Below are 47,683 nucleotides of genomic sequence, written 5' to 3' on the forward strand. Positions count from 1 at the left end.
TTCAAAGCGAAAGCTACTTGGTATAGCGGGGCTTGGCTGGCTATTTGACGCAATGGATGTTGGAATGCTTTCGTTTGTAATTGTGGCATTACAAAAAGATTGGGGATTAAGTACTCAAGAGATGGGTTGGATAGGGAGTATTAACTCAATTGGTATGGCTGTAGGGGCGCTCGTTTTTGGGATACTATCAGATAAAATAGGACGGAAATCAGTCTTTATTATTACATTATTACTATTTTCTATCGGTAGTGGTTTAACAGCTTTAACGACGACACTCGCGATGTTTCTTGTTTTACGATTTTTAATTGGTATGGGACTTGGCGGAGAACTTCCAGTTGCATCTACTCTTGTATCGGAGAGTGTTGAAGCGCACGAACGTGGAAAGATAGTTGTACTATTAGAAAGTTTCTGGGCTGGTGGCTGGTTAATCGCAGCTCTTATCTCGTATTTTGTTATTCCTAAATATGGTTGGGAAGTTGCGATGGTATTAAGTGCAGTTCCAGCGTTATATGCTTTATATTTAAGATGGAATTTACCCGATTCCCCGCGATTCGAAAAGGTTGAAAAAAGGCCATCTGTTATTGAAAATATAAAATCGGTTTGGTCTGGAGAATATCGTAAGGCAACAATTATGTTATGGATCCTATGGTTTTGTGTTGTCTTTTCCTATTATGGCATGTTCCTTTGGTTACCTAGTGTAATGGTATTGAAAGGCTTTAGTTTAATAAAAAGTTTTCAGTACGTACTCATTATGACTTTAGCCCAACTTCCAGGATATTTTACAGCTGCATGGTTTATTGAACGCCTTGGTCGTAAATTTGTATTGGTTACGTATTTAATTGGTACAGCATGTAGTGCGTATGTGTTCGGGATCGCGGATTCATTAACAGCATTAATAGTAGCTGGTATGTTACTCTCCTTCTTTAATTTAGGTGCGTGGGGTGCCTTATATGCTTATACACCTGAACAGTATCCAACGGTTATTCGCGGTACAGGTGCAGGAATGGCAGCAGCATTCGGGCGTATTGGTGGTATTCTTGGCCCATTATTAGTAGGTTATTTAGTTGCTTCACAAGCTTCGCTCTCGCTAATATTTACGATTTTTTGTGGATCAATTTTAATTGGAGCACTTGCTGTAGTTATACTTGGTCAAGAAACGAAACAGAGGGAATTAGCATAAAAGAAAAGGGAAACCAAGGTGGTTTCCTTTTTTCTGTTTTTTTAGATAAATAATGGTATAGTAAGAAAAAGGGATTGTTTCTTACTAAAGCGAATGTATACAACAGGACATATGGACAAAGGAATTAGGTGGTTGGATAAATGAAAATTTTACTTATCATGGAAGAGACAGAAGAGCGAAGAAAATTAGTTGAGAACTTTACTGAGAATATTCGAAATGTAGAATGTTTTGAAGCGAAAACTGGAACAGAATCTTTGCTAATAATGAAAAAACATACACCTGATTTTGTTTTTTTGAATTCGCAATTAATAGATGGTACTGGTTTTGAATACTCGAGTTTATTACGAGAAGTAAATTGTTATACGAAATTTATTTTTATTGGTGAGGATATAGAAGAGGCAATTACAGCTTTTCGTTTTCAAGCGTTTTATTATTTATTACGACCATTTCGTGAAGAAGATTTACAATTCATTTTATATAAAATGGGGAAAGAACAAGTTGAGAAGGCAAAGAGTCATTTGCGTAAACTACCGATAGAAGGCCATGAGGGGATTAGATATATTTTCCCAGAAGATATTGTATATGTAAGTAAAAATAAGGAAAATAAAACAGTTTCAATTTATACAACGAATAATCAGTATATTTCAACGTACACACTCCAGGAATTAGAAAATAAACTAAATGTATATGATTTTTTACGTGTACATAAAAGTTATTTAATTAACATGTCATATGTACAAGAGCTTAAACCTTATTATAATGGCACGTATAATTTGTATTTAGACAGGTATGATGAGCAACCGATTCCAGTAAGCCGCAATTATGTAAAACGACTTCGAAATAAAATTGAGCTATGACAAGTAATGAGAGAATTTTAACATAATAACCTAAAAATCCTTCATGATAGGGAGGATTTAAGTTAAATATTCAGAAAATTTAGTACAATCTCCTCTAAGAAGTAGTAATGGGGGGATTGTATGTGAAAACATTGAAATCAATTTTACTTTGGGGAGTTATTGCAGCACTAGGAGCATCTGCTTTTGGTGTAATAGCTTTATCACAAGGTGAGACAATTAATGCTGTATGGCTATTAGTTGCTGCTGTATCAGTGTATGCGATTGCTTATCGCTTTTATAGTAGATTTATAGCAAGGAAAGTTTTTGGCCTAGATAATAATAGGCAAACACCTGCTCATACGTTAAATGATGGGAAGGATTATGTTCCGACAAATAAATGGGTTTTATTCGGACATCACTTTGCAGCGATTGCTGGGGCAGGTCCTTTAGTAGGACCAATTTTGGCGGCGCAGATGGGATATTTACCTGGGACAATTTGGATTATTGTTGGGGTAGTTATCGCTGGAGCTGTACAAGATTTTGTAATTTTATTTGCTTCAATGAGACGTAATGGTAAATCATTAGGGGAAATGATTAAAGATGAGATTGGTCCTGTTACAGGGTTAATTGCAATGATTGGTATTTTAGGTATTATGATCATTTTATTAGCAGTATTAGCTTTAGTAGTTGTGAAGGCACTTGTTGGAAGCCCATGGGGAATGTTTACAATCGCAGCAACGATTCCAATTGCTATTTTAATGGGAGTTTACATGCGTTACATTAGACCAGGGCGAGTAGGGGAAGGATCAGTAATTGGTATTGTTCTACTAGTCCTATCTCTTATTGGAGGACAGTATGTAGCGGAAAATCCAACGCTTGCAAGTATGTTTACTTTTAGTGGTGAAACAATTGCTATTATGCTTATTGTATATGGATTCATTGCATCGGCATTACCAGTTTGGATGCTCCTTGCACCACGTGATTATTTAAGTACATTTTTAAAAGTAGGAACGATTGTTGGATTAGCAATTGGTATTTTAATTGTAGCTCCAGATTTGAAGATGCCGGCAGTGTCTCAATTTATTGATGGAACAGGCCCTGTTTTCTCTGGGAATTTATTTCCGTTTTTATTTATTACAATAGCTTGCGGTGCTGTCTCCGGATTCCATGCTCTCGTTTCATCAGGTACGACGCCGAAAATGATTGAGCAAGAAGGTCATGCACAACCAATTGGTTATGGGGCAATGTTAATGGAATCATTTGTAGCAGCGATGGCTATGATTGCAGCTTGTGTATTAACACCAGGAACTTATTTTGCAATCAATAGTCCAGCAGCACTAATCGGAACAGATGTATCACAAGCGGCTCAAGTTATTTCTTCCTGGGGATTTGCTATTACACCGAATGAATTAAAAGAACTTGCTGTTAACGTCGGAGAACAGACTATTTTATCACGTACAGGTGGCGCACCAACATTAGCAATTGGTATGGCACATATATTTTCACAAGTAATAGGTGGAACGGCGATGATGGCATTTTGGTATCATTTTGCTATTCTTTTTGAGGCACTATTTATTTTAACAACGATTGATGCTGGAACACGTGTAGGTCGATTTATGATTCAAGACATTTTAGGCCATGTATATAAGCCGTTTGCGAAAACAGACTCTACATTAGCGAATGTGGTTGCTACAACGATATGCGTACTAGGCTGGGGGTACTTCTTATACCAAGGGGTAGTCGATCCTCTCGGTGGAATTAATACGCTATGGCCACTTTTCGGTATTGCAAATCAAATGTTAGCGGGGATTGCATTATTACTTGGAACGACAATTTTATTCAAAATGGGGAAGAAGGCATACGTTTGGGTAACGCTTATTCCGACTGTAGGATTACTGATTGTAACGATGACAGCTGGTTATCAAAAGTTATTTCATGAAAATCCTAAAATAGGGTTCCTATCCCATGCGAAAGTGTTCCAAGGAGCATTAGATGATGGGAAGGTATTAGCTCCAGCTAAAAACGTTGCACAAATGAAGCAAATTATTTTTAATGACTATATTGATGCAACGCTTTGTGGGATTTTTATGATAGTTGTAATTGCTGTATTAATTTCTGCACTTCGAATTTGGATTCAAGTATTAAGAAATAAGCCAATGCCGTTAAAAGAGGCACCATATATTCCAAGAGATGAAAGTGAGTCGAGGAACTATGCTTAAAAGATTACGGAAGGTATGGGGAAAGAGAAAACAATTTATTAGTTTACTTGTCGGAGTTCCAAGTTATGAAACATATGTAAATCATATGAAAGTACATCATCCAGAAGAGAAAATTCTATGTCAAAAACAATTTTTTGCTGAGGCACAAGAAGCTAGATTTAATGCAAAAGGCGGAAAAATATCACGATGTTGTTAATGGAAGGGGCGAAATTTCGTCCCTTTTTTTATTTTGTTGTTCCACGTGGAACAACAAAATAAAAAACTTTGGGAATTATAGGGATTTCGTAATACAATAAAATATAGAAGGGGATAGATGGAAAAGAAAAAGTAGGGAGATTATTTTATGTTCAGAGATCTATTTGTAAATATGACAATTATTCTTTCCTTTATCTTTGTAGGTGGTCAGCTTTTAAGAGATAAGTCATTAAAAGAGGAATTCTCTTTTGGACAAAAATGTGTGGTCGGTATTTTTACTGGAATACTAAGTATATTATTGATGCATTTTGGTGTACATATTGAAGATATTATGTTGGATTTACGTTATTTAGCTGTTATTTTGGCAATTATAATTGGAGGTCCGATAGCCAGTAGTATAACAGTTACTATTATTTTAATCACTCGGCTATTTTTTACTGAGTACTCTTTAGCCTCTGAGTTGGCTTGCTATACTATCGTGGCAATAGGGATTGGTATTATCTTCATTTGGCGGATGAAAGTTTCTGTATTCACAAAATGGGTATGGTTTAATGTGTACAGTTTGTCTATTTTAACAATACCACTTTCTATTTTATTTAAGGATATATCCGTAGTGGTATTATATTTAGTTTGTAGTATTGTTGCGGCATACATCACATTTGTAAGTGCAAGCTACGTATTGCAATCGAATGAATTATTTCAAACGATGAAGCAGTATGCAACGATGGACGCATTAACAGGTCTAGGAAATGTAAGACAATTTGATTTAGAGATGAATCGTCATATTGGTAACAAACATATGAAAAATGATTCGCTTTGTTTATTACTTATTGATATTGATCACTTTAAGTATGTAAATGATACGTATGGTCATCCGGCTGGGGATGAGGTATTAAAACAAGTGGGGCATATTTTACTAGAGAATGCACCATTCTCAAACTTGGTTTTTCGAAAGGGTGGCGAGGAGTTTGCCCTGTTATTACCAAAAAAGGGGTTGGCATATGGAACTCGTATAGGGGAACAACTTCGTCTAGCTGTTGAAAGATATTCCTTCCAATTGTTAAGTGGGGAAGAAATTAAAATTACAGTTTCAGTTGGGGTTTCTGAGTATGAAAAATCACCCGAGCAATTTATTCAATTAGCTGATGACGCATTATACTATTCAAAAAGAAATGGTAGAAATAAGGTTAGTGCGGCATCATAAGGATGAGGGGAGAGAAGTTGGTTTCTCTCAAATACCCTTGTAAATGATTAAAACCCACAGGGAGAATAAATTTCCTGTGGGTTTTAATATACTTTTAAAGCTATTAATGGGTAGCTTTATTTAGACAAGTTCTTTCGGTGCAACGAATTTGCGGTAAGCACCGTGATGTGTTGGTCCTACATATTCGTTAATTTTGAATGAATGACGAATTGCAGCTGTGATGAATTCTTTTGCAGTTTTGACTGCTTCTTTCACAGTTTTTCCTTTTGCAAGCTCTGCTGTAATTGCAGCAGAATATGTACAACCTGCACCGTGTGTATTTGTCGTATCAATCTTTTCGGATTCTAGAAGATCGAATGTTTCGCCGTCATATAACACATCAATAGCAGTTTCTGTGCCTAATTTGCTACCACCTTTAATTAGTACGTATTTAGCACCTAAAGCATGGATTTTCTTTGCAGCTTCTTTCATGTCCTCAAGAGAATTAATTTTCACACCACTTAATTGATATGCTTCAAATAAGTTTGGAGTAACAACTAATGCTTTTGGAACAAGAACGTCACGTAAGCAGTCATTTGTTTCAGGATGTAACGCTTCATCTGCCCCTTTACATACCATAACAGGATCAACTACTACGTTTTTGAAATTGTGCTTTTCAATTGTTTTCGCAACCATTTCAATAATTTCTACCGATCCAAGCATACCTGTTTTTAAAGCATCTACGCCAACGCCTTCAATTGTTGTTTCTAATTGTGGTTTTAATGTAGAAGCTGGGATTGGGAATACGTTATGTGCCCAACCGTTATGTGGATCCATTGTTACGATTGTCGTAAGAGATGTCATTCCGTATACGCCAAGTTCTTGGAATGTTTTTAAATCTGCTTGTATACCAGCACCGCCACTTGTATCAGAACCAGCGATTGTAAGTGCTTTGTTTAATGTCATTAGGAAAGCCCCCTTAGGTGATATAATGAAAACTACGTTTTCACTATTATATCAATGTTACGAATAAGTACAAAGTGAAAAGTAGATGATTTATGTTAAGTACTATTTAAAATCTTGTATGTAGGAGACGAAGGATGTTTCAAGAGAATCGTACAAATGAATTAGTTATATTAAAAGAGATTGCAGAAACGTTGAATACCTCAAATGATACATATCACGTACTTCAGGCTGTGCTGGAAAAATTATTAAATGTAACTGGTTTAACAACAGGGTGGATTTTTCTTGCGGATGAAAACGGTAGATATACGAAGTTAATTGATTACCACTTACCGGAGGCACTGACATTCGAAAATAAACGACCGATGTGCGAAGGGAATTGTTGGTGCCTACACAGCTTTGTGGAAGGGAAATTAGAGCGAGCAGTTAATATTATTGAATGTAAGAGAATAAATAATGCAATTGAATACAACTGGGGAGATACAGAAGGGATTGTACATCATGCGACTGTACCGCTAAAAGCAGGTGAAGATGAATTTGGCGTATTAAATGTGGCTAGCCCAGGTAAAACACATTTTTCTGAAGAAGAATTAGTACTATTACAATCAGTTGCATTTCAAATTGGAACAGCTTTAAAGCGCACAAAATTGTATGAAAATGAAAAGAGAAGAGCTCATTATTATGTAAAGTTAGAACGCTTTATTCAAGCTTTAAGAGCGATTCATAGATTTAATACATTGCCTGAGGAAGTTGTAAAGCAAGTAGGGAGTTTATTTCTATGGGAGCAAGTCGTGTTCTTTATTAGAGAAGAGAATGAACTAACTGTGAGAGCTTCTTATAAGACGGGTGAACTACAAGATGATATGAAGGCGTCAGCACGGGAAGCATTGGAAAAAGAGGAGTCTGTCTTGCTGAAGCGTCAGGTTGGTAATATGGTACATCCTAATAGGGCAGTTATTGCTATTCCAATACATATTCAAAATCATATATTTGGCGTGCTAAGTGTAAGTTCTAATAATGGGGAATTTGATATAAATACGATAGATGTTGTACAAGCGTTAGCAAATCATATTTCATTAATAATAGAGAACTTAAGATTAAATGAGAAACGCCGTGAACTTGTACGAATGGAAGAACGTAATCGATTAGCTAGAGATTTACACGATTCTGTTTCGCAAAAGTTATTTTCATTAACCTTTATGACGAAAGGCGCTGAGGCGGTCTTAAAGGGGCAAAATGAAAAGGTAGATCAGTCTTTGTATGAGATGCGTGGATTAGCACAAGGTGCCTTAAAAGAAATGAGGACATTAATTTGGCAACTTCGTCCAGCGGGATTAGAGAAAGGATTATTACCAGCTTTAAAGCACTACGGTGAAAGTTTAGGATTAAAAATTCGGGAACAAGTTACAGGTGTGCGTGATTTGCCGCGTGTAGTAGAAGAAGCGCTATGGCGAATTGGACAAGAAGCTTTAAATAACGTAAGTAAGCATGCCAATGTAAGCGAAGCGACAATTTATTTCAAAGTGACGGAGAAGAATGTATCATTAGAAATAGTCGATCAAGGAAATGGATTTGTAGAAGAGGATGTAAAAGAGAAAAAATCGCTCGGTATGACTACGATGCGTGAAAGAGTAGAATTAGTTGGTGGGACGATTAAAATTGCAAGCAGCAAAAAACGAACAAGTGTAAAAGTAAATGTACCATTATGACGTGAAAATGAGGGAAGTTTGTGAAAATAAAAGTATTGTTAGTTGATGATCATACAGTTGTTTTAAAAGGATTAGCATTTTTTCTAAGTACGCAGGAAGATTTTGAATTAGTTGGGGAAGCGAATAATGGAAAAGAGGCGTTAGTGAAAGTAGGCGAAACGAATCCAGATGTCGTATTAATGGATTTATATATGCCTGAGATGGATGGGATTGAGGCGACAGCTTGCATTAAAAAAGAATATCCAAATGTGAAAGTAATTGTATTAACTAGTTTTTCGGATCAAGCACATGTATTGCCAGCATTAAAAGCTGGGGCAAGTGGCTATATTTTAAAAGATGTAGAACCAGATCAGCTTGTTGAAGCTATTCGAAGTGCGTATAAAGGTAACATTCAATTACATCCCGATATAGCAAATGCTCTTCTCTCTCAAACATTACCTCAAGAAGAGAAAGAGGAAGAATCTTTCGTTCATGTAGATGTACTAACGGCAAGGGAAAATGAAGTATTGCAGTTATTAGCGAAAGGGATGAGTAATAAAGAAATCGCTTCGGTTTTAGTTATTACCGAAAAAACGGTTAAAGCTCATGTAAGTAGTATTTTGAGTAAGTTAAATTTATCCGATCGCACACAAGCAGCATTATATGCAGTGAAAAATGGAATTGTATAAGACTAAAGTCGTAAGACCTAGTTCGCCTTTAGAAGGTGGACTTTTTTTATGGAAAAATACGTCTATGTGAGGACGAAATTGTCTTGATATAAAGATAAAATGTATTTGTAAGCAACAACAATTACAAGGGAGTAACCCTTTTTCGTAAGTAATATATAACAACGTAAGAGTGAGTAGTAGGAGGAGAAGAATCATGGCAACAGTTTTATTTGTAAAAGCAAACAACCGCCCAGCGGACCAAGCAGTTAGTGTGAAATTATATGAGGCATTTTTAGCAAGCTATAAAGAAGCACATCCAAATGATACAGTAGTAGAACTTGATTTATATAAAGAAGAATTACCATATGTAGGCGTAGACATGATTAATGGTACATTCAAAGCTGGTAAAGGATTTGATTTAACAGACGAAGAAGCAAAAGCAGTAGCAGTTGCTGATAAGTATTTAAATCAATTCTTAGAAGCTGATAAAGTAGTTTTTGGTTTCCCATTATGGAACTTAACGATCCCAGCCGTATTACACACGTATATTGATTATTTAAACCGCGCTGGTAAAACGTTTAAATATACACCAGAAGGTCCAGTTGGACTTATTGGAGATAAGAAAATTGCGTTATTAAATGCACGTGGCGGCGTATATTCTGAAGGACCAGCAGCTGAAGTAGAAATGGCTGTTAAATATGTAGCAAGCATGATGGGCTTCTTCGGTGCAACAAACATGGAAACAGTAGTTATTGAAGGACATAACCAATTCCCAGATAAAGCAGAAGAGATTATTACAACAGGTCTTGAAGAAGCAGCTAAAGTAGCAAGTAAATTTTAATTAAAATTATAATCGTCACTCGAAAAAACAGCATTAACATAAACGTTAACGCTGTTTTTCATGCTTTAAGTTCATTAGCAAGTTTTTCTAATTGAATTCGATCGTGTATGTAATAGGTGCGCCCTTCTTTTTTTAAATAATTTTGCTGGCAAAACTGGTTTAATACGTATAGAAGATGCCGGTAACTGACGTTTAAGTATTCTGAGGCCTCGGTATGTTTTTCGGTATAGCAATTATTTTGTTCCGTTAATAGAATAAACGCAGCTAATCGATTTTCGAACGGATAACTATAGTTTTTGGCGTAACTTTCTGTTCGGATAATTGTTTTTTCGCCAATAAATTTGCATAGTTTCTGTAAAAAGGTAGCATCTTGCAATAAAAGATGCTGACAATTTTTAAGAGGAAGGGCTAAGCAAATACAATCGTCGATTACCTCAACCGCTTTCGTAACGGATTCTACGTCAATTAATCCTAATTCCCCAATGAACGAAGGTGCTTGAATAAAGTTAATTAAGGAGACCCTCCCGTTTTTGTGACTCATATATATTTTCGCTTTCCCAGAAATTAAGTAATAAAGATAAGGGAAATCAGCTCCTTCATTACATATCCTTTCTTTCTTTTGAAAGGAATGTAGTTCGGCATATGGTAAGACATCAAAAGAAAAAAGAGTGTGGAAGTTGTAAGTTTGCATGTAATGAGAGATTTCTTCGCTATTTTTGCTGATTTTCATGTTTTCACCTCATATTTAGTATGAGATATCTCCTATTATTTTTACAAGAAAGAATGATACGATTTATTTAAATTTGTTTTTGTAGAAAAGAGAGTGTGAAGGGCTTATGAAAAAATATAAAACATTGTTGTTTGATGTAGATGATACATTGTTAGATTTCCAGAAGGCGGAGAAAGTGGCATTACGTATGCTTTTTGAAGAGAAAGGGATTCCTCTAACTAGCGAGGTTGAAGCGCATTATAAAAAAATTAATAAAAGTCTTTGGGATGCTTTTGAAGAAGGCGAAATAAACCGTGATGAAGTCGTAAATACACGGTTTTCGATTTTGTTTAAAGAGTATGGTCAAGAAGTAGATGGGATATTATTTGAAAATAATTATCGTAGTTATTTAGAAGAAGGTAATCAACTTATACAGGGGGCCTTTGAATTTATACAAAATATTCAAAGTGAGTATGATTTATATATCGTGACGAATGGTGCTTCAAAAACACAAGATAAGCGTCTGCTTAATGCAGGAATACATTCAAAATTTAAAGATATTTTCGTTTCTGAAGAAGGACTTATTATTGGGGATTCGTTAAGTGCCGATATTAAAGGCGGATATTTAGCGGGAATCGATACTTGTTGGTTTAATCCAGAAAAGAAATCAAATGAAAATGGGATTGTGCCAACGTATGAGGTACATAATTTTGAAGAGTTATACGCACTATTAAAGAAGCTTGTGTAATATAAATAGGCAGTGAAGATTTTGTCCCCACTGCCTATTTATATTAGTTTGTAGCTTCATTATGTTTAGGAAGCGGAAATGCATTACCAATGGCCGCCGCCCCGAGCATTGGTAATAATAAATTGAGCGGGAAAAACATGAGTAATAGTAATGTTATAGCTATTGGTTTTCTTAATGCATAGCTTGAAATAGCTGTCGTTACGATGGCTACAGAAGCTATTGGATCTATAGGGGCAATAGAAGCTATAGCATATCCAATACTTGATCCGGCAAATATAATGGGGAAAATATGTCCGCCGCGCCACCCCGTATTTAAACAAACGGCAGTAATACATAATTTTAAAATCCCTGAAAGAAGTAATACCCAAAAAGATAAATGGCTCCATTCGACGACTAAATCTTTTAACTGATGTTCCCCTGAGAATAATGTATATGGGAGAACTGTTCCTACAATTCCTAATAAAATACCACCGATAATTCCAAGTGATAGTTTGTATTCTCGGAAAGGATGAATTACTTTCTCTAATGTAAACTCTAATTTGAAATAAAGGAAACCGACCATGGCACCGATACTTGCAAGTGGTAGAAAGGCGATCCATTCATTGAGAGAAAGAGAGCCTTCTCCAAAATTAACAATAAAAGATCCACGATTATCTAATTTACTAAGCAATAAATAAATAGAAAATCCGGCAAAAGTGGTAGCTAAATATACGATTGCTTTTTTTCTCTTAGAAAACTCAGCAATTTGTTCACCTTCACTCTCATTCTCATTCGGAGCTAAATAACCGAATAATGGTGCATTGAAAATGACACTTAAAGTAGCACCAATTCCAACCTCTGTTAGTTCATTCATTCCCTTTAAAGCGAATTTAAAGCGATCACCTACCCATGTGCAAAGTCCACCGATAATTCCAACAAGCGCTGCTTCCGGACCTAGACTAGCTCCAAATATTAAAACGATAATCGCGGTTAAAGTAGCTTTATGTACAAAACGGTATTCAATTCGCCCTGTTTTTTTATATTCAGCCATGACTTCCGGCATAAGACGTGGATATGTACCGAAGTATTTTTGTGTTAAACCAACGAGAATACCACCGATTATTGTTACACAAATGGTGTAATAAGGGGGAGAAGAAAATACTTTAGGTAAGTATCCCCAAATAAAGTGGATTCCGAAATTTATTGTAACTAAAAATAGCCAGACTGTAGCTCCTACTATAGAGCCTAGAAGAATGCCATATAGGACGAGTATATAGTTCATGTCCTTTTTATTTGTCATGTTATACCTCCGTTATGTAAGTTTTGATATAGAAAGGGTTAGATATGCTGGTATGAAATGAATTGAATATATATAGTATCTTTTTGAGAGGTCGGCTTATTCAATTTATACAATGCGATTTCATGAGAATTTGAAGTCTGCACGGTTAAAGTGCTTATTTAAGTGTATATAGTGATTCGAGTTTTTGAAAGGTATTTTTCATATGAACATGGAATATATTTCTTTTGTTATTTAAATTAAATTTCCGACATTTAATTTAGAACATTCAGAAAAACTATTTGACATCAGGAAATTATTGCTATAAAATCAACGGTAATTGCATAGTCTTATCAAGAAAAGGTGGAGGGACAGGCCCGATGAAACCTTGGCAACAGCCGTATAACGGAATTGTGCCAAATCCTGCAGGTAATAATCCTGAGAGATAAGAAAGAGCCTTTAGAGCGTGTTTTCAAACTGCTCCTTTCTTGTTTTCAGGAAAGGGGCAGTTTTTTATTTTTCATAAAAGAAAGGAGAACGAGAGATGGGAGAATCATGGGGGAAAGGAACTATTTGTGTGCAAGGTGGCTATACGCCAAAGAATGGTGAACCACGTGTTTTGCCACTTTATCAAAGTACAACGTATAAATACGATACTTCAGATGATTTAGCAGCGCTATTTAATTTGGAGGCAGAGGGATATATATATACGCGTATTGGAAATCCTACGCTAGCTGCATTTGAGCAGAAGTTATCAGATTTAGAGGGCGGTGTAGGGGCTGTTGCAACAGCTTCTGGGCAGGCAGCTATTATGCTCGCAGTTTTAAATATTTGTAGTAGCGGAGACCATTTACTTTGTTCTTCAACAGTTTACGGGGGGACATTTAATTTATTTGGAGTGAGTTTGCGTAAGCTTGGTATTGATGTTACGTTCTTTAATCCAAATTTAACGGCCGATGAAATTGCGGCACTTGCTAACGATAAGACGAAGCTCATTTATGCAGAATCATTAGGAAATCCAGCGATGAGCGTTTTAAATTTCAAAGAATTTTCAGCAGCGGCAAAAGAATTAGAAGTACCTTTTATCGTTGATAATACATTAGCGACGCCTTATTTATGCCAAGCGTTTGAACATGGGGCAAATATTATCGTTCATTCTACGACGAAATATATTGATGGTCATGCGAGCTCATTAGGCGGCATTGTTATTGACGGAGGGAACTTTGATTGGACAAATGGAAAATATTCTGAGCTTGTTGAACCTGACCCGAGTTATCACGGCGTAAGTTATGTTCAAAATTTTGGATCAGCAGCTTATATTGTGAAAGCACGCGTTCAATTATTAAGAGACTATGGAAACTGTATGAGCCCATTCAATGCATATATTAGCAATATTGGCTTGGAAACATTGCATTTACGAATGGAGCGTCATAGTGAAAATGCTCTCGCAGTTGCTAAGTGGCTTGCTAATCATGAACGTATTGAATGGGTGAATTATCCGGGATTAGATAGCAATGAAAATTATTCGTTAGCACAAAAGTATTTGAAAAAAGGTGCTAGTGGTGTTTTAACTTTCGGTATAAAAGGCGGATTAGAAGCAGCAAAAGAATTTATTGCAAGTGTGAAACTGGCAACTCTCGTAACGCATGTAGCTGATGCCAGAACTTGTGTAATACATCCCGCTAGTACGACACACAGACAATTAAGTGCAGAAGCTCAACGTTTAGCTGGTGTTACATCTGATTTAATTCGTTTATCGGTCGGTATAGAAGATGTTTCTGATATTATTGTAGATTTAGAAGCAGCGCTAGTCGGAGGCAAACAACATGCCGATCATAATTGATAAAGATTTACCAGCTCGTAAAGTATTACAAGAAGAAAATATTTTTGTAATGACGAAGGAGCGAGCAGAAACACAAGATATACGTGCTTTGAAAATTGCCATATTAAATTTAATGCCTACAAAGCAAGAAACAGAAGCACAATTACTTCGTTTAATTGGAAATACACCGTTACAATTAGATGTTCATTTATTACATATGGAATCACATCTATCTCGCAATGTAGCACAGGAACATTTAACGAGCTTTTATAAAACTTTCCGTGATATTGAAAACGAAAGATTTGATGGACTCATTATTACAGGAGCACCAGTTGAGACTCTTTCTTTTGAAGAAGTAGATTATTGGGAAGAGCTTGAACGTATTATGGAGTATTCAAAAACGAATGTAACATCTACGCTTCATATTTGCTGGGGAGCACAAGCTGGTTTGTATTATCACTATGGTGTTCCGAAATATCCTCTTGCTGAAAAAATGTTTGGTGTGTTTGAACATGAGGTTCGCGAGCAACATGTGAAATTGTTACAAGGGTTTGATGAATTGTTTTTTGCCCCGCATTCTCGTCATACAGAAGTACGAGAGAGTGATATTGAAAAGGTGAAAGAATTAACGTTATTAGCAAACTCTGAAGAAGCGGGTGTTCATCTTGTTATTGGGCCAGAGGGAAGGCAAGTTTTCGCACTCGGACATAGTGAATATAGCTGTGATACGTTAAAACAAGAATATGAACGAGATAGCCAAAAAGGGTTAAATATTGATGTGCCAAAAAATTATTTTAAACATAATAATCCAGATGAAAAGCCGCTTGTTAGGTGGAGGAGTCATGGAAATTTATTATTCTCTAATTGGTTGAATTATTACGTGTATCAAGAAACCCCTTATCTATTGTAAATAATGATTGTGTAACACGTGGTAGCGTTTTCTTGGTAAAGATTAACCTGTATTTTTCCGAATGTTCAAAATACATTGTTTTTCAGATGTTTTGTTTATATAATGGCATCTAAACACAATTTTTGAGGGGTGGACAGTATTATGAAAGAAATTCAAGTGGGGTTATTAGGTCTTGGGACAGTTGGTAGTGGTGTAGTTCGTATTATTGCAGATCATCAAGAACGACTTATACACCAAGTAGGTTGTCCAGTGAAAGTAACGAAAGTGTTGGTGCAAAATATTGAAAAAGAGAGAGAGGTCGAGGTACCTTCTACTCTATTAACACAAAATGCGAGTGAAATTTTAGATAATCCTAATATTGATGTTGTCATCGAAGTAATGGGTGGAATCGATGATGCAAAAGCATATATTTTACAAGCTTTAAATAGTGGGAAACACGTTGTGACTGCAAATAAAGATCTAATGGCGGTACACGGGGCAGAATTGCTGGCGGTAGCAAAAGATAACAAGGCTGATTTGTTTTATGAAGCTAGTGTAGCTGGAGGTATTCCGATTTTAAGAAGCATCGTAGAGGGGCTTTCTTCAGATCTTATTACGAAAGTAATGGGAATTGTAAATGGAACGACAAATTTTATTTTGACGAAAATGTCAGACGAAGGGAGAGCATATAACGACGTGTTAAAAGAAGCCCAACAGCTTGGATTTGCAGAAGCAGATCCAACATCAGACGTAGAAGGTTTAGATGCAGCAAGAAAAATGACGATTTTGGCTACTCTTGGTTTCTCTACAAATGTAGAGCTTGGAGATGTGAAGGTAAAAGGAATTACTTCTATTACAGAAGAAGATATTGAATATAGTAAGAGCTTAGGATATACAATTAAATTAATTGGTCTTGCAAAGCGAGATGGCGAGAAATTAGAGGTTACAGTTGAGCCAACTTTACTTCCAAATACACATCCTCTTGCAGCAGTGCAAAATGAATATAATGCTGTCTATGTGTATGGTGAGGCAGTAGGAGAAACGATGTTTTATGGACCGGGAGCAGGAAGCTTACCGACAGCGACAGCTGTTGTTTCTGACCTAGTTGCTGTAATGCAAAATATTAGGTTAGGTGTAAACGGAAATAGTGCCGTATCCCCACAATATAAAAAAGTATTAAAAGAGCCAGATGAAATTGTTGTGAAAAAGTTTTTAAGACTTCATGTCAAAGACGAAATTGGTGTATTTGCAAAAATTACATCCTTGTTCTCTGAGCGCGGTGTTAGCTTTGAAAAGATTATTCAAATGCCACTTGAAGAGAAAGGGAAAGCCGAAATTGTAATTGTAACACATCGTGCTTCTCTTGCAGATTACGATTACATTCTACATACATTGCAATCGTATGAAGAAATAGATTGTGTGAAAGCAAACTATCGAATTGAAGGAGATGCTAAGTAGTATTTCCTATAAAAAAACGAAAAAACCTATTAAGCAGCTTGCTTAATAGGTTTTTTTCTATTTAAAATCTGCGTGCCAACTTGTATAAATGCTTGAATAATCCAACCTGTTGTAAAGGATAAGATAATTGTTCCGAAATAGATTGGTCCATCTAATAAGAAGCTTAATGTTAAAAATAAAAGAGCTAATGAAATTTCAGTTCTTCTGAATGTCCATTTTTTCTTCTCAGCAACAGTTAAAACGAAAGCCTCTTGAGGCGCAGCGCAAAGGTTTGTAGAGACGTAAAGACCGATTCCAGCTCCGACGAATAGATTTCCACAAATAAGTGTTATATATTTTGGAAGAGAGCGGATAAAGTCCATAATAGTTGTAATGGAACCAATCCAATCAACAAAAAGAGAAATAAGAATCATCGTTACAATCGTGCCGATTGTAATTTGTTTTTTATCCCAAAAGAGTACGATAAGTGTAAAAACAAAGTTAATCATGAAAATCCAAAAACCAATACTTACCCCGAAATTTTGATATAGTGCAATAAAGAAGGAATCATAAGGGCTAAGTCCAAAGGAAGTAATTGTCGTCATCATATTAATACCGATGGAGAGAATGAGTAAACCGCCAATGAAAAATATATATTCTAATTTGAATTGAAGCATATAGTGTGTATCCTTTCTAAACGTATTTGCTAGGAAAGGATATATTGTGGAAAGCTTACCAGGTCAAGTAAGAATTTTTACGAAAAGGGGAGAATGAGATGACTAATATAAGAAAGATCGCTGAACTTGCTGGGGTATCTGTTTCTACTGTTTCACGTGTACTTAATGATCATCCGTATGTAAATGAGCAGAAACGAAAAGAAATTTTAAAGATTATAGAAGAATTAAATTATACGCAAAATGTAAATGCTATTCATTTAGTGAAAGGGAAAACAAATGTAATTGGTGTTTTATTACCGCACGTAAATGATCAATATTATAGTGCTATTATTGAGGGTATATCAAAAGAAACCGCGAAGAACAATTATAATATGATGCTTTGCCAAACGAATTATAGTGAAGAAAAAGAGTTGGAAATTTTACATATGTTGAAAATGAAAAAACTTGATGGAGTAATTATATGTTCAAGAACAAATAGTAAGGACAAACTTGAAGAGTATACGAAATTTGGTCCAATTGTTATGTGTGAGGAAATAGATTCAAATTTTATTTCGAGTGTACATATTGATTACTATAAAGTGTTTTCACAAGGGATGAAAAGCTTAATAGACGCAGGTCATACGCGTATTGGATATTGTATTGGAAGAAGTAATAGCATTAATAGTCAAAGAAGAAAACAAGCGTATGAGGATTCACTTCAACAGATTGCTGTAACACCGTTAGAAGCCTGGAAGTTTAAAGGGTGTTTTACGGTGGAAGATGGGCGTGATGTAGTGCGAGAGTGGGCTCATATTCCTGTAAAACCGACGGCGTTTCTCGTATCTTGCAACCATATTGCTGCAGGTATGGTAACGGAGGCGAAAAAACAAGGAATTCGTATTCCAGAGGATATTACGCTTATTGGATGTGATGATCAAGAGGTGGCAGATATATTAGGTATTACGACGATTTCACATTCCAGTAAAAACGTTGGTGTAAAAGCATTTGAGTTATTATATGAAAAGATTAATGATGAAGAAATAGATGTGAAACATGTAGAGTTATTACCTAAATTGGTAGATAGGGAAACGACGGAATAGAGAAGGGGTGAAAATCGCTTTTCAAAAATTCGTTTGGTATAATTATGGACAATCTATGAGGGCTAAAAGGGGTTTTGATATGAGATCAAAATTAGTAAAAGTAATTCTGCTTATTACAATTGCGTCTTTCTGTTTATTTGCATACGGTTTTGTTTCAGGTGTGAATGATGTATTAAATCCGAAGGCTTCAAAATTAATTACGAAAACTGACGTAGTGGAGAAAGAAAAGAAGAAAAATGGAACGTTACAAATAGTTAGCTTAGGTGATTCGTTAACGCGCGGCGTTGGTGATAAAGAAGGAATTGGCTATATTGGACGAATGAAAGAAGATTTACAAAAAGATTATAAACAAAAAGTTGCACTAACCAACTTAGCAGTTAGTGGTGCGAAAATGCCTGATTTATTAAAACAAATTGAAAGCAGCGGCGCTCAATATTCAATTAAGCAAGCCGATGTAATTGTTTTAACAATTGGAGGAAATGATTTATTCCCAGGATGGGAATCGCTCGGAAAGATAGATTTAGAGACGTATCGTCCTGATACTGAAACGTTTCAAAATGAAGCAAAGAAAATTATAGAAGAAATTCGTAAATTAAATACAGATAGCCCTATTTTTTGGTTAGGTTTATACAATCCTTTTGAGGATGTAGAAGATTTAAAAGGGTCATCGAATATAGTTGTTGATTGGAATGCTTCTTTAGAGAAGTTAGCATTAAATGATAAAAATGTATATATTACACCTACATTCGATTTATTCCAAAATCGTGGAAAAGATTTATTATACTCCGATCATTTTCATCCGAATGAAGTAGGTTACACATACATGGCAGAGCGATTAGTCCAAAATGTTGTAAGTAAATTAAAACTAGAACAAGGAGGGGGAAAATGACGACGATACTTTCCGTACGAGACGTGAAGAAGGTAATTGGAAAGAAAATACTTGTAGAAAACATTTCGTTTGATGTAAAGCAAGGAGAAGTTTTCGGCTTCTTAGGGCCAAACGGAGCTGGAAAAACAACAACTATTCGAATGTTAGTCGGACTTATTAAAGCGACAGAAGGTACTATATCTGTTGGTGGTTATTCTATTAAGGAAAATTTCAGAGAAGCGATGCGTCAAATTGGAAGTATCGTTGAAAACCCAGAGCTTTATACATATTTAACTGGATGGGAAAACTTAAAGCAATTTGCGCGTATGCTTGGTGATATACCCGACGAACGTATTAGTGAAATTGCGAAAATGGTTCATTTAGACGAGCGTATTCACGATAAGGTAAAAACATACTCCCTCGGTATGAAGCAGCGTCTCGGAATTGCACAGGCGCTTCTTGGAAATCCGAAATTACTTATATTAGATGAACCGACGAACGGTTTAGATCCAGCTGGAATTAGAGAACTGCGAGAATTTATACATAAGCTTGTAAAAGAAGAGAACATGAGTGTATTTATTTCGAGTCACCTATTAAGTGAAGTACAAATGATATGCGACCGTGTCGCTATTATTCATAAAGGGAAAATGATAACAGTTGCACCTATAGAAGAATTGATCAAAACGGCGAGTGATCGTGTAGAGTGGGTTGTTACACCGATTTCCAAGGCGAAAGACATGCTAGATGCCGCTGAGGAAATAGGGGAAGTTAGTATAGAAGATGAGCGTTTACTATGTCGTATGGATGTTACGTCTATTAATGTTTGGAATAAGCGTTTTGTAGAAAACGGGATAGATGTACATAGCGTTAAAGAGCTCGTATTTACGTTAGAAGATTTATTTATTGAACTCACAAGGGGTGAGCAACATGCGTGAATTTGCGAATCTAGTTTTAAACGAATCAGAAAAGATTTACCGTAAGAAACGTATTTTCGTTGTCATGCTTATTTTAGCAATTTTGATTCCACTTTTTGTGTACGCCCAGTATCGTGAAATAGAAACAACGCAAAAAAGACTCGGCACAACTGATTGGAAAGTATCGTTGCAACAACAAATTGTTGATTCTCAGAACCGTTTGAACAACTCAAGGTTGCCAGAAGAATGGCGTGATTGGTTAAAGGTGAGGGTGGAACAGCAACAATATTATTTGGATCATGATATTAATCCGACTGCACCAGGAGCCCCGACATTTGTGAGGGCGTTTATTGAACAAGGAATAACGTTATTTATTCCATTGCTCGTTATGATTGTCGCAATTGATATCGTTTCAGGAGAACGAAGTGATGGTACGATGAAAATGCTTCTTACAAGGCCGATTCGGCGCTGGAAAATACTCCTTAGTAAATATGTGACGATGTTATTTTTCGTTTCGCTCATCTTGCTTCTTGTCGGTGTGTTTGCTTACGCATTATCGGGGCTTGTATTTGGATACTCAGGATGGAATTTGCCTGTTTTAACAGGATTCGTTATTGATAAGGAGACATTAAATACGAATTTTGTACATCTTATCCCGCAGTGGCAATACATATTAATGGCGTACGGACTAGCTTGGTTTGTTGCTATTGTGGTAGGAACTATATCATTTATGGTTTCTGTGTTAATTCGAAATACACCAGCTGGTATGGGCGTTATGTTAGCTGCATTAATTGCTGGCGGAATTTTGAGTTCTTTTGCAACGTCTTGGGAAGGTGCGAAATATATTTTTAGTGTCAACTTATCGCTAACGGATTATTTATCAGGAAAACTGCCTGCATTACAAGGGTTATCAATGGGGTTTTCCTTAATGAATTTAACCGTATGGGCAGTAGTTTCCCTTATTATTTCTTTCGTAGTATTTACAAAACAAGATATGGTGAATTAATTGGATAGGAAGTGAAGGTATGAAAAATACTTTACAGAATGATTGGGGTTCATTACTGGCATCAGAGTTTGAAAAGGAATATTATCAAACATTAGCCGGATTTTTGGAAGAAGAGTACAGTACGTATGTTATTTATCCAAAGATAGAAGACATTTTTAACGCTCTGCAGTATACAAGTTATGAAAATACAAAGGTTGTTATTTTAGGACAAGATCCGTATCACGGACCGAATCAAGCGCATGGTTTAAGCTTTTCTGTACAACCGGGTATAAAAACACCGCCATCGCTGTTAAATATGTATAAAGAACTGCGAGATGAATATGGCTATGAAATTCCGAATAATGGTTATTTAGTAAAGTGGGCAGAGCAAGGAGTATTATTATTAAATACTGTATTAACAGTTCGCCAAGGTGAGGCAAATTCTCATAAAGGGAAAGGATGGGAGCATTTCACAGATCGCGTGATTGAACTGCTAAATGAACGTGAAAAGCCAGTTATTTTCATATTGTGGGGACGCCATGCACAGGCGAAGAAAAAGTTAATTACGAATACGAATCATCATATTATTGAATCCGTACATCCAAGTCCATTATCAGCAAGACGTGGTTTCTTTGGAAGTAAGCCGTACTCTAAAGTAAATGAGATTTTATCTAATAGGGATGAAAAAGAAATCGATTGGCAAATTCCAAATATATAAACGCTAAAAAGGTAGCTAACAATTGTTAACTACCTTTTTACTATTACTGTTCATTTTTAAGTTTTGCATCTAGTACAAAAGTGCCGAATGGGATAACTGATGCAGCAAGTGCGCCAAGTGCCCATAAAATTGATTTACGGTGTACGATTGTTACTTGAATTACCGCAAAGATGAATAGTATGAATAAGACACCATGAGCCATACCTGTAATTTTAACAGCTGTTGCAAACCCCGCGAAATATTTTAACGGCATTGCTACAAATAATAGTAATAGGAAAGAAATCCCCTCAATTAAGCCGATTGCTCTTAATCGTCCGATTGGTGTAGATAACATGAAATAGCCTCCTTTAACGTATGCTTGTATATAGTAAATTTGTATTCTTTTTCAAAATGAAATAGTCTATTTTGTTCCATTATATACAAAAAGAAAGTTTACACTACGAGAATAGTGCAAAGTTCAAAATATAGTCACAAAAGCATGGCAATTTAAACAAAAACCTATTTGAAGTATTTGACTTCAAATAGGTTTTATGAATGAAAATATTATACAAGCGCTTCGCTTTTTAGTACGAATTTCTCTACAACCTTTGCAACGCCATCGTTCATATTTGTATCTGTAACATAGTTTGCAATTTCTTTAATATCATCTGGTGCATTGCCCATTGCAACGCCAAGACCAGCGAATTCAATCATCGCTTGGTCGTTATAGCTATCACCCATTGCGATTACTTCTTCGCGCTTAATGCCAAGTGTTTGGATTAGTTGGTTTAGGCTCGTTCCCTTCGTAACACCATGCTCAGTAAATTCTAAGAAGAATGGTTTTGAGCGCATAACGCTTAATTGACCTTCTAGTTGTTTTTGTAGTTTCTTTTCTACCTCAACAAGGCGTTCAGCCTCTTTATTCATTAATACTTTTACTACAGGTTCTTTGACTGCAGCCTTGAAATTATCAACTTCAATAATTGGCATACCAGTAATTTCGCCCTCAATTTCAGTATAAGGATTATTTTCTTCTGTTACGATATCATCGCCAATATAAGTATGAATCCAAACGTCTTCATCTTTACTAATTTCAAATAGGTTGTGAACGATTTCAGGAGATAGAGTACTACTAAAGATTTCTTCATTTGTTTTACAGTTAATAATTTTTGCGCCGTTAAAAGATAGAATAAAGCTACCGTATTCTTCTAAACGAAGCTCTTTCGCGACGTTGCGCATACCAAACGTTGGACGCCCAGAAGCAAGTACAACTTTAACTCCTTGCTCTTGTGCTGTCATTAAAGCCTCTTTCGTACGAGGTGAAATTGTATGGTCATCGCGTAATAAAGTATCATCTAAATCTAAAACAATCATTTTATAAGTCATATGGGAAATTCCTTTCTTTGTTTAAATAGAAATAAATTTTTATGAAGGTATTGGGGAATATATAGTAAGACATCGAACCTCTTCGCATGAAATCAGGTGAAGTCTTGCATTGTTAGTATAAATTATCATGAGCGTGTTGCCCATGATAATTTATCATTATCGTAACAACTCTAAAGGTAGAGTGCAATAATGGAAGTTTTCCAATTTACGATAGTTGTTTTTCGTTAGAACGAGAAAATAGTATTTCCAGTAAGATAGCCATTACAGATCCAAGAACAAGACCATTACTCAAAAATGATGCTAAAAATGGTGGTAGTGTAGAAAAAGCCCCTGCTGGAACAAACATAACTCCGATTCCTGTAAAGATTGAAAGACCTGCTACTTTAAATAATTGTTCTTTATTTTGTACAGTGTCATATTCGCGAAAAGCGAGACCAATCATGCTTGCAAATACAGGATAAATTGCAGCATATCCAACTGCGACAGGGATTGCTGCAAAGAATGAAGTAATCTTTGGGAATATACTAACAAGAATAATAAAGCTTGACCCTAACATAAATGGGAGGCGTTTATAAATATTAGTCGTTGCGATAAACCCTGCTGATCCAGAAATGGCAACAGGACCAATGGCTGAAAATAGACCACCTAGTAATTGATTTATTCCTGTTATAATGCCAGCTTGTTTGAAGCGGTCTGAAGCGGCATCTTCTTCATACTTAGAAACAACCTTTTGTACAACGCGAATACTTGCTAACATATTTGTTAGAAGTAGTAGCGTGACGAAAACTACTGTAATTGCCATGTTCCATTCAATGCGGGGCATCCCGAAAACAAATAGCGATGGAAGACGAATTATATCTGTCACAGGTGTTACTGGATTAGATAATCCGAAGCACGCGAATAATATCCAGCCGCAGACGATACTGAAAAGAACGGAATATTGTCCAATAATAGGTAGCTTCATAATGAAAAAAGATAGTAAAATAACAATGAGTGAAAGAATAAATACCTTTGGCTGTACTTCTGTATGTTGTCCATCAAGGCCAAACATGCCTTTTAAGAAGGAGCCACTAAGTTGTGCGACAAGAAGGAATAAATACGTTCCAATTACTGTCGGTGTAAAGTAACGAACTAGTTTATCAATAAGTCCAAAAACACTAAGAATAATACAAATGATGCTACTTAATAGGAAAGCGTACTGAAGGACCTTAAGTGTTTCATTACTTGATCCAAATAATACGACACCTAAGCTTGCATAAAGGGAGAAAATTCCCCACCAAAGGCCTGCAGGGCCTTCTTGAATAGGAAGTTTATGACCGAATATAGCTTGTAAGAGGCCGGCAAAACCGAGAACAAATAATGTCCTTTGTACAAACGCGATAGCTTCAGCACCATCAAGACCGTAACTAGTTGCGATACTAATTGGTACAATAAGACTTCCAGCTAAAATAAATAGTGCCCATTGCAAGGCAGAAAGAAATAGCTTCATTAATATCAACCTCTTTCATAGATTCCGTTTCTAGTATATACGTATTTCATTTCCTCTGGCAAAGATTGTAGATAGAGAAAAGAGTTGAAACATAATATGAATGCACGTAAGCAATTATGGATAGCAGTTATATGTATGACCTTTGTTGTAATTCTAGGAACGCTAGGATTTATGACAATTGAAGAGATTAGCTTGTTTCAAGCATTTTGGATGACGATGATTACGGTATTAACTGTTGGATATGGTGATGCGGTTCCTGTGACACAGGCGGGAAAAGTTTTTGCGCTTCTTATTATACCTGTTGGTGTCGGTATCGTTACATATGCAATTGGGGTAGTAGCAGCTATGATTATTGAAGGGAATTTATTTCATGCAGTACGGAGGAAGAAGATGGATAAACAAATAGCACAGTTAGAAAATCATATTATAGTATGTGGTTGCGGAAGAGTAGGGCTTCAAGTTGTACATGAATTACAGGAAAAGAAAATCCCGTTTGTAGTTGTGGATAAAGATGGAAGTACATTCGAACAGGAAAAACTTTTATATGTACATGGAGATGCAACTGAAGATCACGTTTTACATAATGCTGGAATTTCAAAGGCAGCTGGTCTAGTTGCTATCGTAGCAAACGATGCTGAAAATGTATTTATTACATTAACGGCAAGAGGGCTCAATGATGCAATTAAAATAGTAGCAAGAGCTGAAAAACCAGAAACAGAAGAGAAATTACGGCGCGCTGGTGCAAATAAGGTTATTAATCCATCTAGTATGGCAGGAATTCATATAGCGAAAGGTATTGCGAATCCGTTAACAGTTCATTATATTGATACAGTATTGTATGGAGTGGAGCAATCATTTGTAATTGAAGAAATTCAAGTTGGTAAAGATTCTATCTTAGCCAATAAATCGTTACTAGAGAGTAATGTGAGAAATCAATTTGATGTAACGATTTTAGCGATTTTAAGAAATGGGGAAATTATCCACAATCCGACAGGGCAGGAAAAACTGCAAGAACATGATATGATAATAGTATTTGGTTCAGTTGAGAAACTGGGGCAATTTGAGAAAGAACTACAAAGTAAGAGGTGACAAGGAATGCAAGTATCTAGTGATAAGATTTTAAATAAAATGGCGAATGAAATTGCAAAGGCGAAAAGTAGTGAAGGACAGCAATCAAAAGAGCATTTATTAGTTGTACGTGCTTTATGTGATTTATTATTAGATGAACAAGTTGAGTCACATACGTATAGGGAACCACAAGTTCAATCACAAGTAATCGGATCTCAACCTATGACGACAGTTCAACCAGTTATGCCAGTTTCTGGAGAAAAAGTATATATAAAAGAAAATGATGCAAACGGTAATTCTTTATTTGATTTTTAAAAGTAAAATCGTTTGGCTTATATGTGAAAATTGCTTATGATAAAGGTAAAAAAGGGGAATTAAGATGAAAATTTTCTTTTTACTAGGTTGTATTGCAGCGGGACTATCTGTTGCATTAGGGGCTTTTGGAGCACATGGTTTAGAAAATAAAATTTCTGCAAAAATGTTAGAAGTGTGGAAGACGGGCGTTACATATCAAATGTTTCATGCAGGGGGATTATTCGTAGTTGCCTTATTAATGGATAAGATTCAATCGTCGCTTTTAAGCACTGCTGGTTGGCTTATGGTAGCCGGGATTATTATGTTCTCAGGCAGTCTTTATGCATTAAGTACGACAGGCATTAAGTTCTTTGGTCCAATTACACCGCTTGGTGGTGTAGCGTTTATTGTGGCGTGGATTTTAGTGGGAACTGCAGTTGTAAAAGGGTTATAAAAAAACAAAAGCTGGCATTTGCCAGCTTTTTTTATGGCCTTGGAGCATAAGTTGCTTGTTGACCAGGTAAATACGCAATTTCTCCTGGGAATTCTACATAATCTAAGTAAATCATTAGTAGTAAATAGCGCTTTCCAGATTTTGGCTCACTAATAACGATATGATCACGGCCAGCTGCCTCGATAATCCCTGTATAAGATTGTGTACCAAGCGAACTACCACGTTCATAAGTCATTACAACTGTAGCTGGTTTACCCTTGTTTAAACGAAGGATATTTTCAATATACGATTGCTCTATTGGCAACATACCTTGAGACACTGCATATTGAGCTTGAGCAGCTTGTTGTTGCATTGCTTGCTGTTGCTGTTGTTGCTGTTGTGGAGTCATTTGTTGCGGTTGCATATAAGTTCCAGATGGTTGATAAAAACCTGTTCCGTTGTATGGATTTTGTTGCTGTGCCATTTAAAAATCCCTCCTCATTTTCATTCCTTAATATACGCTAGGACAATCCTCACCAGATGGCTGGAAGAAGCAATGCTTTTTAAAGCGACCAGAATTTTGTTGGTTATACCAAGTTGGTGGACAAGGACCTTCAGGTCTAAAAAACCATAAGGCAAAGTTGGCGGGCCAAAAACGTTGCCCTTGAATTGTTCGCCGCGCTAAGGCAATATCTTGTTCTCTTGCTCGTTGATAAAAATACCCTTTTTGAGTTGCCTCAAAACCACCAGGATTTTGGTAAACCATTTGACGTAAATTTCGGATTTTTTTAAAGTCTAAGCAATTTCCGCGGACACGATTTACGCCAACGTTTCCGACCATCAACATACCTTGTTGCCCTTCTCCTTCGGCTTCAGCACGCATGAGTCTAGCTAATAACTTAACATCTTCTTCTGTATGAGCAATAACGCCCATTATGTGTCACCTCTCTTTTAGGAATGCATTGTAGAAAGAGGTTTATTTCTAGATGAAGTGTGGAACAATTACTAGTTCATACGTATGAGAAAAAGGACCTAGATATGACAACCAAACAAAGTTTTACATTTAGAGGGGAAAATAAAAAAGCTAGCGTGGGCTAGCTTTTTTATCATTAAAATACTTTAGACCATAAGTTTGAGAAGAAATCACCAATTGAACGCATTGTTAAAACGAACCAATTTGCTTTTTCTACTTCTTCAGTCGTTTTTGCAGCAATTTTCATACTTTTATTTCCGTCTAAGAAACCGTATTTATCAGTTGATTCTAAAACGATTGAGCCTACTTTTGCATCTTTCTTAACAGGAGCAACTAAATGTCCATCTTCAGCAATTGATTTATCGGCTTCAGCTGAAATTTTGTAAGATGGTGTGTTACCTTTTGCAGTAACTACTGTCACTTCTTTTTCTGGTGCAACTGTTACGTAGTCTTCTTTTCCTTTTACCACAGAAATTTTGTTGTTTTTATCTATTTTTAGTTTTTGTTTTTCGAAGTTATTAAATCCATATTCAATTAATGCGCGAGATTCTGTGAAACGCTCGTCCATTGATTTCGTTTTAATAATAACAGAAATAAGACGTAAATCACCGCGTTTTGCTGTAATGGTAAAACCATATCCAGCTGTATCGGAACTTCCTGTTTTTAAACCATCTGATCCTTCGTAAGCGAAGGCAGCACCTGGTAACATCCAGTTCCAGTTTTCCATACGAATTGGTTTTGGATGATTATCTGGGAAGTTTCTAAATCTTTGTTTTGTATCCTCTAGCATTTCTGGATACTTTGTAATAATTGTTTTTGAAAGAATACCCATATCGCGGGCTGATAAAGAGTTTTCTCCATTCGGGTCAGTTCCTTCAGGATGTTTACCCTTTAAATCAGCATTATTTAATCCAGTAGCATTTACAAATTTATATTTCTTTAACCCTAGTTTTTTCGCATGCTCATTTGCAAGATTTAAGAAGTTTTTTTCGCTTCCTGCAAGAAGTTCTGCTAAAGCAATACTAGATCCATTCGCAGAGAAGATAACGATAGAATGGTATAATTCTCTTACCGTATATTGGCGCCCTTTCTCAAAGGGAACGTTAGAGAATTCATTATTACGTGAGATTTCGTAAGCATAATCAGAGATGTTTACTTTCGTATCCCAAGTAATTTTACCTTCCTTAATAGCTTCTAAAACAGCATAAACAACAATTAATTTTGACATACTAGCAATAGCTAGTAATTCATCTGGATTTTGTTCATGCAGTATTTTTCCTGTATCTGCATCAAATAGAAGTGCAGCAGCTGCCTCTATATGTATTTTTTCTTCTGCATGGGATGTTGTTACTCCTAAGGAAGAAAATGACAATAGAAACAATAGTAAAATAGACAAGACTTTCTTCATATACATTATCACCTTCGCATCGTTATTAGCATGTAGCTCGTACCATTTTAGCATAATTCTGGATGCGAAAAGGTTACAATTTTACAAGGGATTTGAAAAAATATGTCTATTTTTGTTGATAATTGATGAAAAAAGAGGGTTTTCGGGAGAAATATATTAAATATGAAAAAAAGGAACGAATTTCGTTCCTTTTTCGATATTATACGTGTAAAAATTTCGCTACTTTTTCGTCTGGTAAAATGTTTCCGACAAAGAATGTACCAAATTCACCGTAGCGGGCACTTACTTCATCGAAGCGCATTTCATATATAAGTTTCTTAAATTGAAGAACATCGTCAGCGAATAATGTTACACCCCACTCAAAATCGTCGAATCCGACTGAGCCTGAAATAACTTGGCGTACTTTACCTGCGTACTGGCGACCGATTTTGCTATGACTGTACATAAGTTTCTTACGTTCTTCCATAGGAAGCATGTACCAGTTGTCATTACCTTGGCGACGCTTGTCCATTGGATAGAAACAAATGTGATTTGCTTTCGGTAACTCAGGATATAAGCGAGCTAAGATTTGTGGGTTTTGGTATGGATCTTCATCAGCTGGAAGGTAGTTACTTAGTTCAACAACAGATACGTAAGAATATGCAGGAACCATATATTCAGCTAATGTTGTTTTATTTAATTCTGTCTCAATTTCATTTAACTCTTCCATTGTTGGACGTAAGATCATAAGCATAATATCTGCTTTTTGACCAACAACCGTATACATTGCATGGCTACCTTTTTTTGCAGTAGCTACTTCGTTCCATTTTTCAACGACATTTAAAAATTCAGACACTGCTTGTCCGCGTTCGTCGCTAGATAATGTTTTCCATGCTGCCCAATCAATAGAACGTAAATCATGTAAACAATACCAGCCATCTAACGTTGTTGTTGCTTCACTCATTCTATTCACCTCAGTTAATGATATTTTACACGTTAACTATAGCATATATAGGTTTAAAATCATCTATATAAAGTTTCGGCGCATAAAATTGTCACATTTATATGTAATGAAAAACGAGAGAAAATAAGGCTTAAATAGGCTTTATTTCTAGGCTGAATTTTATGAAAATATAATCATTTTTATTTTATCTATTTTTTGGGGGCTATAAGTTTAAAATATAGATGAAAAGAAGTATTCTTAAAGGTAGAGTTTTTTAACATTTGTAGGAGGGTTTATTCGTGAGCAATTTATTTACAACAGTAAAAGAAAAAGTTCAAGGAAAAGGCATTTCTATCGTACTTCCTGAAGGAACTGATGAAAGAATTTTAGGCGCTGCAGAGCGTTTAGCAAAAGAAGAACTAGTAAAACCAATTTTAGTTGGTAATAAAGAAGAAATTAGCGCGAAAGCTGCTAGCATGAACTTAACATTAGCAGGCGTTGATATTTACGATCCAGCTACATACGAAGAAATGGATGCAATGGTAGCATCTTTCGTTGAACGCCGTAAAGGTAAAGCAACAGAAGAAGACGCTCGCAAAATCCTTAAAGACGAAAACTACTTCGGTACAATGCTTGTATACATGGGCAAAGCACACGGTTTAGTAAGTGGTGCAGCTCATTCTACAGCTGATACAGTTCGTCCAGCACTTCAAATTATTAAAACAAAACCAGGCGTTACAAAAACTTCTGGCGTATTCATCATGGTACGTGAAGAAGAGAAATATGTATTCGCTGATTGCGCAATTAACATTGCACCAAACAGCCAAGATTTAGCTGAAATTGGTATCGAAAGTGCGAAAACTGCTGAACTATTCGGTATTGATCCACGCGTTGCTATGTTAAGCTTCTCTACAAAAGGTTCTGCGAAATCTCCAGAAACAGAAAAAGTTGTAGAAGCAACTCGCATTGCAAAAGAAATGGCTCCTGAATTAACTTTAGATGGAGAATTCCAATTCGATGCGGCATTCGTACCATCTGTAGCTGAGAAAAAAGCTCCAGGTTCTACAATTAAAGGTGATGCTAACGTATTCGTATTCCCAAGCTTAGAAGCTGGTAATATCGGCTACAAAATTGCTCAACGTTTAGGTAACTTCGAAGCAGTAGGACCAATCTTACAAGGTTTAAACATGCCTGTAAACGACCTATCTCGTGGATGTAACGAAGAAGAAGTGTACAAGTTAGCTTTAATTACAGCGGCTCAAGCACTTTAATTCTATAACGAATTGATATGAAAAATGACCATCCTATTTCGTGTATAACGGAATAGGATGGTCATTTTTGTTTTTATTAAAGAATTAAGTAGTTTTAAATTATTAGGGGATACATTTTTCTTAGAAGATAAACAATTTGTTGTGGTTAAGAAATAAAAGCATTTATATAAAAAATAGAAACCGTCGCTATTATAGCGACGGTTTCTATTTTTCTAAGCCAAGTGCCTTATTGTTACGATCAATAATACGTTGTAAATTCGTCTCGTATAAAGGAATTTCATCTAATGTTAGCTGAGATGGTGTTAACTTTGGAGCGAATTGCTGCAACGTTTTTAAAAGACGCATCATTAAATCTTGCACTGTAATTGTTTCGCCAAGTAATTCAGATAGTGAAGCCATCGTGCTCGGCACAATTTCAGGATACGTAAATCGCGTTTCTTCTCCTTGAATTGCTACGTTGTAAAAATCACGAACGAGTGCGGCACGCTCAGAACCGCTTCCTGTAGCACATAGGTAAATTTGTACAGCAACGCCACCGCGAATACGGCGTTGTGAAATACCAGCGAATTTTTGATTACGAATACTTAAATCGTAGCTACCAGGACAGTAAGAACCAACAATTTCTTTTGCCTCGATAGTAACATCGTAATCGTTTAACATTTCCTTAATTAAATGCCACATCGTATCGTACCCAAGATCAATATCAATACCTTTTTCTGTTTCTTGGAATAAAAGTGATACGTTTAAAACACCTTCATCAAGTACGACCGCAAGTCCACCAGAATTACGAACGATAACATTAAAGTTGTTTTGTTTTAAAAAGGAAATACCTTCTTCTAAATGTGGTAGGCGTGAATCTTGAATGCCTAGAACAATTGTATTGTGATGAACCCAAGAGCGCATTGTTGCAGCTGATTCGCCATTTCCAATACTTGTGCATAATGTGTCATCCATTGCGAATGACTGCAATGCATGGAATGTTGGTCCTAAACTAGACTGATCCACAATACGCCACTCTGGCTGAGATAAAATCGAACGGGAATTGCTCATTTAACTAACCCCTTATCTTTAAAATGACAATCTCTATTATAGCAAAAAAGAGGGAAGAAGGTTTTGGAAAGGAATCTTCTTGGCTAAGAATGATAAAGGGGGATTCTAAATTCGAAGAAGCATACATGGTTGAAGTGAAATAAAAAAGGATGCACATATGCATCCTTTTTATTCTGCGATTTTTTCTAAATTACCGTTTCGATCCATTCGGAAAGATGTTTGTGAGCGTTCCTCATCATCCATTACTGCCAATTTGCGAGCTCGGTTCATAATATTCATAAGTGTTTCGTAATCTTCTTGTACAGTATGAGATTGCTTTTCTAATTTTTCTAGTTTCTTTTCTAGTTCTTCATTTCGTAGCATTTGCGCTTTTATTTCTTGTTTCAATCTCGTATTCTCGTTTTCAAGAGCTGTTACTTTTATATTTGAAGATCCAACTGTTTGTAAAAAGTAAATAACGTCTTGCATTGTTATTGAGCTTCTTGAAGCAGGAACAGTCGGTTCTTGATATGGGATAGTTTCTTTATATTGAACAGCTGTTTCGTATGGTACTAGTTCTTCATAATCATTTACCGCTTCTGAAGCTGGTGGTGTATAAAGTAAACGTTTTTTTGCTTGTTCACCGCTCGCAGCACGCATTTTATCTTTACGATGTTTTTTTGCTAGTTGAAGAGCTTGTTCATAGCTATAGCGAACAACAGCATTCCAGCGAAAACCACAAGCAGCTGATGTACGATTTAACTGGTCTCCTACTTCTTCAAATGCATTTAATTGAGTACTTCCTTCTCGAACATGGCGAAGTACCGTTTCAGCAAGTAATAAATCGTCCTCATCTGTCCAAGCATCTTGTCTCACTTTCATAGATTCAACTCCCTTTCTTTTTATGAACTTCCTATTTTTATAATGGGCAAAAAAACGAGCTTTTATACAAAGCTTTTAAAAATATGGTAGATTTCGATGAAGGGAAGAAATTTTGCTATGAATGATGGGAGCTTTTGAAGGAGAAAATATAAAAAGTATGTAGCTTTATATAGGAATGGAGCTATGCCCAGAGACTTGCAACAAGCTTCAAAGAGCGGTAAAATACCATTTAGTGTTGATTTTTAAATGTACTTGTGAAAAGTTTAAAATAGAGGAAGTGTTATATATAATGGGAAACGAATTTCGTGTGTGTGATGATTGTCAGGCGACGAACGTTAAAACGCTAATTCCGAAGTTAAAAAAAGTAGATTCATGTGCAACGATTGAAGTTGGATGTCAGTCTTACTGCGGACCTGGTCGTAAGAAATCATTCGCATTTGTAAATAATCGTCCGGTTGCAGCTCCAACAGAAGATGAATTAATTACAAAAATTGAAACAAAGTTAAATAAGTAAGAAAAAGAAGAGTGAACCGATTACTCTTCTTTTTTTATGCCCATAAGATAGTGCTTTGTATGAGTTCATATTTCAAAATAATGGTTGACAGCCTTTTGGAGCGGTAGGTAGAATAGAAAGTGTGATTCTGAGAATCATTATCAAGAAAGGGTCAATTCACCTAATTTTTTTTATTACTATTTGAGAATAAATTTCATTTCAATAAATATATGTGTTGGTTAGGATGGTTGAGGGATGGAAGCAAGCGCAAGGAGTATAGAGCAGCAAGAAGTGAATGTTAAAGAGATTAAGAGCAGACCGCTCATTGCTTCTATTATATTAATAGTGGGCACAATTTTGTTAGCTTTAAGTATGGCGGTTTCTATTTCATTTGGTGCAGCGGATATTAGTTTAAAGACTGTATGGCAAGCTGTGTTCCAGTTTGACGGTTCTATAACGCACCATAACGTAATTCAAGAATTACGCATGCCTAGAGCAATAGGGGGCGTAGTTGCAGGTGCCTTTTTAGCGGTATCAGGAGCAATTATGCAAGGCATGACACGAAATCCACTTGCATCACCATCGTTAATGGGAATTACAGATGGAGCTGTATTTGGAATTGCAATTATGTATGCATTTTTCCCTAATTCACCCTATTTAATGTTTGTTATCGCATCTTTTATTGGAGCTGCGTTTGGTGCGAGCATTGTATATGGTATTGGGTCTTCTTCACCAGGTGGATTAACGCCTGTAAAATTAGCCTTAGCTGGTGCGGCAATTAGTGCTTTATTAGGGGCAATTTCATCTGGAATTGCACTGTACTTCAACCTTGCCCAAGAGGTAAGTATGTGGAATGCAGGCGGTGTTGCCGGAGTGAAATGGCAAAGTATTAATATGTTAGTGCCGATTGGTCTAGTTTGCCTCATTATTGCAATTATGATGTCGAGATATATTACCATTTTAAGCTTTGGTGAAGAAATCGCGATTGGTCTAGGCCAAAATACGACATTAATTAAATTCATAGGAACAGTGCTTGTTCTTGTATTAACAGGTTCTGCAGTTTCTATGGCAGGATCGGTTGGATTCGTTGGACTTGTAATTCCGCATATGACTCGTTTCCTTGTAGGCTCAGACTATAGATGGGTTATCCCGTGTTCTGCGGTCTTAGGTGGATTGTTAATTGAATGTGCAGATATGTTATCTCGCGTTATTAATCCGCCGTTTGAAACGCCAATTGGAGCAATTACAGCGCTAATTGGGGTTCCATTCTTCCTCTACTTAGCACGTAATGAAGGGAGAGGGAAAATGTGAGGACGAGCGTCTTAACAAAAAAGAACGTTTCGATTTTAACGATTTTAGTAGGATTAATCGTTGCTGTATTTTTAGTGAGTTTAAATACAGGAACATTTAAAATACCTCCAATGGATGTATTAAAGTCATTAGTTGGATTAGGTGCAGAAGATCAGTCTGTTATTTTATTTGAATTTCGTATGCCACGTATGGTTATTGCTATATTAGTTGGTTCTGCATTAGCTATGTCAGGTGCGATTTTGCAAGGGTTATCACGAAATCCACTCGCTGATCCAGGTATTATAGGTATTAACGCTGGAGCGGGATTAACAGTTGTTGTATTCGTCTACTTTTTCTTTGGAAAAGTTGGAACTGGTACACTTTTATCTGTATTTATCCTTCCATTCTTCGCGCTAGTTGGAGCAATATTAGCAGCGGTTATTATTTATTTACTTGCATGGAAAGATGGCGTTTCATCGACTCGATTAATACTTGTAGGTATCGCGGTTGCAGCGGGATTTGGTGCTGTTAGTTTAATTTTCTCTATGAAGATGACATCTAACGATTTCCGCTTTGCCACGATTTGGCTAGCGGGAAGTCTGTGGGGTACAGATTGGAAATTCGTACTAAGTGTACTTCCGTGGATGGTTATTTTCTTACCACTTGCCATTAGTAAAGCGCACATATTAAATGTAATGAATTTAGGCGACTCTACAGCAGTTGGCCTTGGCGTAAACGTAGAAAAGGAAAGACGTAAATTATTATTTATTGCAGTTTGTTTAGCTGGTGCATCTGTTGCTGTTGCGGGCGGAATCGGCTTTATCGGTTTAATGGCTCCGCATTTAGCGAGACGCCTCGTTGGTGGTAAACATCAAATTATGTTACCAACAGCTGCATTAATAGGAACGTTCTTGCTTTTATTTGCAGATGTAATTTCAAGAAGTGTGTTACCAACTTCAGAAATACCGGTCGGTCTTGTTATTTCTGTAATTGGCGCACCATATTTCATATATTTACTTATGAGGACAAAATAAAGGGAGGTTTTTTGTATGGCAACTTTAGCAGTTGATTCGGTATCTGTTGGCTATAATGAAGGGTTAATTATAGATGGATTAACAGTTGAAATTCCGGAAGGGAAAATTACAACGATTATTGGACCAAATGGTTGTGGGAAATCCACATTATTAAAAACGGCTTCTCGTATTTTGAAAGCAAAACGAGGTACTGTTTATCTTGATGGAAAAGCAATTGAGAAACAGCCAACAAAAGAAATCGCAAAGAAAATGGCGATCTTACCACAAACTGCAGAAGTGCCAACGGGCCTTACTGTGTTTGAACTTGTTTCATATGGACGTTTTCCTCATCAAAAAGGATTTGGAACATTGAAAGAAGAGGATTATCGCTACATTCATTGGGCACTTGAAGTGACGGGAATGACAGAATTCGCAAATCGTCCAGCAGAAGCTTTATCAGGTGGTCAGCGTCAACGTGTATGGATTGCGATGGCTCTTGCACAAGGAACAGATTTACTCGTGTTAGATGAACCAACAACATACTTAGATATGGCTCATCAACTTGAAGTATTAAACTTACTGAAGAAGTTAAACCAAGAAGAAGGCAGAACGATTGTTATGGTCATTCACGATTTAAATCATGCTTCTCGTTTCTCTGATCATATGATTGCATTAAAAGCTGGGAAGTTAATGAAACAAGGAACACCAGATGAAGTTATGACAAGTGAAACGCTTCGTAATGTATTTGAGATTGAAGCGCAAATCGTTCCATGTCCAGTAAACTGTAAACCAATTTGCTTAACATACGATTTAACGATGATTAGTAATCAATTGCGTAAAAAAGCATAATTAATAGAATGTCCCCCTCTTAAAGAGGTAAGAGGGGGGATTCTAATGGACGTTGAGCTTCTTATTGATGAATGGGAAGTTGAACGCCCGTTAGAATGGGCTATAAACAACAATTAATAAAAATATATTAATTAAATGTTGTTTTTGTTTCTTATAGTTAAATGCAAATTATAAGAGAAATACAGTTAGAAGGAGTGGGAATATGAAGAAATTTAAAACGGCACTATTAGCAATGGTACTAGTTGTTACTTCTGTACTATTTGCGGCTTGTTCTTCTAACAAAGAAGAAAAGAAAGCAGATGCGAAGACTGAAGAGCGCACTGTACAACACGCAAAAGGGGAAATTAAAATTCCTGCAAATCCAAAGAAAATCGCTGACCTTAGTGGTTCAACAGAAGAATTATTAATTTTCGGTATGAAACCGATTATTACTGCAAATACAACACAAGAAAAAATTGATGGACATATCGCGAAGAAATTAGAAGGTGTAAAACCAGTTGGTTCTGCTTGGGGCGATAAAATTAACATCGAGGCAGTAGCTGCTGCAAAACCAGATTTAATTCTTGTAAACAATCGTCAAGAAAAGATCTACGATCAATTATCTAAAATTGCACCAACAGTTATGTTAAAAACTCCACTAGACCAATGGCGTCCAAAATTCGAAGAAGTAGGTCAAATCTTCGGTAAAGAGAAAGAAACAAAAGAATGGTTCAAGCAGTATGATGAAAAAGCAAGCAAATTACATGACAAAATCATCGCAAAAACTGGCGATGCAACATTCATGAAAATGGCTGCATATCCAAATGCATTCCGCGTATACGGTGACTACGGTTACGGTAGCGTAATCTTTAATGACTTAAAATTACCAGCAGTTAAAGGTACACCAACTGATAAACCGCTAGTACAAGTACAAAAAGAAGCTTTAATCGATTACAACCCAGATTACTTATTCGTATTTACAACTGGTGACGGTTCTCAGCGTCTAAAAGAATTCCAAGAAGAATCAATTTGGAAAAACATGAACGCTGTTAAAAACAATCACGTATTCACAATTAGCAATGAAGACCTAAACAAAGGATACTTCCCACTAGGTAAAGAAATGATCTTAGACGAAGTTGCTGAGTTTGTTTTAGGAAAATAATATACAAAAAGAAATCACTTTTACTTCGGTAAAAGTGATTTTTCTTTATATACAAGGAATTAATATAGTCTTTCATTTCTTTCTGTTTCCTATATCGTTTATAATATATAGTAAGAATGCAGTAAAGAAAGGGGGATGTCGGAAGGTGGTATATTTAAACGACAAACTCAGCGAAACAAAAGTGTTTAAAGACCCAGTACATAAATATGTGCACGTGCGTGATCGTGTTATTTGGGATTTAATCGGAACGAAAGAATTTCAACGCTTGCGCCGTATTAAGCAGCTTGGAACGACATTTTTTACATTTCACGGTGCAGAGCATAGTCGCTTTACTCATTCGTTAGGTGTATATGAAATTATTCGTCGTATGATTGATGATGTGTTTGATGGCAGACCAAATTGGAATGCTGAAGATAGATTATTATGTTTATGTGCGGCATTACTTCATGATGTCGGCCACGGCCCATTTTCTCACTCGTTTGAAAAAGTATTTTCGTTAGATCATGAGAAATTTACGCAAAAGATTATCGTTGGCGATACGGAAATTAATGATGTGTTAAGCCGTGTTGATAAGGAGTTTCCACAAAAGGTAGCAGATGTAATTGCGAAAACATCTACTAATAAACTAGCGATTAGTATGATTTCAAGCCAAATTGATGCTGATCGTATGGATTATTTATTAAGAGATGCTTATTTCACAGGTGTAAAGTATGGCAACTTTGATATGGAACGTATACTGCGTGTCATGCGTCCATATGGGAATCAAGTAGTCATTAAAAATAGTGGTATGCATGCTGTAGAGCATTATATTATGAGCCGTTATCAAATGTATTGGCAAGTATATTTCCATCCGGTAACGCGTAGTGCAGAAGTTATTTTAACGAAGATTTTACATCGAGCTAAATCATTGCATGAGAAGTACTATACTTTTAAATATCATCCTGTTCATTTCTACTCTTTATTTGAAGAAGAGGTAACAGTAGAGGATTATTTAAAGCTAGACGAGAACGTTATGTATTATTACTTCCAAGTATGGCAAGACGAAGAAGATCCAATTTTAAGTGATTTATGCCGCCGATTTATGAATCGAAATCTATTTAAGTATGTAGAGTTTACGGATAAGCACGGTTTAGATAATTGGATGGAGCTAAGTAGCTTATTTAAAAAGATTGGATTAGATCCAGAGTATTATTTAGTTGTTGATTCAACATCGGATTTACCGTATGACTTTTACCGCGCAGGAGAAGAGGAAGAGCGTCTGCCAATCTTACTCCTTATGCCTAACGGGGATCTTAGAGAGCTTTCACGTGAATCGGATATTGTTGAGGCGATTACGGGTAAGAAGAGAACGGATCAAAAGTTATTTTATCCGCATGATTTAATCTATGAAGATGGAAGAAAAGGAAAATATAAAGAAAGAATTATCGAGTTGTTAGAAGGAAAAAAATAAGAAGCAGCTAATGGCTGCTTCTTATGAAAAACTTGAAATTATTTGTCGCTTAGGCGTTTTCCGCCGACTGCATAATGGTTTTTAGACATTTCTTCGATGAAAACAACGATGTTTTCTTCAGGAGCACCAGTTGTTTCGCTTACTGCTGCGGTTACTTTCTCAGCAAGAGCTTTCTTTTGTTCTTCTGTGCGTCCTTCTAGCATTTTCACTGTTACGTATGGCATGTACAATCGCTCCTTTTATGTAAGTTACACTCTTATTATAGCGGATTATGAGGAAGAACAATCGAAAAAACAAATATTTTCTTTTTTTGACATATGGAAGAGGAGATGAAGTATGGATCAGTTATTTAGATACCCGTTGCACCAAATTCCGTTGGTAGCAATGGCAATTATTATTGCGCTATCTGTGCATGAATTTGCACATGCGTATGTTGCATATAAATTTGGAGATGATACAGCGAAAAAACAAGGGCGTTTAACATTATCGCCGATGGCTCACTTAGATCCTATCGGGATGATTGCTGTATTAATTCTTGGATTCGGTTGGGCAAGACCAGTGCCTGTTAACCCGTATAATTTCAAAAGACCGCGTCTTGCAGGAATCTTAGTTTCTATTGCAGGACCGATAAGTAATTTAATTTTAAGTGCAATTGGTTTAATTATTTGGTATAGCTTATTAACATTTGGAGTATTAGATTCCATTCCATTTGCGGTAGCAGATACGTTAGCTCAATTTTTCCAAATTTTTATTATGCTTAATATTGTTTTACTTGTATTTAACTTATTACCGATTCCACCACTTGATGGATATCGCGTTGTTGAAGATTTAGCACCAGCAAATGTGCGTGCAAAAATGACTCAGTATGAAAAGTATGGATCAATTGCTTTGTTAATTCTTGTTATTACACCGCTTAGCAATTACACAATTCAGCCTATTTTCAATGTTGTTATTCCGTATGTATTAGTATTTTTACAAAATATCATTGCGCCTATTTTTGGGCTTTTATAATCATTAAGCGAGGAGGAAGTTACATATGACAGAGAAAAAGAAAAAGATTGGTTTTAATATTGTAAAGAATGACTCAACAGATGGACATGGTGGGTTTGGAGTTGGAGCATTAAGTCTAGAAAATATTTCTCCTGTATTTGTTGATGTATTAGAAAAAACTGCGTTCGTTGATATTGGTGCGATGCATGCGCGTAGCACAGTAGAAAAAGGAATTAAGTTTTTAACAAATAAAGATGAAGTTCCAAACGGAAAACCATTTTGGCTTGTTTGGGTAACGATTGAAAGAACGGCAACCGGTGCTTATTACGCAGGTGTAACAGCTTGTGAAATGACAGTAGACCGTGAAATTCGCCGCGGATATAAATCACTTCCAGAGCATGTAAACAAAATGGATAAATCATTAAAGCGTCACATTATGGTTGACCATATGGATGAATCATCTAAAAAAGTACTTGGTGCATTTTTAAAAGAGCATAACGAAGCAATTTGGAACGAATCTAGTGAAGAATTGCGTCATGCATTATTAAGTGAATAAAAATAGCTGACGGATTTCCGTCAGCTATTTTTTTACCACGGGAGATATTTCTTCCACCAACTTGCTTTAGTTTTTTCTTCACTAGCCTTTTCAAACTCTTCTTTATCATCAACGTGATCCATACAATATTCAGTCGGCTCTGTACCTTTTGCGAAATACATTTTTACAGAAATTGGACAGTTTTTTGTAGCGATTTTGCCGTTTTCAGGGTTAACGTCGACTGCTACGACATCACTTGGTCGTTTAAAATCCTTTTTAGACTGTCCATCTAAGCCTTTTTCCATCGTATCGGTCCATATTTTTTTCGCATATCCTTGTTCTGCTGGGTTTGAAATTGATTTAGGTTGATCGTATCCAACCCATACACCAGTTACGAGTTGGGGGGTAAATCCAATCATCCAACTATCAGTTTCGGTAGAACCAGACTTTCCAGCATATGTTCTTGATAGTTTTGATAACATTGATTGACCGGTTACAGCCGCATAACTGCTTAGTTTTTTATTAAACATACCTGTCATCATTTCTTCCATCACAAAAGCTTTGCTCTTATCGAGAACTTGCTTACTCTCCAAATGAGCATCGTATAACATATTCCCTTCATGATCCATAATGCGGCGAATAAAAATAGGTTTTACTTCTTTTCCACCGTTTGCGAACATGCTATAAGCATTCACCATTTCAATTGGTTTTACAGGAGATGTACCGAGAGCAAGAGAAGGAACGTCTTTTAATGCACTTGTAATTCCGAATTGCTTCGCCGTTTTTGCGAGTGTGTCTTCTCCTAAAAACAAATTCGTTTTCACAGCATATACGTTATCAGAGACTGCTAGAGCCTGCGCCATCGTTACAAAATCATCTGCATAATAATCTTTATAGTTTTTCGGTTTATACTTTGATACACCATCACCTAAAGTAAATACAGTATATTCACTTTTTAAGCGTGTAGCAGGGGTAAATCCTCGTTCTAAGGCCGCATAATATAGGAATGGCTTGAATGTAGAACCAGGCTGACGAGCGGCCTGTGTAGCCCTATTAAATTGACTCGTATTATAATCGGTTCCACCAACAAGGGCAGCCACTTCACCAGTTTTTGGGTTCATGGAGACGAGGGCAGTTTGTATGTTTGTTGTTTCAGGTATATGATCTTTTACAGCTTGCTCTGCTACAGATTGTAATTTAGGGTCTAGAGTTGTATAAATACGTAAGCCACCTCGCTGTAAGGCTTGCTCATCTAATCCGATATCACGAAGAAGAGAAGCTTGTACAGCATCTTGGAAATAAGGTGCAATCTCTGCTACTTTTTTCGTATCCAATGAGGCAAATGTAAGAGTTTCCTTTTTTGCCGAGGCTGCTTGCTGTTTTGTAATATATCCTTGTTCTACCATTTCATCTAGTATGAGAGATTGACGCCCTTTAGCACGTTCTTCTTTTAAAAAAGGAGAGTAAACGCTGGGTCCTTTCGGAATACCTGCTAGCATGCTAGCTTCTGCTAATGTTAATTCTTTTGCCGTTTTATCGAAATACAGACGAGACGCAGCTTCGATTCCGTAAGCACCGTGCCCATAATAAATTGTATTTAAATATCCTTCTAAAATATGATTTTTATTATAGTTTACTTCAAGACGAATGGTATACATTGCTTCTAATAGTTTACGTTTCCACGTCTTATCATGATCTAAGTAAAGGTTACGAGCATACTGTTGTGTAATAGTACTAGCACCTTGTACTTTTGCCATTGCTTTTAAATCGGCAATAATGGCACCGGCAATGCGCCTCATATCAAAGCCATGGTGCTTGTAAAAACGTTGGTCTTCAATAGAGAGTGTCGCCTCTTTTACATAAGGAGAAATTTCATCGAGAGATACATTATAGCGTTTTTGCATTTCATTACTTTGTCCTATAACAGTGTCATCGTTAGCGTAAAAGACACTTGTTTGTGGAACCGCAACAGGAGGAGGTCCCATGATTTTTGCAGCTATAATGATAATGAAAAAGGAAAAAACGAAAAAAAGAACACAAGAGAACATTATGGTGAAGAAAAGACGTTTATATTTTTTAAGTTTTGGATTCATAGTTTGATCCATCTTTTTCAGCCCCTCATTAATACAAGCATTATTGTATTAGTATTGAGGGTTTTGGTTTATTTTAAACAATGAAATTTCTAAAATAAAAAGAGCCCCTTCACTTAAGAAAGGAGCTCAAAAGCACGTGCTGGCCAATCGGTAATGATGACATCTACACCATAATCAATCATAGTTTGTAAATCTTTAGATTCATTAATGGTGTAAGGGCGGAATACATATCCTTGCCCTTGTGCTAATTGGACAAACTCTTCCGTTAATAATTGAAAGTTTGGGTGTAATCCAGTTGCCTCACGTTTTTTTGCTTCAGCAATAGGATCGGCAAGTGGTGTATCGTACAAAATCGCTCTTGGAATTTCTGGAGCAATTGTTGCTAATAATGAAACAGAATCATGGTTAAATGATGAAAATACAATTTGATTGGATAGATGATACTCACGAACAAGAGCAACGACCTTTTCTTCAATATTTGGATAGTGAATAACATCTGTTTTTAATTCAATGTTAAGTTGTAAATTTGTTGTAGAGAGCCAAATGAATACTTCTCGTAACGTTGGAATTTTTGCTTCATGGAAAGAAGGGTTTTTATGGCTGCCAGCATCTAATCGCTGTAATTCTTCTACAGTTTTCTCGGAAACAAGTCCTACACCATTTGTTGTACGATCGACTGTTTCATCGTGAATCACGACAAGTTCACCATCTTTTGATAGGTGGACATCAAGTTCAATTCCATGAGCACCAATGCGTTCAGCTTCTTGGAAGGCAATCATCGTATTTTCTGGATGTGTTCCTTTTACCCCGCGGTGAGCGAAAATAAGTGGTTTATTCATGTGAAAATCTCCTTATCGTTTCGTTTCTTTCATTATGAAACTGCTTTGAGAAAAATACAATTGAATAGGACAAATATTTACAAAAATCTAACAGTTGCACAAAAGTTAACGTTAACGTAAAATGTAATAATCAAGTGAAGGGAGGAATAAACATGTATAAAATTGATGAAGTAACAAAACAAGTTGGTTTAACAAAACGTACACTTCGTTATTATGAGGAAATTGGTTTAATTCATCCCCCGGAGCGTAGTGAGGGGAATATTCGCCTGTATACAGATGAGGATATTGCAAGAATTAAAAGGATTGTAGAAGCAAAAGAAGTGTTAGGAATCACACTTCAAGAAATGCAGCATTTCTTATCGTTAAAAGAAAGAATGGAACACAGAAGAAATAGTGAAAATCCTCGTGATCGTGAAGTTATTCAAGAAATTAAAGAGATGCTTGAAAAACAAGTGCAAACGTTAGACGAGAAAATGGAGCAAATGCAGCGCGTGAAGGCGGAGCTAGAGGATAGTTTAAGTCGAGCGGTTACATTTTTAGAGAATACAAAAGGAGAGTAATCAAAATGGAGAGTAAACAAAAACTAGGGAGATTGATTACAGTAGTGGCTACCTTCCTTGCCTTTTCAGGTATAGGGGTAGTCGATCCAATCTTGCCAATTATTGCTGAGAAAATAGGTGCAACGCATTGGCAAGTTGAAATGTTATTTACAGCATATATTTTAACGATGGCAATTATGATGTTGCCAGCCGGTATATTTGCATCAAGATTTGGTGATAAGAGAATGATGACAATTGGTCTTGCAATTGTGACTGTATTTGCGTTCATATGCGGTATATCGCAAACGATTGCTCAATTATCTCTTTTCCGCGCAGGATGGGGATTAGGAAATGCGATGTTTTTTGCAACAGCAATGACATTATTAATTGCATTAAGTAAAGAAGTTCATGAAGCAGTAGGACTATATGAAGCAGCAATTGGTTTAGGGATGGCTGGTGGGCCGTTACTAGGTGGTATATTAGGTGGACATTCTTGGCGTTATCCATTTTTTGCGACGAGTATTTTAATTTTCTTAGCATTTATTTTAGTTTTCTTTTTTGTAAAAGAGCCGGAGCGAAAAGTGAAGCGTAAAGCAGCTGGTGTGGGAGAATTACTTAACTTAGTGAAATATAAACCATTTATGCAAGGTGCCATTTCAGGGATGTTATACTACTACGGATTTTTCGTCGTGCTAGCATATTCACCACTTATTATGCATTTATCTGCTATTCAATTAGGGTTTGTATTTTGTGGATGGGGATTAGCGTTAGCTTACGGTTCAGCAATATTAGCACATAAGCTGGAAGGTAAATATGAACCGAAAACATTGTTAAAAGGTAGTTTGCTCGTATTTGCGATGTTATTAATTGCACTATTCTTCGTAAAAGTTATGTGGTTACAAATCGTATTAATTGTTCTATCTGGATTAACATCAGGATTAAATAATGCATTATATACAAGTTATGTAATGGATATTTCACCTTATGAAAGATCTGTTACGTCAGGTGTTTATAACTTCGTTCGTTGGTTAGGGGGCGCGATTGCTCCAATTTTATCAGGAGTCATCGGTCATATAGTTTCGCCGCAAAGCCCATTTTTAGTTGGTGGAATTGTTGTATTAGTTGGTTGTATTATAATCTTAGTTCCGATTCGTAAACCAGTAGAAGTAGAGACAAAAACCCTTTCTTAAGAAAGGGTTTTCTTTCCTATTACAGGACAACCCCTTTTCACATAGATGTTAGAACGCTCTGACTAAAATATATTTTCGGTATTTTTGTACTTTTAACTATACTTTTTGGATGTTTTGTTTTATTTTTGTTAGGGGACATTAATGATGTCCCTATTATAAATTTGCAGCGAAAGGCGTGATTGTACGATGGAACTATGGTTCACTGAAAAACAAACAAAACATTTTGGAATTACGGCGCGTATTAACCGCACATTACATACGGAGCAAACAGAATTTCAAAAGCTTGATATGGTTGAAACGGAAGAGTTTGGAAACATGCTTATTTTAGATGGCATGGTTATGACAACTGAAAAAGACGAGTTCGTTTATCATGAAATGGTAGCACACGTACCTTTATTTACACATCCAAACCCTGAGAACGTATTAGTTGTTGGTGGCGGCGATGGCGGTGTTATTCGTGAAGTATTAAAACACCCAAGTGTGAAGAAAGCGACACTTGTTGAAATCGATGGGAAAGTAATTGAGTACTCTAAGCAGTACTTACCATCAATTGCAGGTGCATTAGATAATGAGCGTGTAGAAGTAAAAGTAGGAGACGGGTTCCTACACATCGCAGAAAGCGAGAACGAATACGATGTAATTATGGTAGATTCTACTGAGCCAGTAGGTCCAGCAGTAAACCTATTTACAAAAGGCTTCTACGCTGGAATCTCTAAAGCGTTAAAAGAAGATGGTATTTTCGTTGCACAAACGGACAACCCTTGGTTTACACCAGAACTAATTACAACTGTGTTTAAAGATGTAAAAGAAATCTTCCCGATTACTCGCTTATACACAGCAAACATTCCAACGTATCCAAGTGGACTTTGGACATTCACAATCGGATCTAAAAAACATGATCCACTAGAAGTAAGTGAAGAGCGTTTCCATGAAATTGAAACGAAATATTACACAAAAGAACTGCATAATGCAGCATTCGCATTACCTAAGTTTGTTGGAGATTTAATTAAGTAAGAGTGTTAAATTGAAATAAATAAAGTGTAAGTAACTCATTTAAGGTGTTTGTCTAGAAGGCTTGAACATGCTAGTTACTTACACTGCTACAAATGAAGTAGTCTTCTTATGATAAAAAGAAGGCGCAGGTAAATCGAGAAAGAGGAGCTATAGGCTCCAAATTTGAGAAATAATGAAAGGTTGGGATACCTTAAGTTCCACATAAGGAGGAAAAGAATATGCGTTTTGATGAAGCTTATTCAGGTAAAGTATTTATTAAAAGTCATCCAAGTTTTGAAGAGTCAGAGGCAGTTATTTACGGGATGCCAATGGATTGGACAGTAAGTTACCGTCCAGGTTCTCGCTTCGGCCCTGCACGTATTCGTGAAGTATCGATTGGACTAGAAGAATATAGTCCATATCTAGATCGTGAACTAGAAGAAGTAAAATATTTTGATGCGGGTGATATTCCATTACCATTTGGGAATCCACAGCGCAGCATAGACATGATTGAAGAATATGTAGCAAAACTATTAGATGCCGGTAAGTTTCCACTAGGTCTCGGCGGTGAGCACTTAGTGTCTTGGCCAATTTTTAAGGCAATGGCAAAAAAATATCCGGATTTAGCAATCATCCATATGGATGCTCATACTGACTTACGTGAGTCGTATGAGGGAGAGCCTTTATCCCACTCTACACCGATTCGTAAAGTGTGCGATTTAATTGGTCCGGAAAACGTATATTCTTTCGGAATTCGTTCTGGAATGAAGGAAGAATTTGAATGGGCAAAAGAAGTAGGTATGAACTTATATAAATTTAACGTATTAGAACCGTTAAAAGAGGTATTACCGAAACTTGCAGGACGCCCAGTCTATGTCACAATCGATATTGATGTATTAGACCCAGCCCATGCTCCTGGAACAGGAACATTAGAAGCTGGCGGTATTACATCTAAAGAACTATTAGAATCCATCGTAGCAATTGCAAATTCAAATATAAAAGTAGTCGGAGCAGACTTAGTAGAAGTAGCTCCAGTCTACGATCATAGTGATCAAACACCAATCGCAGCAAGCAAATTCGTGCGGGAAATGCTGCTCGGTTGGGTGAAATAAAAGCGGAAGCAGCTCGCTCAGAATCGCAGGGTATTGGAGCACTCGACCGAGAAGCGCTTTTGGCTTCGACCGAGAGTGTGAAATGGCCGGAGATTCTAGCTGCCGTAGCTGGATAAAAGTAAAAGCGGAAGCCTCCTAGACGACTAGG

General features: G+C 36.4%; 49 protein-coding genes and 1 riboswitch (1 of these 50 running past the window's edge). Of the genes, 33 read left to right on the forward strand and 16 right to left on the reverse strand.

What is annotated here, in order from left to right:
• From BAU28_RS19455 to BAU28_RS19475, 5 genes are all read left to right on the forward strand, one after another.
• On the forward strand, positions 1–1,180 hold the 3' portion of the coding sequence (locus BAU28_RS19455) for an MFS transporter (protein ID WP_048374969.1). It extends 20 nt beyond the left edge of the window; the window shows 1,180 of its 1,200 coding nt (coding positions 21–1,200); the start codon falls outside the window, past its left edge; its stop codon occupies positions 1,178–1,180.
• 140 nt (positions 1,181–1,320) lie between these two features.
• Positions 1,321–2,037, forward strand: coding sequence for a LytR/AlgR family response regulator transcription factor (locus BAU28_RS19460; RefSeq protein WP_071719628.1), 717 nt, complete (start codon positions 1,321–1,323; stop codon positions 2,035–2,037).
• 122 nt (positions 2,038–2,159) lie between these two features.
• Positions 2,160–4,235: a carbon starvation protein CstA gene (gene cstA / locus BAU28_RS19465; RefSeq protein WP_071719629.1), complete on the forward strand. Its 2,076-nt coding sequence runs from the start codon at positions 2,160–2,162 to the stop codon at positions 4,233–4,235.
• A complete protein-coding gene (locus tag BAU28_RS19470; protein ID WP_048374963.1) occupies positions 4,228–4,431 on the forward strand; it encodes a YbdD/YjiX family protein in 204 nt (67 codons plus the stop codon). The genes cstA and BAU28_RS19470 overlap by 8 nt, the downstream gene beginning before the upstream one ends.
• Positions 4,432–4,578: 147 nt before the next feature.
• Positions 4,579–5,634 (forward strand): GGDEF domain-containing protein, encoded by a 1,056-nt coding sequence (locus BAU28_RS19475; protein WP_071719630.1) that lies wholly within the window; start codon positions 4,579–4,581, stop codon positions 5,632–5,634.
• A gap of 120 nt (positions 5,635–5,754) precedes the next feature.
• On the opposite strand, the gene pdxK is transcribed toward BAU28_RS19475, so the two are convergent.
• On the reverse strand, positions 5,755–6,579 hold the full coding sequence (gene pdxK / locus BAU28_RS19480) for a pyridoxine/pyridoxal/pyridoxamine kinase (protein ID WP_002174443.1): 825 nt from the start codon (positions 6,577–6,579) through the stop codon (positions 5,755–5,757).
• A 134-nt stretch (positions 6,580–6,713) separates the two neighbouring features.
• Here pdxK and BAU28_RS19485 point away from each other — a divergent pair, with 134 nt between their 5' ends.
• The 3 genes from BAU28_RS19485 to BAU28_RS19495 all read left to right on the forward strand — a co-directional run bounded on the left by BAU28_RS19485 (position 6,714) and on the right by BAU28_RS19495 (position 9,773).
• A complete protein-coding gene (locus BAU28_RS19485) occupies positions 6,714–8,285 on the forward strand; it encodes a GAF domain-containing sensor histidine kinase (protein WP_071719631.1) in 1,572 nt (523 codons plus the stop codon).
• Between the two features lie 20 nt (positions 8,286–8,305).
• Entirely contained in the window at positions 8,306–8,953 is a 648-nt protein-coding gene (locus tag BAU28_RS19490; protein WP_025146989.1) for a response regulator, read from the forward strand.
• 193 nt (positions 8,954–9,146) lie between these two features.
• Positions 9,147–9,773 (forward strand): FMN-dependent NADH-azoreductase, encoded by a 627-nt coding sequence (locus BAU28_RS19495; RefSeq protein WP_071719632.1) that lies wholly within the window; start codon positions 9,147–9,149, stop codon positions 9,771–9,773.
• Between the two features lie 58 nt (positions 9,774–9,831).
• Here BAU28_RS19495 and BAU28_RS19500 read toward each other — a convergent pair whose 3' ends face one another.
• Positions 9,832–10,503 carry a transcriptional regulator YeiL gene (locus BAU28_RS19500; protein ID WP_071719633.1) on the reverse strand — a complete coding sequence of 224 codons (672 nt, stop codon included), beginning with the start codon at positions 10,501–10,503 and terminating at the stop codon, positions 9,832–9,834.
• 106 nt (positions 10,504–10,609) lie between these two features.
• On the opposite strand from BAU28_RS19500, the gene BAU28_RS19505 reads away from it, so the two are divergent.
• Complete coding sequence (locus BAU28_RS19505) at positions 10,610–11,230, forward strand: YjjG family noncanonical pyrimidine nucleotidase (protein WP_071719634.1); 621 nt, start codon at positions 10,610–10,612, stop codon at positions 11,228–11,230.
• A gap of 43 nt (positions 11,231–11,273) precedes the next feature.
• Here the strand turns inward: BAU28_RS19505 and BAU28_RS19510 are convergent, their stop codons facing one another.
• A complete protein-coding gene (locus BAU28_RS19510) occupies positions 11,274–12,509 on the reverse strand; it encodes a chloride channel protein (protein WP_071719635.1) in 1,236 nt (411 codons plus the stop codon).
• Positions 12,510–12,832: 323 nt separating this feature from the next.
• A riboswitch (SAM riboswitch) is annotated at positions 12,833–12,937 on the forward strand.
• A 92-nt stretch (positions 12,938–13,029) separates the two neighbouring features.
• Between BAU28_RS19510 and BAU28_RS19515 the strand changes: the two genes are divergently transcribed.
• The 3 genes from BAU28_RS19515 (at position 13,030) to BAU28_RS19525 (ending at position 16,654) form a co-directional block, all read left to right on the forward strand.
• A complete protein-coding gene (locus BAU28_RS19515; RefSeq protein WP_071719636.1) occupies positions 13,030–14,328 on the forward strand; it encodes a bifunctional O-acetylhomoserine aminocarboxypropyltransferase/cysteine synthase in 1,299 nt (432 codons plus the stop codon).
• Positions 14,312–15,217 (forward strand): homoserine O-acetyltransferase MetA, encoded by a 906-nt coding sequence (gene metA, locus BAU28_RS19520; RefSeq protein ID WP_048374948.1) that lies wholly within the window; start codon positions 14,312–14,314, stop codon positions 15,215–15,217. Before BAU28_RS19515 ends, metA begins: the two co-directional genes overlap by 17 nt.
• Before the next feature lie 141 nt (positions 15,218–15,358).
• Positions 15,359–16,654 (forward strand): homoserine dehydrogenase, encoded by a 1,296-nt coding sequence (locus BAU28_RS19525; RefSeq protein ID WP_071719637.1) that lies wholly within the window; start codon positions 15,359–15,361, stop codon positions 16,652–16,654.
• Positions 16,655–16,683: 29 nt separating this feature from the next.
• Here BAU28_RS19525 and BAU28_RS19530 read toward each other — a convergent pair whose 3' ends face one another.
• Positions 16,684–17,310 (reverse strand): YczE/YyaS/YitT family protein, encoded by a 627-nt coding sequence (locus BAU28_RS19530; protein ID WP_048374946.1) that lies wholly within the window; start codon positions 17,308–17,310, stop codon positions 16,684–16,686.
• 98 nt (positions 17,311–17,408) lie between these two features.
• On the opposite strand from BAU28_RS19530, the gene BAU28_RS19535 reads away from it, so the two are divergent.
• The 5 genes from BAU28_RS19535 to BAU28_RS19555 are packed head-to-tail and all read left to right on the forward strand — an operon-like array spanning position 17,409 to position 21,874.
• Positions 17,409–18,389, forward strand: a complete 981-nt coding sequence (locus BAU28_RS19535) for a LacI family DNA-binding transcriptional regulator (protein ID WP_071719638.1) — start codon at positions 17,409–17,411, stop codon at positions 18,387–18,389.
• Positions 18,390–18,396: 7 nt separating this feature from the next.
• Positions 18,397–19,278 carry an SGNH/GDSL hydrolase family protein gene (locus BAU28_RS19540; RefSeq protein WP_116500397.1) on the forward strand — a complete coding sequence of 294 codons (882 nt, stop codon included), beginning with the start codon at positions 18,397–18,399 and terminating at the stop codon, positions 19,276–19,278.
• The gene (locus tag BAU28_RS19545) at positions 19,275–20,192 is read left to right on the forward strand and encodes an ABC transporter ATP-binding protein (protein ID WP_071719640.1); all 918 of its coding nucleotides are present in this window, start codon (positions 19,275–19,277) and stop codon (positions 20,190–20,192) included. The genes BAU28_RS19540 and BAU28_RS19545 overlap by 4 nt, the downstream gene beginning before the upstream one ends.
• Positions 20,185–21,177 carry an ABC transporter permease gene (locus tag BAU28_RS19550; protein WP_071719641.1) on the forward strand — a complete coding sequence of 331 codons (993 nt, stop codon included), beginning with the start codon at positions 20,185–20,187 and terminating at the stop codon, positions 21,175–21,177. Before BAU28_RS19545 ends, BAU28_RS19550 begins: the two co-directional genes overlap by 8 nt.
• 19 nt (positions 21,178–21,196) lie before the next feature.
• A complete protein-coding gene (locus tag BAU28_RS19555) occupies positions 21,197–21,874 on the forward strand; it encodes a uracil-DNA glycosylase (protein WP_071719642.1) in 678 nt (225 codons plus the stop codon).
• A gap of 43 nt (positions 21,875–21,917) precedes the next feature.
• Here the strand turns inward: BAU28_RS19555 and BAU28_RS19560 are convergent, their stop codons facing one another.
• The 3 genes from BAU28_RS19560 to BAU28_RS19570 all read right to left on the reverse strand — a co-directional run bounded on the left by BAU28_RS19560 (position 21,918) and on the right by BAU28_RS19570 (position 24,728).
• Positions 21,918–22,208, reverse strand: coding sequence for a DUF3817 domain-containing protein (locus BAU28_RS19560; protein ID WP_002174427.1), 291 nt, complete (start codon positions 22,206–22,208; stop codon positions 21,918–21,920).
• Between the two features lie 209 nt (positions 22,209–22,417).
• Positions 22,418–23,239, reverse strand: a complete 822-nt coding sequence (locus BAU28_RS19565) for a Cof-type HAD-IIB family hydrolase (RefSeq protein WP_025147002.1) — start codon at positions 23,237–23,239, stop codon at positions 22,418–22,420.
• Positions 23,240–23,444: 205 nt separating this feature from the next.
• Positions 23,445–24,728 carry a purine/pyrimidine permease gene (locus BAU28_RS19570; RefSeq protein ID WP_071719643.1) on the reverse strand — a complete coding sequence of 428 codons (1,284 nt, stop codon included), beginning with the start codon at positions 24,726–24,728 and terminating at the stop codon, positions 23,445–23,447.
• Between the two features lie 96 nt (positions 24,729–24,824).
• Here BAU28_RS19570 and BAU28_RS19575 point away from each other — a divergent pair, with 96 nt between their 5' ends.
• The 3 genes from BAU28_RS19575 to BAU28_RS19585 all read left to right on the forward strand — a co-directional run bounded on the left by BAU28_RS19575 (position 24,825) and on the right by BAU28_RS19585 (position 26,544).
• Complete coding sequence (locus BAU28_RS19575; protein ID WP_071719644.1) at positions 24,825–25,817, forward strand: potassium channel family protein; 993 nt, start codon at positions 24,825–24,827, stop codon at positions 25,815–25,817.
• 6 nt (positions 25,818–25,823) lie between these two features.
• Positions 25,824–26,111, forward strand: a complete 288-nt coding sequence (locus BAU28_RS19580) for a YwdI family protein (RefSeq protein WP_002174423.1) — start codon at positions 25,824–25,826, stop codon at positions 26,109–26,111.
• A 64-nt stretch (positions 26,112–26,175) separates the two neighbouring features.
• Entirely contained in the window at positions 26,176–26,544 is a 369-nt protein-coding gene (locus BAU28_RS19585; protein ID WP_048374933.1) for a DUF423 domain-containing protein, read from the forward strand.
• A 31-nt stretch (positions 26,545–26,575) separates the two neighbouring features.
• Here BAU28_RS19585 and gerQ read toward each other — a convergent pair whose 3' ends face one another.
• The 4 genes from gerQ to hemQ form a co-directional block, all read right to left on the reverse strand.
• The gene (gene gerQ / locus BAU28_RS19590) at positions 26,576–27,007 is read right to left on the reverse strand and encodes a spore coat protein GerQ (RefSeq protein WP_025147006.1); all 432 of its coding nucleotides are present in this window, start codon (positions 27,005–27,007) and stop codon (positions 26,576–26,578) included.
• Positions 27,008–27,034: 27 nt separating this feature from the next.
• On the reverse strand, positions 27,035–27,457 hold the full coding sequence (gene cwlJ, locus BAU28_RS19595; protein WP_002174420.1) for a cell wall hydrolase CwlJ: 423 nt from the start codon (positions 27,455–27,457) through the stop codon (positions 27,035–27,037).
• Positions 27,458–27,632: 175 nt separating this feature from the next.
• The gene (locus BAU28_RS19600; RefSeq protein WP_071719645.1) at positions 27,633–28,910 is read right to left on the reverse strand and encodes a serine hydrolase; all 1,278 of its coding nucleotides are present in this window, start codon (positions 28,908–28,910) and stop codon (positions 27,633–27,635) included.
• 193 nt (positions 28,911–29,103) lie between these two features.
• Positions 29,104–29,847 (reverse strand): hydrogen peroxide-dependent heme synthase, encoded by a 744-nt coding sequence (gene hemQ, locus BAU28_RS19605; RefSeq protein WP_025147009.1) that lies wholly within the window; start codon positions 29,845–29,847, stop codon positions 29,104–29,106.
• A gap of 278 nt (positions 29,848–30,125) precedes the next feature.
• On the opposite strand from hemQ, the gene pta reads away from it, so the two are divergent.
• Positions 30,126–31,097, forward strand: coding sequence for a phosphate acetyltransferase (gene pta, locus BAU28_RS19610; protein ID WP_000067215.1), 972 nt, complete (start codon positions 30,126–30,128; stop codon positions 31,095–31,097).
• A gap of 204 nt (positions 31,098–31,301) precedes the next feature.
• Here pta and lipL read toward each other — a convergent pair whose 3' ends face one another.
• Both lipL and BAU28_RS19620 read right to left on the reverse strand, forming a co-directional pair.
• On the reverse strand, positions 31,302–32,147 hold the full coding sequence (gene lipL, locus BAU28_RS19615) for an octanoyl-[GcvH]:protein N-octanoyltransferase (RefSeq protein ID WP_048374923.1): 846 nt from the start codon (positions 32,145–32,147) through the stop codon (positions 31,302–31,304).
• Positions 32,148–32,315: 168 nt separating this feature from the next.
• Entirely contained in the window at positions 32,316–33,008 is a 693-nt protein-coding gene (locus BAU28_RS19620) for an RsfA family transcriptional regulator (protein WP_071719646.1), read from the reverse strand.
• Positions 33,009–33,297: 289 nt separating this feature from the next.
• Between BAU28_RS19620 and BAU28_RS19625 the strand changes: the two genes are divergently transcribed.
• The 6 genes from BAU28_RS19625 to BAU28_RS19650 all read left to right on the forward strand — a co-directional run bounded on the left by BAU28_RS19625 (position 33,298) and on the right by BAU28_RS19650 (position 39,244).
• Entirely contained in the window at positions 33,298–33,522 is a 225-nt protein-coding gene (locus BAU28_RS19625) for a YuzB family protein (RefSeq protein ID WP_002174414.1), read from the forward strand.
• A gap of 234 nt (positions 33,523–33,756) precedes the next feature.
• A complete protein-coding gene (locus BAU28_RS19630) occupies positions 33,757–34,812 on the forward strand; it encodes a FecCD family ABC transporter permease (RefSeq protein ID WP_071719647.1) in 1,056 nt (351 codons plus the stop codon).
• On the forward strand, positions 34,809–35,825 hold the full coding sequence (locus BAU28_RS19635) for a FecCD family ABC transporter permease (RefSeq protein WP_001260763.1): 1,017 nt from the start codon (positions 34,809–34,811) through the stop codon (positions 35,823–35,825). The genes BAU28_RS19630 and BAU28_RS19635 overlap by 4 nt, the downstream gene beginning before the upstream one ends.
• A 15-nt stretch (positions 35,826–35,840) precedes the next feature.
• On the forward strand, positions 35,841–36,653 hold the full coding sequence (locus BAU28_RS19640; protein ID WP_002174412.1) for an ABC transporter ATP-binding protein: 813 nt from the start codon (positions 35,841–35,843) through the stop codon (positions 36,651–36,653).
• A gap of 202 nt (positions 36,654–36,855) precedes the next feature.
• On the forward strand, positions 36,856–37,794 hold the full coding sequence (locus tag BAU28_RS19645; RefSeq protein ID WP_002174411.1) for an ABC transporter substrate-binding protein: 939 nt from the start codon (positions 36,856–36,858) through the stop codon (positions 37,792–37,794).
• 145 nt (positions 37,795–37,939) lie between these two features.
• The gene (locus BAU28_RS19650; RefSeq protein WP_071719648.1) at positions 37,940–39,244 is read left to right on the forward strand and encodes an HD domain-containing protein; all 1,305 of its coding nucleotides are present in this window, start codon (positions 37,940–37,942) and stop codon (positions 39,242–39,244) included.
• A 38-nt stretch (positions 39,245–39,282) separates the two neighbouring features.
• Here BAU28_RS19650 and BAU28_RS19655 read toward each other — a convergent pair whose 3' ends face one another.
• Positions 39,283–39,468, reverse strand: coding sequence for a 2-hydroxymuconate tautomerase (locus tag BAU28_RS19655; protein WP_001147171.1), 186 nt, complete (start codon positions 39,466–39,468; stop codon positions 39,283–39,285).
• Positions 39,469–39,580: 112 nt separating this feature from the next.
• Here BAU28_RS19655 and BAU28_RS19660 point away from each other — a divergent pair, with 112 nt between their 5' ends.
• On the forward strand, positions 39,581–40,255 hold the full coding sequence (locus BAU28_RS19660; RefSeq protein ID WP_002174409.1) for a site-2 protease family protein: 675 nt from the start codon (positions 39,581–39,583) through the stop codon (positions 40,253–40,255).
• Positions 40,256–40,280: 25 nt separating this feature from the next.
• Positions 40,281–40,790: a YwhD family protein gene (locus BAU28_RS19665; RefSeq protein WP_071719649.1), complete on the forward strand. Its 510-nt coding sequence runs from the start codon at positions 40,281–40,283 to the stop codon at positions 40,788–40,790.
• 32 nt (positions 40,791–40,822) lie between these two features.
• Here the strand turns inward: BAU28_RS19665 and BAU28_RS19670 are convergent, their stop codons facing one another.
• Together BAU28_RS19670 and BAU28_RS19675 are read right to left on the reverse strand one after the other, a co-directional pair.
• Positions 40,823–42,874, reverse strand: a complete 2,052-nt coding sequence (locus tag BAU28_RS19670; RefSeq protein WP_071719650.1) for a transglycosylase domain-containing protein — start codon at positions 42,872–42,874, stop codon at positions 40,823–40,825.
• Positions 42,875–42,975: 101 nt separating this feature from the next.
• Positions 42,976–43,701 carry a glycerophosphodiester phosphodiesterase gene (locus BAU28_RS19675; RefSeq protein ID WP_071719651.1) on the reverse strand — a complete coding sequence of 242 codons (726 nt, stop codon included), beginning with the start codon at positions 43,699–43,701 and terminating at the stop codon, positions 42,976–42,978.
• A 152-nt stretch (positions 43,702–43,853) separates the two neighbouring features.
• Here BAU28_RS19675 and BAU28_RS19680 point away from each other — a divergent pair, with 152 nt between their 5' ends.
• The 4 genes from BAU28_RS19680 to speB all read left to right on the forward strand — a co-directional run bounded on the left by BAU28_RS19680 (position 43,854) and on the right by speB (position 47,535).
• Entirely contained in the window at positions 43,854–44,261 is a 408-nt protein-coding gene (locus BAU28_RS19680; RefSeq protein ID WP_071719652.1) for a MerR family transcriptional regulator, read from the forward strand.
• A gap of 5 nt (positions 44,262–44,266) precedes the next feature.
• On the forward strand, positions 44,267–45,430 hold the full coding sequence (locus tag BAU28_RS19685) for an MFS transporter (RefSeq protein ID WP_002174404.1): 1,164 nt from the start codon (positions 44,267–44,269) through the stop codon (positions 45,428–45,430).
• Positions 45,431–45,616: 186 nt separating this feature from the next.
• Positions 45,617–46,444, forward strand: a complete 828-nt coding sequence (speE, locus tag BAU28_RS19690) for a polyamine aminopropyltransferase (protein ID WP_000424696.1) — start codon at positions 45,617–45,619, stop codon at positions 46,442–46,444.
• A 218-nt stretch (positions 46,445–46,662) separates the two neighbouring features.
• Positions 46,663–47,535 (forward strand): agmatinase, encoded by an 873-nt coding sequence (gene speB / locus BAU28_RS19695; protein WP_002113102.1) that lies wholly within the window; start codon positions 46,663–46,665, stop codon positions 47,533–47,535.
• The last annotated feature ends 148 nt before the right edge of the window (positions 47,536–47,683 follow it).

It is taken from the genome of Bacillus paramycoides, from assembly GCF_001884235.1.
Lineage (GTDB): Bacteria > Bacillota > Bacilli > Bacillales > Bacillaceae_G > Bacillus_A > Bacillus_A paramycoides.

Bases quoted from the DNA above. Each gene is read 5' to 3' on its own strand.
- BAU28_RS19460 (WP_071719628.1), top strand. From the start codon at position 1,321: ATGAAAATTTTACTTATCATGGAAGAGACAGAAGAGCGAAGAAAATTA.
- BAU28_RS19470 (WP_048374963.1), top strand. From the start codon at position 4,228: ATGCTTAAAAGATTACGGAAGGTATGGGGAAAGAGAAAACAATTTATT.
- BAU28_RS19475 (WP_071719630.1), top strand. From the start codon at position 4,579: ATGTTCAGAGATCTATTTGTAAATATGACAATTATTCTTTCCTTTATC.
- pdxK (WP_002174443.1), bottom strand. From the start codon at position 6,579: ATGACATTAAACAAAGCACTTACAATCGCTGGTTCTGATACAAGTGGC.
- BAU28_RS19485 (WP_071719631.1), top strand. From the start codon at position 6,714: ATGTTTCAAGAGAATCGTACAAATGAATTAGTTATATTAAAAGAGATT.
- BAU28_RS19495 (WP_071719632.1), top strand. From the start codon at position 9,147: ATGGCAACAGTTTTATTTGTAAAAGCAAACAACCGCCCAGCGGACCAA.
- BAU28_RS19500 (WP_071719633.1), bottom strand. From the start codon at position 10,503: ATGAAAATCAGCAAAAATAGCGAAGAAATCTCTCATTACATGCAAACT.
- BAU28_RS19505 (WP_071719634.1), top strand. From the start codon at position 10,610: ATGAAAAAATATAAAACATTGTTGTTTGATGTAGATGATACATTGTTA.
- BAU28_RS19510 (WP_071719635.1), bottom strand. From the start codon at position 12,509: ATGACAAATAAAAAGGACATGAACTATATACTCGTCCTATATGGCATT.
- BAU28_RS19515 (WP_071719636.1), top strand. From the start codon at position 13,030: ATGGGAGAATCATGGGGGAAAGGAACTATTTGTGTGCAAGGTGGCTAT.
- metA (WP_048374948.1), top strand. From the start codon at position 14,312: ATGCCGATCATAATTGATAAAGATTTACCAGCTCGTAAAGTATTACAA.
- BAU28_RS19525 (WP_071719637.1), top strand. From the start codon at position 15,359: ATGAAAGAAATTCAAGTGGGGTTATTAGGTCTTGGGACAGTTGGTAGT.
- BAU28_RS19530 (WP_048374946.1), bottom strand. From the start codon at position 17,310: ATGCTTCAATTCAAATTAGAATATATATTTTTCATTGGCGGTTTACTC.
- BAU28_RS19535 (WP_071719638.1), top strand. From the start codon at position 17,409: ATGACTAATATAAGAAAGATCGCTGAACTTGCTGGGGTATCTGTTTCT.
- BAU28_RS19545 (WP_071719640.1), top strand. From the start codon at position 19,275: ATGACGACGATACTTTCCGTACGAGACGTGAAGAAGGTAATTGGAAAG.
- BAU28_RS19550 (WP_071719641.1), top strand. From the start codon at position 20,185: ATGCGTGAATTTGCGAATCTAGTTTTAAACGAATCAGAAAAGATTTAC.
- BAU28_RS19555 (WP_071719642.1), top strand. From the start codon at position 21,197: ATGAAAAATACTTTACAGAATGATTGGGGTTCATTACTGGCATCAGAG.
- BAU28_RS19560 (WP_002174427.1), bottom strand. From the start codon at position 22,208: ATGTTATCTACACCAATCGGACGATTAAGAGCAATCGGCTTAATTGAG.
- BAU28_RS19565 (WP_025147002.1), bottom strand. From the start codon at position 23,239: ATGACTTATAAAATGATTGTTTTAGATTTAGATGATACTTTATTACGC.
- BAU28_RS19570 (WP_071719643.1), bottom strand. From the start codon at position 24,728: ATGAAGCTATTTCTTTCTGCCTTGCAATGGGCACTATTTATTTTAGCT.
- BAU28_RS19575 (WP_071719644.1), top strand. From the start codon at position 24,825: ATGAATGCACGTAAGCAATTATGGATAGCAGTTATATGTATGACCTTT.
- BAU28_RS19580 (WP_002174423.1), top strand. From the start codon at position 25,824: ATGCAAGTATCTAGTGATAAGATTTTAAATAAAATGGCGAATGAAATT.
- BAU28_RS19585 (WP_048374933.1), top strand. From the start codon at position 26,176: ATGAAAATTTTCTTTTTACTAGGTTGTATTGCAGCGGGACTATCTGTT.
- gerQ (WP_025147006.1), bottom strand. From the start codon at position 27,007: ATGGCACAGCAACAAAATCCATACAACGGAACAGGTTTTTATCAACCA.
- cwlJ (WP_002174420.1), bottom strand. From the start codon at position 27,457: ATGGGCGTTATTGCTCATACAGAAGAAGATGTTAAGTTATTAGCTAGA.
- BAU28_RS19600 (WP_071719645.1), bottom strand. From the start codon at position 28,910: ATGTATATGAAGAAAGTCTTGTCTATTTTACTATTGTTTCTATTGTCA.
- hemQ (WP_025147009.1), bottom strand. From the start codon at position 29,847: ATGAGTGAAGCAACAACAACGTTAGATGGCTGGTATTGTTTACATGAT.
- lipL (WP_048374923.1), bottom strand. From the start codon at position 32,147: ATGAGCAATTCCCGTTCGATTTTATCTCAGCCAGAGTGGCGTATTGTG.
- BAU28_RS19620 (WP_071719646.1), bottom strand. From the start codon at position 33,008: ATGAAAGTGAGACAAGATGCTTGGACAGATGAGGACGATTTATTACTT.
- BAU28_RS19625 (WP_002174414.1), top strand. From the start codon at position 33,298: ATGGGAAACGAATTTCGTGTGTGTGATGATTGTCAGGCGACGAACGTT.
- BAU28_RS19630 (WP_071719647.1), top strand. From the start codon at position 33,757: ATGGAAGCAAGCGCAAGGAGTATAGAGCAGCAAGAAGTGAATGTTAAA.
- BAU28_RS19640 (WP_002174412.1), top strand. From the start codon at position 35,841: ATGGCAACTTTAGCAGTTGATTCGGTATCTGTTGGCTATAATGAAGGG.
- BAU28_RS19645 (WP_002174411.1), top strand. From the start codon at position 36,856: ATGAAGAAATTTAAAACGGCACTATTAGCAATGGTACTAGTTGTTACT.
- BAU28_RS19655 (WP_001147171.1), bottom strand. From the start codon at position 39,468: ATGCCATACGTAACAGTGAAAATGCTAGAAGGACGCACAGAAGAACAA.
- BAU28_RS19660 (WP_002174409.1), top strand. From the start codon at position 39,581: ATGGATCAGTTATTTAGATACCCGTTGCACCAAATTCCGTTGGTAGCA.
- BAU28_RS19665 (WP_071719649.1), top strand. From the start codon at position 40,281: ATGACAGAGAAAAAGAAAAAGATTGGTTTTAATATTGTAAAGAATGAC.
- BAU28_RS19670 (WP_071719650.1), bottom strand. From the start codon at position 42,874: ATGGATCAAACTATGAATCCAAAACTTAAAAAATATAAACGTCTTTTC.
- BAU28_RS19675 (WP_071719651.1), bottom strand. From the start codon at position 43,701: ATGAATAAACCACTTATTTTCGCTCACCGCGGGGTAAAAGGAACACAT.
- BAU28_RS19680 (WP_071719652.1), top strand. From the start codon at position 43,854: ATGTATAAAATTGATGAAGTAACAAAACAAGTTGGTTTAACAAAACGT.
- BAU28_RS19685 (WP_002174404.1), top strand. From the start codon at position 44,267: ATGGAGAGTAAACAAAAACTAGGGAGATTGATTACAGTAGTGGCTACC.
- speE (WP_000424696.1), top strand. From the start codon at position 45,617: ATGGAACTATGGTTCACTGAAAAACAAACAAAACATTTTGGAATTACG.
- speB (WP_002113102.1), top strand. From the start codon at position 46,663: ATGCGTTTTGATGAAGCTTATTCAGGTAAAGTATTTATTAAAAGTCAT.